Origin of the sequence: Taklimakanibacter albus (assembly GCF_016595235.1) — a bacterium.
In the GTDB taxonomy this organism is placed as follows: Bacteria; Pseudomonadota; Alphaproteobacteria; order Rhizobiales; family Aestuariivirgaceae; genus Taklimakanibacter; species Taklimakanibacter albus.
In genome coordinates, this window is the sequence record NZ_JAENHL010000004.1 from 314,322 (window position 1) to 371,329 (window position 57,008).

Genomic DNA, 57,008 nt, shown 5'->3' on the forward strand with positions numbered 1-57,008 from the left:
CATTGGTGATCTTGGCCGCGATCAGCCCGGCATTGGCCCGGATCGCCGCCTCGATGGCCGCGGCCACGTCGGGATTCTGCTTGAGGAATGTTTTGGCGTTCTCACGCCCCTGCCCGATACGCTCACCATTATAGGAGTACCAGGAGCCCGATTTTTCGACGATGCCGGCGGTGACGCCGAGATCGACGAGTTCGCCGACCTTGGAGATGCCCTCGCCATACATGATGTCGAATTCGACCTGCTTGAAGGGCGGCGCCACCTTGTTCTTGACCACTTTGACGCGGGTCTGGTTGCCGACCACGTCCTCACGTTCCTTGATGGCGCCGATGCGGCGGATATCGAGGCGTACGGAAGCGTAGAATTTGAGCGCATTGCCGCCAGTGGTGGTTTCCGGCGAGCCGAACATGACGCCGATCTTCATGCGGATCTGGTTGATGAAGACGACCATGCAGTTCGACTTGGAGATCGAAGCGGTGAGCTTGCGCAGCGCCTGGCTCATCAGGCGGGCCTGGAGGCCTGGCAGTGAATCGCCCATTTCACCTTCGAGCTCGGCGCGCGGCGTCAGCGCCGCGACGGAGTCAATCACCAGCACTTCGATGGCGCCGGAGCGCACCAGCGTGTCGGCGATTTCGAGCGCCTGCTCGCCGGTATCGGGCTGCGAGATCAGGAGGTCGTCGACATTGACGCCGAGCTTGCGGGCATAGACCGGATCGAGCGCATGTTCGGCATCGACAAAGGCGCAGATGCCGCCCAGCTTCTGGCACTCGGCCACTGTCTGCAGCGCCAGCGTCGTCTTGCCTGAGGATTCAGGCCCGTAGATTTCGATGACGCGCCCCCTGGGCAGGCCGCCGATGCCGAGCGCGATGTCGAGGCCGAGCGAGCCGGTCGAGATCGCCGAGATATCCAGCGCCTGGCTGGAGCCCAGCTTCATGATCGAACCCTTGCCGAAAGCGCGTTCGATCTGGCTCAACGCCGCATCCAGAGCCTTGCCCTTATCCATGCCTGTATCAACCACCTTAAGATTCGCTTGCCCCATCGTCGCGCTCCTTATTTCACAAGGGTTACGCCGGTGCAAATGAGTCTCGGACAGCGGCGATGTCCGCAATATGTACATTTTTTGTTCTCATAGCAAGCGTTTCTTTAAATCTTTGATTTTTATTGTTCTTATTTACGAAGGACGGAACTTGATGAGAACGAATATGGAATCGAATGGAAATCCGCGACGGTGCGGCTGAACGGGAAGGCGACAAGCGGTTAAGGCCGGGCTCCCCGCCCGAGCGAACACTTTCCAACAGGGCGCCCGCCCCATTCTTTATACTGGACGGTCGTACAAGAACATACCAGGAATCACCTGGACTCCTTTTCCCCGGCCAAAGAAACATAGCTGGAACGGCAATGCTTGAAATCCGAATAAATTGACCAAGAGATCAAAGCCAAATCCCGCGAGCCACCACAAACAAAACCTCACACGATCTAACGGAATGAAGTAAAACCACAAAACCTATATTTATCAGATTTATTGAGGACTATATTTGCCGGCCATCGACAAAACCGAACATCAAGGCCAGTTGGGATGGCGGATACATGGTCTGTCCCAAATCCGCACAATACCCGGCATATGCCGGGGCCCCGGCAGCAAGTCTGCCCGGCTTTATGACTTCTGTTCATGAGAGGTGTCCTGAAGCCGCAGCGTACTTCCGGCTCTCCGGCACATGCTCTAGAAGAATGCGCCTCACTTGGAGCGCATGATGAACAAGCCTGAAGCACCGACTTCCCTCAGCCGCGATGTCGCGGCCTTCTTCGCCGAACTGGGACTTCCCGCCGAAAGCCTCTCCCAAGGCAGCACCGAAATCCGTTCGCCGATCAATGGCGAGATCATCGCCCGCGTGCGCTTCGCCGATGCGGCGGAAGCCAAGGCGGCGATCGGCCGCTCGGCCGAAGCCTTCCGGCAATGGCGGGTCGTCCCCGCCCCGGTGCGCGGCGAGCTGATCCGCCAGCTCGGTAACGAACTGCGCGCCGCCAAGGAGGGCCTGGGCCGCCTCGTCACCATCGAGACCGGCAAGATCCTCTCCGAGGGCCTGGGCGAAGTGCAGGAGATGATCGACATCTGCGATTTCGCCGTCGGCCTGTCGCGTCAGCTTTACGGCCTCACCATGGTGAGCGAGCGCGCCGACCACCGCCTGATGGAGCAGTGGCATCCGCTCGGCCCCACCGGCGTCATCACCGCCTTCAACTTCCCCGTTGCGGTCTGGTCGTGGAACGCGGCTTTGGCGCTCGTCTGCGGCAATCCGGTGATCTGGAAGCCGTCGGAGAAGACGCCGCTCACCGCCATGGCGACGACCGCCCTCTTCCGCCGCGCCGCGGCGCGGCTCGACAATATCCCGGCCGATCTCGTCACCCTCCTCATCGGCGGGCGCGATGTCGGCGAAGTGCTCGTCGATGATCCGCGCGTGGCGCTCGTCTCCGCCACCGGCTCCACCGGCATGGGCCGCATCGTGGGCGAGCGTCTCGCCCGTCGCTTCGGCCGTGCCATTCTCGAGCTTGGCGGCAACAACGCCGCCATTCTCTGCCCGTCGGCCGATCTCGACCTCGCTTTGCGCGCCACCGCTTTCTCCGCCATCGGCACTGCCGGCCAGCGCTGCACGTCGCTGCGCCGCATCATCGTGCATGGGAGCGTCTATGACAGCTTCGTGCCGCGCCTGAAGAAGGTCTACGACACGGTGACGATCGGCAATCCGATCGACGGCTCGACGCTGGTCGGCCCGCTGATCGATAAGCGCAGCTACGAGGCGATGCAGAAGGCGCTCGAGGCCGCGGCTCAGGCCGGCGGCAAGGTGCATGGCGGCAAGCGCGTCAAAGGTCCCGGCGGCGATGACGCATATTATGTCTCGCCGGCGCTGGTCGAGATGCCGGCCCAGACCGGCCCCGTGCTCAACGAGACCTTCGCGCCCATTCTCTATGTGCTGCGCTACGAGAATTTCGACGAGGCGCTGGCGCTCCATAATGGCGTGCCGCAGGGACTCTCCTCGGCGATCTTCACCACCGACCTGCGCGAATCCGAGCGCTTCCTGTCGGCCTCGGGTTCCGATTGCGGCCTGGCGAATGTGAATATGGGCTCCTCGGGCGCCGAGATCGGCGGTGCCTTCGGCGGCGAGAAGGAAACCGGCGGTGGCCGTGAATCCGGCTCGGATGCCTGGAAGGCCTATATGCGGCGCGTCACCAGCGCCATCAATTTCGGCCACGCGCTGCCGCTGGCGCAGGGCGTGAAGTTCGACATCTGAACCAGGAACAATCCCGCCAGGCCTCAAGGGCTTGGCGGGACTCACAACAAACAAATCAACACGCCGGGGAGACGGACATGACGGAGAGAAGCGGCGGCCAGATTCTGGTCGACCAGTTGCTGGCGCAAGGGGTGGAGCGGCTCGCTTGCGTGCCCGGCGAAAGCTATCTGGCGGTGCTCGACGCGCTGCATGACGCCAAGATCGACGTCCTCGTCTGCCGCAATGAAGGCGGTGCTGCGATGATGGCGGAAGCCTATGGCAAGCTCACCGGCCGGCCCGGCATCTGCTTCGTCACCCGTGGCCCCGGCGCCACCAATGCCAGCCACGGCATCCATATCGCCGCCCAGGATTCGACCCCGATGATCCTCTTCATCGGCCAGGTCGAGCGCGCCATGCGCGAGCGCGAGGCTTTCCAGGAGGTCGATTACAAAGCCTTCTTCGGCTCGATGGCGAAATGGGTGGTTGAGGTCGAAAGCGCCGCCCGCTTGCCGGAGCTCGTGGCGCGCGCCTTCCGCGTCGCCTGCCAGGGCCGCCCCGGCCCCGTCGTCATCGCGCTCCCCGAAGACGTGCTGACCGAAATGGCCAATGTTCCGGATGCGCCCAAGGTGGTCCCGGCCGAATCCGCCCCCACCCCTCAGGATATGAACCGCTTCGCCGATCTCCTGCGCCAGGCGAAGAAGCCGCTCTTCATTCTCGGCGGCTCGCGCTGGAGCCCTGAAGCGCAGAAGTCGCTCATCGGCTTCGCCGAGAAATTCGGTGTCGGCATCACCACCTCCTTCCGCCGCGCCCATCTGTTTCCCTCCGATCATCCCAATTATGTCGGCGATGTCGGCATCGGCCCCAACCCGAAGCTCGCCGCCAGGGTGAAGGAAGCCGACCTCCTGGTGCTCATCGGCGCCCGCATGTCGGAAATGCCGTCTTCGTCCTATTCGCTGATCGACATTCCCAATCCGCGCCAGACCCTCGTCCATATTCATCCGGGGGCGGAGGAACTGGGCCGCGTCTACCAGCCGGCCCTCGCCATCCAGGCCTCGCCCAATGCTTTCTGTGCAAGCCTGGCCGATCTGGCGCAGCCCAATGACCGGCCCTGGACGGATGCGACGCGTGTGGCCCGACAGGACTTCCTCGACTGGACCGACACACCGGTAAAGCTGCCCGGCAAGTTCCAATATGGCGAGGCCATGAAGTGGCTGCGCGAACGCTTGCCGGCCGATGCGATCATCACCAACGGCGCCGGCAACTACGCCATCTGGATTCACCGCTATTACCGCTTCCGCCAGTTCGGCACGCAACTGGCGCCAACTTCGGGCTCGATGGGATATGGCGTCCCGGCCGCGGTGATGGCCAAGCGCCAGCGCCCCGACTCACCCGTAGTCTGCTTCGCCGGCGACGGCTGCTTCATGATGAACGGCCAGGAATTCGCCACCGCCGTCCAATACGGCATTCCACTCATTGTGGTTGTGCTCGACAACTCGATGTACGGCACCATCCGCATGCATCAGGAGCGCGAATATCCGGGGCGCGTCTCGGCCACCTTGCTGAAGAACCCCAATTTCGCCGACTATGCCAAGGCCTTTGGCGGCCATGGCGAGCGGGTCGAGAAGACGGAAGACTTCGCGCCGGCTTTCGAGCGCGCCGTCCAGTCGGGCAAGCCCGCGATCATCCACTGCATCGTCGATCCCGAGGCGATCACCCCTGCCCGCACGCTGAGCCAGATCCGCGATGATGCGGTGAAGGCGGGGAAGTAGCCGCTCCCCTGATCGTTATGGCCGCCCTCGCGGCGGCCATTTCGTTTCTGCGCCGCCACACCCACTCTTCACAGCGGCCCTTGCTCCGGCCATGACGAGCTGGGAGATTCAATAGCGCCGGCCCACCGTCATCGCGGCGCGGAAGTTTTCGTCGCTGTCGAAAAACATGGCTTCGGGTCCCGCACCCGTCGCATCGAAGAAGCGCGCGACGAAGCAGCGGAAGGCGGCGCACAGCGCGATGTCGCAGATCTGCTGGTCACTGAAGCCCGCCTGGCGCAGCCGGTCGATATCGGCCTCGGTGATCTCGGACGCCTTGCGCGCGACCTTCTCGGCATAGGCCAGCATCTCGACATCCCTGGGCGAAAGCCCGGCGGAGCGGAAATCGCGCTGCACCGCCAGCACCTTCTCCTTGGAACCCAGATCATCGATCAGCTGCTTGCCATAGACATAGGAGCAATAGGTGGACGGCACTTCCTTGGCGGCGACGAGCGTGATCAGCCGCCAGTCCCGGGGGCTCAGCGAGAAGCCGCCGCGCACCTTTTCGATGAAATCGATATAGATCGGCAGGAGATCCGGCCGCGCCGTGAAGCAGCTATAGGCCTCCATCACGAAACCGTTCTGCGCCTTGAGCTTGCTGTAGATCTCGGCGACCTTGCCGGTCGCCTCCTCTTCCCCGATGGTCTGCAGGAACATGCCCGTCCTCCATGATGAGCGAAACGGGTCTTCTATCGGCGCCTTTCCGCAACGCAAGGCAAATCCGGCTTCTCTTCGCTGCCGACATCTATTGTTTTCTCTACGCGCCGGTCCGATCGGACAGCCCGTTATCGGCACACCTGCAACTAAATTTGCTGCCGCGCATTCATGGCGAAGATGATCTCATCGACCAGCTCAGCCGGCCCGAAGATCGAAAGGCCGACATAGGTTTCCGATTCGACTTTCAGGATTTCGCCACTGAGACTCACCGAGAACCCAGCCAGCTCTTGCGACCCTGCGACAGCCCAGTCGGATGACAAATGGACTGCGCCCAGAGATATCAGAGTCGCGACGAGACGAGCCTTCAGCTCTTCGTCATACTCCTTCCCGAGCATTATGGTCTTTGCCACACCGGTCATATGCAGTGGCCCATCAACACGAAAGGCGGCAATCTCGCGACTGCCGCCCTCATAACACCGCTCCCCGGCGCAGGCTATTCAACCTCCGCCGCCGTATTGTTGCCCCCGGACCACAATGTGGTAATTACAACAGTGACCCAAAATGAAACTGATTCGCAAGGGTCAAGTTAAAATTTGGACAGGAAATGAGGGGGCCCCGCCTCACCGCCACTTATAGGTGAGGAACATGCCGGTGAAGAACTGGTCGTCGGAGCCCTCGTCCTTGACGATCGGGCTGTCGGCGGCGTCGCCGAGCAGCTTCTTATACTGAACCCGACCGGAGACGCCGATCGCCTCGGTGACCATGTAATCGAGCCCGAGCGTGATCCCGATATCCTTGAAGCCGGCATCGGCCTCATAGCGGTCATAGCCGCTCCGCAGCGCCTGCGAGCCCGAGACGCCGAAGAACGTCTCCATATAATTGCTGTCCGCCCAGCTGGCCGAGGCTTCGACGCTCGTCCGCACCGAGTCGGATAGCGGCACCGCCACGCCGGTCGACATCTCCGCCAGCATGCCCTCGTGGCCGCCGCCGACATCCTGGGTAACGGTCATCGCCGCCGACCAGATGCCGAGCTCGTATTTCAGGAAGCCGCCGAGCTCGATCGAATCATCGACATCGCCCAGCCCATCCAGCGCGTTATTGTCGTCCTCGTCACGCCCGCCGCTATAGCGGGCGATGGGGCCGGCCTTCAGCCCTTCATAATTCAGAAGGTTGGCGCCGAGCGACATGCCTTCGATGAAGATGAAGTCGTCATAAACGATGGAAGCGAACGGAAAAGGCTGGAATTCATAGTCGTCCGAGCCTTCATAATCGGGTGCATAGGCGCCGCCGCCCCCGATCACCACGCTCCATTTGCTCTGAGTTGACGCAGTGTCAGGCTCATCGGCCGCCTTGGCGCCCGCAACATTCATGGCGATTCCGGCGGCGCTTGCCATGATTATGAGCCAATTTGAAGTAACAGCTGGTGCCAGGGATTTCTTGCAGGCGACGCGGGAAGGCATGGACGCTCCTATGTACAACGGAGTGTCTGTCTAGCCGGCAATCCTGGCAGGAGAGTTTCGAGCGGGTTTCGTTATGTTGCAGATTATTACCACAAGGGCGTCGCGACGCGCTTCCCAGGAGGCGTGCGCGCAATGATAAAACAGACCAAGCCTCACGTGCTGATCGTCGATGACGACCAGCAGATCCGCACCATGCTGGCGCGCTTTCTGGGCGAGCACGGCATGCGGGTGACCCAGGCCTCTGAAGGCATCAGCATGTTCAAGGTCATGGAAACCGGCCGTTTCGACGTCATCGTGCTCGATGTGATGATGCCGGGCGAGGACGGCTTCACGCTCTGCCGCAAGCTGCGCGCCGAGAGCGCCATCCCGCTCATCCTGCTCACCGCCCGCAACAGCGAGACCGACCGCATCGTCGGCCTCGAGCTCGGCGCCGACGATTATGTGACAAAACCCTTCAACCCGCGCGAGCTTCTCGCCCGCATCCGCGCTCTGCTGCGCCGGGCCAACGCCCAGCCGCAGGCGGTGCAGCGGCTCGCCAGCGCCACCTATCAGTTCGCCGGCTGGACTCTCGACACCAGCCGCCGCTCGCTCCTCTCGCCACAAGGCGTGCTCACCGATCTGACCACCGGCGAATTCGACCTCCTGGTCGCCTTTGTCGAGCATCCGCAGCGCGTCCTCAACCGCGACCAGCTTCTCGACCTGGCGCGCGGCCGCGTGAGCCTCGCCTTCGACCGCAGTATCGACGTCCAGGTCAGCCGGCTGCGCCGCAAGATCGAAACCGATCCTAACGCACCGGCGCTCATCAAGACGGTGCGCAATGGCGGCTATTTCTTCACCGCCCTGGTCATCTCGGCGGGCCAGGTCGCCCTGCCGTGAAGATTCCGATCTGGTCCAGGCTCCGGCTCGCCCCGCGTCTCGCCATTCTGATCGTGGCGACGACGCTCGCGGTGCAGAGTCAGGGCGCCTTTCTCTATTACATATTTCCGCCGCCCGGTTACCTGATCGTCGACCAGGCCTGGCTCGCGGAAGCGGCCCGCGATGCGCGCAACATCGCCGAAGCCGTGCCGGCGGGCGACCGGCTGCCGGCCCTCACCGGCTCCGGACTCACAAAGTGGCTGACTTTCGACGTGGCGCCGGAAGCACCGAATTACTCGCGCGAAGATGGGCCGACCAGGCTCGAACGCGAGGTGAAGACCTCGCTGATCGGGAAGCTCGGCCTCGCCGCCCCGGACGTCATGGTCAAGACCGAGGACTTCGAGGAACAGGCGGTCAAGACCAATGTCGCGGTGATCACCGAGATCCCGACCGCCATGGACACCGAGACGTTGGTCTCGCGCGACAGCCTCGTCGTCGCCGACCTGCGGATAGCCCTCCGTCTCAAGGACGGCAGCTGGCTCCTGATCGGCCCGAGCGAAACCGGCGTTTCATCGTTGCATTATCTGCGCAACATACTTGACTTGATCGGCGCGCTGTTCTTCGTCGCCGCCTTCTCGATCTGGATGGCGCGCAGCATCGTCAAGCCTTTGACCCAGCTCGCCACCGCGGCGGAACGGCTCGGCCGCGAGCGTGAGCCCACGCCGATCAGCGGCATGAAGCTCCCCGAATATGCCGCCATCGCCACCACCTTCAACGAGATGCAGACGCGCCTCAAGAAGTTCGTCGACGAACGCATGCAGATGCTGGCCGCCATCTCGCATGATCTGCGCACGCCGCTGACCCGGCTGCGCCTCTATGCCGAATGCGTCAAGGACGAGCAGCAGCGCGCCCAGATACTTTCCGACATCTCCGACATGGAAACGATGGTTTCGACTTCGCTCACCTTCATGAGCGACGAGATCCATCGCGAGCCCTATAACGCCGTCGATATCGCGAGCCTTATCATCAGTATTACCGACAATTTCGCCGATGAGGGCCGCAACGTGACCTACACCGGGCCCGACCATGCGCAGCTCTCCTGCCGGCCGGTGGCGCTCCGGCGCGCCTTCACCAACCTCATCGACAATGGCTGCAAATATGGCGGCGAGGTATCAGTCTCGCTTTTGGACGCATCGAGCGGCCTCGTCATCGACTTCCGCGACAACGGGCCGGGCATTCCCGCCGATCAGGCCGAGCGCGCTTTCGCCCCCTTCCAGCGCCTCGAAGCCTCGCGCAACCGCGAGACCGGCGGCACCGGCCTTGGCCTCACCATCGCCCGCGATGTGATCTTGGGGCATGGCGGTGACATCAAGCTCATCCACGATGCGCAAGGCTTCCGGGTGCGCGTCGAGCTCCCGCGACCCCGGGAATAGGCCCCTCTTCGACTTCCAGGCTTCCCATACGTTAGCTTCTGTGGTTAATTGCCCTTGGGGCAAAAATAAAACACGGGAGGGGTCGACTATGGCGAGAAAAGCAAAAGCGAAACAAACGGGCGCGAAAGATAAGAAGGCAAAGTCCAAGAAGGCGAAACCATCGCCAAAGAAGGCGGCCAAGCGCGCCCCAATACAACCGGCAATCAAAAAAGCGGCGGCTCCCGCAAAACGTCGCGCCGTACCGTTGGACCCACAGCTCCAGGAAAGGGTCCAGCGATCGTTGCGCGCATGCATGCGGAGCCTGACCACGCATGGCGATTATGGCATGGAGGACGGACCCGGCACCTGGGAGATGAGCAATCAAAAATGGGAGGAAGTGCTCACCTGCGTCTGCCGCAGGATCGGGTTGGCCTACAGCGTTCCCCTCCTGAATGATACCAAGAACGAAAACTTCTCGGACATCATCGGCATATTGGCCCGCAGAGTGCGAGGTTAGCGACATGCTGCACAAACTCTCCAAGCTCACCGCAGTTTCGCTTCTCCTGCTCGGCGGTTTGACGACGGCCGCCCATTCCGATGCCGCGAGCTTCCTGCCGCTGGCCAAGATATGTGTCGCATCGGGCGGCCAGTCCTATGTCGATCGGCACAAGCTCATGAACTGGGCCGTGAGCAATTCCTGGAATGACCACGTCATCCCCCATGATCTATGGGATCTGAATGACGATGGAGATCTCGTCTACGCCGAGAAGCTCGCGGTTCTCACAAATCTAAGCGCGCAGGAAATATGTAAAAGCGGCAAATGCCGGGAAGGCGACATCCAGGCCATTGAAGCGATGCAGAGGAGCTTTAACGAGGGGCTGGATTCCGGCGTCCAGAAAAAATTTACGGTGCTCGCGTCAAACGGCGCACCGGACACTCAGTGGAATGACCGCGACTATATCTCGAAGCGGCGCCTCATCTTCGACTACAAGAATGCCAAGCTGCGCATAGCTTGCCTGGCTGAGTACAAGGCCGAAGAACCGCTATATGAGTTGCCCGCGGATGACGAGGATGAAGACCTGTCCGGCGTCAGGGTCTCGCTTGGCCGGGAAGACCTGGGGACGCCGCGCGAAAAGCTTCGAACCGTGGTTCCCGCCAAATTCTCGGTGACGCAGGACATTCAGAACGACGGATGGTCATGGGCCGTCGAGGGTTATGCCGGTTATCGATTTGATTGGGAAACGCAGAAATCATCCGGAAGTGTCATTCCGTTCGTTCACGTCGTGCAGAAAACGAGCAACGACAATGACGACGACATCGACAAGCTAGGCGTCGGCTTGGACACATTTTTCTACCGCGCCGCCGTCGGCGATTTTCAGGCAGGTGTGGAATATCTGACCGACAGCAAGGCCGAGCTGGACATACTCACCGGCCAGCTGACCTGGTTTTATTATGTCCCCGGTTTGCATCTGGGGCTTTACGAAGACCTCGGCGACAGCGGGGTACAGGTGAAGATCACACCGCGATTGACGCTCCACGGCGGCAGGGTATTCGATCGTGGCAGCCACGAGGAGATCGCGTCGAACGCCGATTATCTTCGCGGTGGTCCGGGGCTCAGGGTCCAGTTCCGCGGAGAGGAAAACACCTCGATGGAAGACTTCGAGTTCTCCACCGATGCGAAATACCTGTTTGGCATAGCCGGCGATAACAACGACTATTATCGGCTCGAATCGGCGCTCAATTATTTCTTCCCCGGACAGGACAATTTCTCGCTTGGCCTGACATACACCTATGGCTACCAGGACGACACGCTGGAGAAGGAGAACCTGGTGGAGGCGGTGCTCGGCGCGCGCTTCTGATCAGCGCATGTCCGCTCGCCGGATGACATCCGGCTTGAAGGGAAATCCCAGATCACGATGAGTTTGGGTTGAACCAGCCCAAACTCATAAACATGATCGCTTCCCAATATGAGCGCGGGATTCTTGCGAAAAACCGGCATCCACTTTTTCGCAACCCGCGCTAGCGCGCGGCGAAGACCTTCTCCACCGCCTTCGCGGCGACGAAGATCTGCTGGTCCTGCCCGTGCGGCGCCATCAGCATGAAGCCGGTCGGCGCCTCGCCCTCGGCATGCATCGGCAGCGAGATGCCGCAGCAATCGAGGAAGTTACCGGTGAAGGTGTTGCGCAGCGCGAGAAAGTTGAGGCGGAGATACTCGTCGTCGCGCTCGAAGGCTGAGATCGCCGGCGGGATGTTGCAAGTTGTCGGCATCACCAGCGCGTCGAAGCCGGTCATCGCGCGGTTGAACTGGCCGATGAGCTTCTGGCGCATGGTGAGGATCTCGACATAGTCGGGCGCCGAGATCTGCGCTCCCGATTCGATGCGCCGGCGCACCCGCTGGTCGTAGCCCGCCCCCACTTCGGCGATCTGGGCGCGATGATGCAGGATCGCCTCGACCGCCGATATGCCGCCTTTGGCATTGAGCGCCGGCAGCTGCGCCAGCTCGTCGAGCACCACTTCCTCGATCTGGATGCCGGCCTTGCGTAGATCGCTCACCGCGCGCGCGAAATCGGCGGCGACCGTCTCGTCGATCGTTCCGGCGAAATAGCTCCGCGGCACCGCGAAGCGCAATTCATGGCGGGCCTCGGCGATCTCGCCGTCCCAGTCGCCGGCGAGCGCCGCATCGGCGAGCGCGCAGCAATCGACTGTGCGCGCCAAGGGCCCGATGCTGTCGAGCGTCTTGGACAAGGGATAGGCGCCGGTGGTCGGGATGCGCCCGGTCGAGGGCTTGTAGCCGACGATGCCATTATAGGAGGCCGGGATGCGGCACGAGCCGCCGGTATCGGAGCCGATGGCGAGCGGCACCATGCCGTCAGCGACAGAGACTCCCGCGCCCGAGGACGAACCGCCGGGAATGCGCCCGGTCTTGCGGTCATAGGGCGAGCGCGGCGTGCCGTAATGCGGGTTGAGGCCGACGCCCGAATAGGCGAATTCGGTCATGTTGTTGCGCCCGACGGCGATGAAACCCTGCGCCTTGAGGCGGGCGATCGCCGGCGCATCCGCCGTGGCGGGCGCCGCATTATTGAGCACCGCCGAGCCCGCCCGCGTCACCTGCCCCTTGAGGTCGAACAGATCCTTGACCCCCATCGGAATGCCGGCATAGGGCGGCACTGCACGGCTTGCCTTGCGTTGCCGGTCATAGAACTGGGCGAGATCGAGGGCCGCCGCTCCATCGACGGTCAGGAACGCACGCGCCCCCTCACCGGAGGGATCCTGGATGCGCGCCAGCGCCGTTTCCACCAGCGCCTGCGCCGTCACTGTACCCTGATCGAGATCCCGCGCCAGCGCGCGCAAAGGCTTGAACATGTCTCTGTCTAGCTCCCCATCACCGTCTTGACCGCTTCAGCCAGCTGCTTAAGCGAGAACGGCTTGGGCAGGAAGGCGAAATCTTCCTCGCCCTCGAGGTTCTTCTCGAACGCATCCTCGGCATAGCCCGAGATGAAGATGATCTTGGTCGTGATGCCGCGCTTGCGCAGCTCCTTGAGCAGTGTCGGCCCGTCCATTTCCGGCATCACCACGTCGGAAATGACGAGGCTGATCTCGCTGGCCTTCTCGGCGACGATGCCCAGCGCCTCTTCGCCCGACGCCGCCTCGAACACCGTATAGCCGCGCGAGGCGAGTGCGCGCGAGGCGAAGGCGCGCACCGCATCCTCGTCCTCGACCAACAGCACCGTGCCCTTGCCGGTATGGTCGGCACGCTTGGCCTCGGGCCGCTCCTCGCGGGTTTCCTCGAGGGGGACGGCCACCGGCGCGTGTCGCGGCAGGTAGATGCGGAACACGGTGCCCTTGCCCACCACGCTGTCGCAGAAGATGAAACCGCCGGTCTGCTTGATGATGCCATAGACGGTGGAGAGGCCGAGGCCGGTGCCCTTGCCGACATCCTTGGTGGAGAAGAACGGCTCCCAGATCTTGTCGACGATGTCCTTGGCGATGCCGGTGCCGGTGTCCTGCACCTCGCAGAGCACATAGTCGCCGGCCGGCAGAGCGAGGCTGCCCGCCTGCTGCGGGCTCACCGTCGCATTGGAGGTCCGGACCGTCAGCGTGCCGCCATGGGGCATCGCATCACGCGCATTGACGGCGAGGTTGATGACGACCTGCTCGAACTGGTTCACGTCGACCTTGACCATGCCGAGATCGCGGCCATGCACCACCTTGAGCTCGACCTTCTCGCCCAGGAGCCGGCCCAGCAAATTGCCGAGATCGGCGATGACGTCGGTGAGCGACAGGATCTCCGGTCTCAGCGTCTGACGACGCGAGAACGCCAGCAGCTGGCGCACCAGATTGGCGGCACGATTGGCGTTCTGCTTGATGTTCATGATGTCGGCGAAGGCCGGATCGGTCGGGCGGTGCTTGGCGAGCAGGAGGTCGGAGAAGCCGATGATGGCGGTCAGCACATTGTTGAAGTCGTGCGCGACGCCGCCGGCGAGCTGGCCGATCGCCTGCATCTTCTGGCCTTGCGCCACTTGCACTTCGAGCGACTTGTTCTCGGTCGTATCGAGGGCGCAGACGAGGAAGCTCGCATCCGTCTCGCTATGACCGGCGATCATGAACTGCACCGAGCGCGGCGGATCGCCGGTCACCGTCACGTCGACCGGCACCGCCGTGGCCCCCGCGCCGCTCGCGGCGGCAAGCGCCGCGCGCACCTGGGGGCGCTGCGCCGGCGCCACCAATTGCTCGAGTGCGGCACCACGCTTGGCTTCCGGCGACAAAGCGAGGAAGCTCAGATTGGCGTTGCGGATGATGCCTTCGGCGTCGAGCTCGGCGATGCCGATGGGCGCGGTGGTGAAGAAGCGCGACAGCCTTGCGTCGGAGAGCTGGCTGCCGCCCGCTTCCGAAAGCCTCGGCTGCTGCGGCAGGACCAGGCTGCGCGACGGCTGCTGTCTTCCTTCACCGTCATAGCCGGCGCGGTGGATGATGCGCACCGGGATGCTGCGCCCATCGCGGGCGATGAGATCGATATCGAAGCTTTCGGTCAGCGCCGTCTCGCTGGCGGGCGCGATGCGGCTCAGGAGCTTCTCGCCCGTTTCCGACACCACGTCCTTGAGCGTCAGCGCGCCGCCCGTCGTCGCCTCGAGATCGAGCCCCAGCCATTCGGCGAGCGTCGCGTTGATATAGGCGATGCGCCCTTCCGCATCGGCCGAGAAGAAGCCCGCCGGCGCCTGGTCGAGATAGCTGATGATATATTGGAGATGCGAGAAGGCCGCTTCCTGCTTGGCCCGGTCGGCGCTGATGTCCTGATGGCGCCACAGCGCATGGCCGTAGCTGCCTTCCGCCTCGATCGGCGCGACGCTGATCCGGATCCAGACCGGCCTGTCGGCCTTGGCGCCGGCGGCTGAGGATCCGGCCGTGAGGCGGATCTCCTCGCTGGCGGCGCGCTTCTCGCGAACCGACTGCGACAGACGGTAGATATGCTGGGCGAGTTCCGGATAGCCGGCATAAAGATTTTCGATGCCGACGAGACGGCCGAGGCCCGCCGCCGAAACGAGCTTCAGATAGGTGGCATTGCCATAGACGGCGCGCCCGCGCTGGTCGGTGACGACGCAGGCATCGCCCAGCGCATCCACGAGACCGTTGAAGAAGACCTGGTTGCGGTCGGTGGGGCCGACATGGACGATGCCGGCGAGGACTCCGAACAGCACCACGAGCCCCAGAAAGGCGAGCACGGCGCCAAGCCCCAGGAGCCAGACCGGCACCACCCCGCGCAGATACCAGGCGATGGCGGCGCAGGCGACCGCCAGTACAATGGCCAGGAATAAAGACAGAAGCGGCCAGCCCTTGCGGGTGGCGCCGAGCGGCCCTGCCTTGACATCCGTTTGCTTGCTTCCGGCGTCACTCATCGTGGCCGCAACTTCCCCATCCCCGCCCTGCGAATCGTCTCAGTATAGGCGATTTGATTCATTCGGGAATCCGCCGCCTCATGGCGGCTATAATTCGCTGGCCCCCGCCCCCGTCATTCATGATAGGATGGGGGCACGGCGTTTCTAGCAGGAGGCGTAAATGGACTTCTTATCGGGGTATGGGACCTACATCCTGGGGGCCCTTATTATCCTCGCGGTGCTGATACTGCTGTTCGTCGTCTTCCGCAGCCTTGGCGGGCGCGTGCGCGGCGGCAAGGGCGCCAGGCTTGGCATCAGCGAATATCATGAGATCGACAAGGATCGCCGCCTGGTTCTGGTCCGCCGTGACGATGTCGAGCATCTCGTTCTCATCGGCGGCGCCCAGGATGTGGTGATCGAGACCGGCATTCCTTTGGGCTTCGACCGCGATTACGACGAAGGCTTCGCCCGTCCGTCGCTGCGCGCCGATACGGGCCGGGTGGCCCCGCGGGCGCCGGCCGACGAGCCGGCTCCGATGCGGGCGGCCCCGCGTCCGCCGGTTTTCGGCGAGAAGCGTCCGGTGCTGCGCACCGTCGAGCGCGGCGAGCCGCAATTGCGCAATCCCGATCGCGATTACGGTCCCGACGACCGGGTTTGACTAAGGCTTTCGGGCCCCCCTATGCGTCACACAGAGATGAGCGCCGAGGCGATGTGAACGCCCCGGCGCCGATGTCGCTTGAGCAAAAAGAACAAACTCAGAGGGAACGTCATGCAGTGGATTTCTCGCGCTTGCGCCTTCGGCCTAGGCCTGATGGCGACCTGGAGCACCGCCCTCGCCGCGGGCGAGCTCAACATCTACAATTGGGGTGACTACACCAATCCCGAGCTCATCAAGAAGTTCGAGAAGACCTACGACGTCAAGGTCACGGTCACCGACTATGACTCGAACGACACGGCGCTCGCCAAGGTCCGCATCGGCGGGCATGGCTTCGACATCGTGGTGCCGTCCGCCCAATTCATTCCGATCTGGATCAAGGAAGGCCTGCTGCTCGAGACCCGCCCCGACCAGATGGAGAACTTCAAGCACATGGATCCGCGCTGGGTCGATGTCTATTTCGATCCCGGCCGCCATTACACCGTGCCCTGGCAATGGGGCACCACCGGCGTCATCGTGAACACCAAATTCTACAAGGGCGATCCGAACACCTCGGCGATCTTCATGGACCCGCCCGAGGAGCTCAGGGGCAAGATCAATGTCGTGCCCGAGATGATGGACGTCATGCAGCTGGCGGTGCGTTATGCCGGCGGCGAGCCCTGCACCGGCGACAAGGAGATCCTCCGGAAGGTGCGCGACAAGCTCGTCGCGGCCAAGCCCTATTGGATTTCCATGGATTACGCCAATGCCGAGAAATACGCCAAGGAGGACATCGCCGCCGGCGTCAACTGGAACGGCTGGTCCTTCCGCGCCCGCCTGCAGAACGACAAGCTCGTCTATGGCTATCCCAAGGAAGGTTATCCCATCTGGATGGACAATGTGTCGGTGCTCAAGGATGCGAAGAATCCCGAGAACGCCAAGCTGTTCCAGAATTTCATCATGGCGCCGGAGAATGCGGCGATGATCTCGGCCTTTGCCCGCTACGGCAACGGTATCAAGGGCTCGGAGGCCTTTATGCCGGCCGACATGTTGGGCGCTCCGGAGGTGGACATACCGGAGAAATTCGCGGCCGGCGGCACGTTCATGCGCACCTGTCCGCCCGACATCCAGCAGCTCTATACGGCGATCTGGACCGAGCTCACTAAGTGAAGGATGCGCCGGAGCTGGAAACGGTGCGCCTCAGGCTCACGCCTGCGGCGCACCTTTGTCGGCTGGTTCGGCCTCTATGACCGCCGCGACGGCACCGGCGACCGGCTCGCCCGCGCCATGTGGGGTATAGGCTACGCGTCATGGAGCGGGCCGGGCTGATCCACATGCGCCCCCCCATCCGGAATATGTGGATTCGTAGCCGGGGGCCGAACAGGGCGATGTCGAATACGAAATCACCCGCGACTCTCGGGTTCGCTTAAGTCCATCAGTGATTGCAGCTACTTAGACCGGCAGGTTCACGCAGCGGGCGAGCTTTCGGCAAGCACCCGCAAGGGCTCCGCCGGCGTCCGGGGCGGCACCGCGATGCCACAGTCCTTGAGCAGCGCCTCGACCGCGCTGCAGGCGAGCTGTCCGGCCTCCTCGGCCGAAATGGCGGAGGACGCAATAAGGCCCGTCATGCCATGGGTCAGCGCCCAGATCTTGATGGCGAGCTCGCGCACCTGATGCGGCTGGGCGCCCAAGCGGCGCACAGCGTCTTCGAGGACGGCGAAGGCCCGGTCGCCGGCTTCCGACACGGAGGGCCCGACGGCAGGCAGGCCTGAGGAGAACATCGCCTGGTAGAAACCCGGCTCCTCGAGCGCGAAGGTGTAATAGGCCTCCCCCATGCGCTCGAGCGCGTCGAAGGGCGTGGCCGCCCCCTCGGCGGAGGCGAGAAGCCGCTCGCGGAACAGGTTGAACCCCTCCTCGGCGGTCGCCTCGATGAGGGCATTGCGGTCGCGGAAATGACGGTAGGGCGCGCTGGGACTTACACCTGCGGTGCGCGACGCCTCATTGAGGGTGAAGCCTTGCGGCCCATGTTCGGCGATGAGGCGGCGCGCCGCCGCGATCAGCGCCTCTTTGAGGTTTCCGTGGTGGTAGCCGTGTCGGGCGAATTGCCTGCAGCGCATAACGGGTAAGTTACGCGCAACCGGACCGCTGATCAATCATCGCGATAGACGCGCTCGCGCCGCTCATGGCGCTCCTGCGCCTCGATGGAGAGCGTGGCGATCGGACGGGCGTCGAGCCGGCGCAGGCTGATCGGTTCCCCGGTTTCCTCGCAGTAACCATAGGTGCCGTCCTCGATTCGCTTGAGCGCCGCATCGATCTTGGAGATGAGCTTGCGCTGGCGGTCGCGGGTACGAAGTTCCAGCGAGCGGTCGGTCTCGGTGGAAGCCCGGTCAGCGAGGTCGGGAAGGATATTGTTGTCGTCCTGCAGATGCGCCAGCGTTTCGCGGCTTTCCTTCAGGATGTCGTCTCTCCAATTGAGCAGCTTGACCCTGAAGTATTCACGCTGCCGTTCATTCATGAACGGCTCGTCTTCTCTTGGTTTGTAGTCTTCTTCGACTTCCACCGCCATACGGGCCTCACCGGAACGACTGTTAACTCAGTGCGGCGGGCTTATAGCGATTGGGGCCTGCTTCGACAATAGCCAAAGAGACGGTCATCACCGCTAACTTCCCTTCCGCCCATCTTCATGATTCGGAACGGCTTTTCTCAATTCAGGGCATTTGCCTGAGCTGTGTGACACTCTTGCAAAGACCGTGCCTTTGCAGTTGCGGGGGCAAACCGCTAAGACCTCTCGCGACGGAGGAAGAAAGTTCCATGCGGTTCGAGGGCACCAAGGACTATGTCGCCACCGGCGATCTCACCATGGCGGTGAATGCGGCGATCGTTCTGGAGCGCCCTCTCCTCGTCAAGGGCGAGCCCGGCACCGGCAAGACCGTGCTGGCGCGCGAGGTGGCCAAGGCGCTCGATCTGCCGATCATCGAATGGCACATCAAATCGACGACCAAGGCGCAGCAGGGTCTCTACGAATATGACGCGGTGAGCCGGCTGCGCGACTCGCAATTGGGCGATGAGCGCGTCCATGACATCCGCAACTACATCAAGCGCGGCAAATTGTGGGACGCGTTCACCCACAAGCCCCGCCCGGTGTTGCTCATCGACGAGATCGACAAGGCCGACATCGAATTCCCCAACGATCTCCTGCAGGAGCTCGATCGCATGGAATTCTTCGTCTATGAGACGGGCGAGACGATCCAGGCCGAACAGCGCCCGATCGTCATCATCACCTCCAACAACGAGAAGGAATTGCCGGACGCCTTTCTGCGCCGCTGCTTCTTCCACTATATCAAGTTTCCCGAGCGCGAGACGATGCAGGCCATCGTCGATGTCCATTTCCCGGGCCTCAAGGGCAAGCTCGTCCACGAGGCGCTCAACATCTTCTATGACATCCGCGAGGTGCCGGGCCTCAAGAAGAAACCGTCGACATCCGAGCTTCTCGACTGGATCAAGCTTCTCCTCAATGAGGATGTAAGCCCTGAGACCTTGCGCGAGCGCGATCCGCGCAAGCTCATTCCCCCGCTCCATGGCGCGCTTCTGAAGAATGAGCAGGACGTGTCGCTGTTCGAGAAGCTGGCCTTCATGGCGAGGCGCGAGGGGAGATGAGCAGTGCTCCAGGATTCTATCGCAATCATCTTCTATGTGGTGGCCGGTGGCGCTTTGCTTGGGGCGCTGTATTCGATGTTCGTCCGGCGGCGGAAAAAGATCGCTGAAGGACGAGACCCACGATCCTATCCTGTCTATGGCCCCGGCGACGCGACCAACGATGGCGGTGGCGGCGGAGATTAGTATATACTCCCCGCATGGATAGCTCGGTTGTCTGGCTGATCCTGATCGCACTTGCCGCACTCGGTGGATGCTGGCTCTTGAACAGACCGAAGCCGCCCCGCATTTATGCTGACATCGGCTCCCCTCCTCCCCGTATCGACAGTTATGGTCTTCCTGGCGCGGCCGGCATCAGCGGGCATGGCGCGGGGACAAATTGCGACACCGCGCAAGGCGGCGGTGGCGATTGTGCGCCGGGCGGAAACTGACGAACAAGATCACAATCACTTGACCGCGCCGGGATCTGTGCCATGTGTCGCCACAATCCTCGCCAATGTGCCGTGGCGAAGGAGCCCGACCACATGTATGTTTTCCGCAACCTCGCCCGCCCATTCATCCTGCTGATATTCGCAACCACAATGACAGTGACCGCCATGGCATCCGAACCCGAACTCCACCAGGCCGCCGCCAGGAACGACGCGGCACGCATCGAGACCCTGCTCAAAGCGGGAGCCCGCGTCGATGCCCGCGACCAGGCCGAGCGCACCGCCCTTCTCGCCGCCACCCATGCCAACGCGATCGATGCGGCGCGTGTGCTCATCGCCGCCGGCGCCGATGTGAATGCCAAGGACAACATCCAGGATTCACCCTATCTCTACGCCTCCGCGGCGGGTCACATCGAGATCCTGAGGTTGACGCTGAAAGCGGGCGCCGATCTCAAGAGCGTCAACCGTTTCGGCGGCACCGGCCTCATCCCCGCCGCCGAACGCGGCCATGTCGAGGTCATCCGTGAGCTGATCAAGGCCGGTGTCGCCATCGATCATGTCAACCGCCTCGGCTGGACGGCGCTGCTCGAGGCCATCATCCTGTCCGACGGCGGGCCGGCGCATGTCGAGATCGTCAAGCTTCTGATCGCGGCCGGCGCCGATGTGAATCTCGCCGACAAGGATGGTGTCACACCGCTCGCCCATGCCGAGAAGATGGGCTATCGCGAGATCGCCAATCTGCTGAAGGCCGCCGGCGGTAAGGCTTAAACTTTCGCCACGGCTTCGAGCCACTTCCGGAACGCCAGAACGCGCGGCTTGTCCCAACTCGCCTTGGGTCCGTAGACATAATAATCCTCGGACGGGCGCCGCAGCACCAGGTCGGGCAGCGGGCAGACGAGCTCGCCATTGGCCATCTCATCGTCGAGCAGCGTGAGCTCGCCCATGGCGACGCCCTGCCCCAGCACCGCCGCCTGGATCGCCATGTCGAGCACCGGAAAGGTCTCGCCGCTCATCGCATCGACGTCGCTCACCTGGAACTCCTCGAGCCAGATCTTCCAGTCGCGGCGGTCGGGCGTCGTATGCAGCAGGTTGAAACCTGCCAGATCGGCGGGCGTGGCGACGGCGCGGTCCTTGAGCAGGCGCGGCGAGCAGACCGGCGTCATGGTGGCCGGCACCACGAACATCGCCTCGAAGCCTTCCGGGCAGTCGGGTCCGCAGCCGAAGACGAGATCATAGCCGCCGCCAACCGCCTCCGGCCACTCATAGAGGCCGGTCGTGACATTGACCACGATGCCGGGATGATCGTTGCGGAACCGGTCGAGCCTGGGGATCAGCCAGCGGATCGAAAAGCTCGGCTGGCTGAGGAGCTTGAGCTTCGGCGCCTCGACCGCGACATCGGCGCAGCCCTGGGCGATCGTCTTGAAGGCGCGGGTCAGCGTTGGCAGCAATTTCCGTCCGTGCTCGGTGAGCTCCACTTGGCGCGGCCGGCGGATGAACAGCGGCAGGCCCAGTTCTTCTTCCAGAAGCTTCACATGCCGGCTGACCGCGCCCTCGGTGACATGGAGCTCGGCCGCGGCACGGGCGAAGCTTTGATGCCGGGCCGCTGCCTCGAAGGCACGCAGGGCATTGAGCGATGGCAGGCGCATTCTGATCCAAGCCTTAGCTTTTCTGAGCCTTACCCCCAGATAGCTTGCTTTGTATTCAAGATAAAGAGGAACTATTTGAAAGGCTCAACCCCGAACGGAAATAGGAGGGCAAAATGCACAACACCATCGGCGCATGGATCGCCCGCCGCCGTTTTCGCCGCGACTTGAGCCGGCAGATCGAGATCGGCAATCATCTCGTTGACGATATCGGCCTCACCTTGGAAGAGGCGCTGAACGAGATCAAGAAGCCGTTCTGGCAGGCTTGATCCTGCGATACTGCTTACCTATATAGGCGGCGCGAGGACGGCCTCGCTTTCTCCAAATAACGTGCATGGGACGACCCTGCAGAGAGCAGAGGTTTCTCATGGCTTGGATATATCTCGTCATCGCCGGTGTGCTCGAGATCGGCTGGGCAGTTGGGCTCAAATATACGGAAGGCTTTACCAAGCTCGTTCCGTCGGTGCTGACGCTGGCCTGCATCATCGTCAGCTTCGCCTTTCTGGGCATGGCGCTCAAGACTTTGCCGGTCGGCACCGCTTATGCGATCTGGACCGGTATCGGCGCCGTCGGCACCGCGTTGCTGGGCATCTATCTGTTCGGCGATCCCGCCACCACGGCGCGCCTCGCCTGCATTGCCATCATCGTGTCCGGCATCGTCGGCCTGAAATTCGTCGCCTGATTTCTTCACACTCTTGATTCCCGGATCATCCGGTCCGGGAATCTCTTCGCCTAGTCCAAGGCATGCGCCTTGCGCCCGCCCCGTGCGATCCGCGCGGCGGGCTCGCTGTCGAGCAGCCGCTGCGCCAGAGCGACGGTGCGGCCCGCGAGCTCGGCCGCCCCCTGATGCAAATCGGTCGAGTCACGGATTTCGGCGACATTGCGCTCCATATCCTCGGCCGCCCAGCCGCGCGAATGCGCGATATAGGGAAATTGCGGAAAGTGGAAGCCGAGCTCGGCGAAGAAACCCAGCATCTGGCCGGCCACACCTTGCACATTGTCCTGACCGCCGACCACGATGAAGGACGCCACCTTGTTGCGGATCAGCACGCGATTATGGGTGGTGACCTGGTTCTGGATGCAGTTGAGCCGCTCGGCCATGCGGAAATAGAGCGAGCTCGCCTGCCCCCAGCGGATCGGTGTGGCGATGATCACCGCATCGGCCCAGTGGACCAGCGCCTCATAGACCGGCGTCAACTCGTCCTTGGGCCGCATCTGGGTGATCGAGCACGGCCAGGTGCAGGCATGCGCCGCTTTCGAATAATAGCCCTCGCAGGCGCGGAATTTGAGATCGTTGAGCTTGATGAGCTGCGTCTCGCAGCCCTGCGCCTCGGCCCCCTTGAGCGCGCTGGCGAGCAGATCATCGGAGCCGGAATAACGCGGCGCCCCTTTGTCCATTGCCGTGGTCGAAATGCCGGCGACGCGGATGGGACCCGGCGCACGCTCGACCGGCCGCACCAAAGGATGCGGCTCATGCGGCTTCTTCTGCCGCTTGGTCGGGTTGAGCTGCAGGAGCACGCGGCCATTCTCGACCTTGACCGGAAAGGCCGGCACGCGGTCCTCCTCGAAGCCGGGCTCGCCCAGCCCGCTCACCCGGTGGAACTTCCACTGATGCCAGGGGCAGATGATATAGTCGCCGTCCAGCGCTCCTTCGCCCAATGGTCCGCCGACATGGTTGCAGGCATTATGCACTGCGCCGAAAGCGCCATTGATGCAGGAGAGCGCGATCTTGACCGTGCCCGCCTCGACCGGCTGGAGGGTCTTGCCGGCGAGCTCGGCAGCCGCTCCGAGATCGATCCATTGGTCGCGTTCCGCCATGACGGGTCTCCTTATTCGCGCTTCTTGCGGTCGGCGCGCTCGTCGAGCACGTCGCGCAGTTGCATATGCCAATAGCTTGCCTGGACGCCGATGCGCCCGAAAGGTCCACCGACCCATTTCGGCGCGAAGGCGGCGAAGCGGCGATATTCGTCATCGCCATCGGCGATCGCCCGTGCCATGAGGATGCCCGCCATCGCGGTGGTGTTGAGGCCGTGACCGCCAAAGGCGGTGGCGAACCATTGCCCGTCGGCGGTGCGTCCGATGAGCGGCATCTTGTGCAGCGCATAGCCCATGAGGCCTGACCAGGCATAGTCGATCTTGGGATCGCCCAGCTGCGGATAGACCGATAGCATGTCGCGCTTCAGCATCTGGGCCAGCCGCGCCGGCTCGCTCACCCTGGTGGTGATGCGCCCGCCCCACAGGATGCGCTTGTCGGAGATGAGCCGGTAATAATCCCCGGCGCGGCGCATGTCGCCGACGCCGCAGCGCGTGCGGATCGCGTCCTGATCGAGGGGTTCGGTCACCGCCACATAGGTGGCGATCGGCAGAATCGCGCGGCCAATGGTCCGGTTGATCCGCCTGTCGAGCGAAGAGACGCAATGGACGACATGCGGCGCATGGATCTCGGCCTGCGCCGTGCGCACGATGAAATTGCGCTTCTCCTTGCGCACATCAAGCGCCGGCGTGTTCTCATGGATGAGCACGCCGCGATGGCGCGCGTCATCGGCGAGCGCCTGGGCGTACCGCAAAGGATGGATGAGAAAACTGTGCGGGTTCTTGATGCCCTGGAAATACCGCTCGGTCTTGAGCAGCATGCGGGTCTGCTCGGTCGAGAGCAGCTCGAGCCCCTCGCTGAAGTCGCGCAGCATCATCTCGACATAACGCCTGGAGCCCGACGGGTCGTTGACGCGCTGTGCCACGATCACCCCGTCGCTCATGCGCAGCGTCTGATCGAGGCGGGTCACCTCGCGCCTTACATATTCGGTGCCATGGGCGGAGAGCCGATAGAGCGCCTGGGCATTCTTGAGGCCCACTTTCTCGATGATGTCCTCGACGCCCAGCGCAAAACCGTTGCCGACAAAGCCGCCATTGCGTCCCGAGGCGCCCCAGGCAATGCGCTTGGCCTCGAGCAGCACCGCGATGCGGCCGCGCCTTTGCACCTCCATGGCGGTGGTGAGCCCGGCGAGCCCGCCGCCGATCACGCAGACATCGGCGGCGATGACGCCCCTGGGTGGGGGCGCGGCATCGCGGGCGGGCGCGGTCGCCTCGTACCAGGTTTCGGCGGATTTGAGCGTCATGGCACTCCCGAATCTCAAGCCTTCGCCCCCATATTACGCAAATCCGCCCTGTTGCGAGAGGCGTTGCTCCGGCCCCCTCCCTTAAGCTATTGAGACCGCTTCCGCTTTGAGGGTAACTGACCGATGCGCTTCAAGACCAGCAGGGAGTTCCGGGATTGGCCGAACAAGGCCGTGACCGTCCTCGGCATGTCCGGCGTCGGTAAGACGACGCTGGCCGACCTCCTGCAGGACCGGGACTGGTTCCACTATTCGGTCGATTACCGGATCGGCACCCGCTATATGGGCGAGCACATCGTCGACAACTTCAAGCGTGAGGCGATGAAGGTCTCCTTCCTGCGCGACCTCTTACGCTCGGATTCGATCTATATCTCCTCCAACATCACCTTCCAGAATCTGGAGCCGCTTTCGACCTATCTCGGCAAGCCCGGCAACCCCGAGAAGGGCGGCATCGACTTCGCCGAATACAAGAAACGCCAGGCCCAGCACCGCGAAGGCGAGATCAGCGCGCTCAAAGACGTGCCCGCCTTCATCGAGCGCTCGCGCGAAATCTATGGCTACAGCCACTTCGTCTGCGATTCGGGCGGCAGCCTGTGCGAGGTGGTGGATCCTGAGGATTTCAGCGACCCCGTCCTGCAATGCCTCGCCGACAATTCGCTGCTCCTCTATATCGAGGGTACGCCGGCCCATGCCCGCATGCTGGTCGAGCGCTTCCGCAAGGCGCCGAAGCCCATGTATTACCAGCCGCGTTTCCTCGACGAGAAATGGGCCGAATACAAAAAGATCAATTCCATCACCGAGGACTGCGAGGTCGACCCCGACGGTTTCGCCGTCTGGGGCTTCGAGCAGCTGCTCCATCACCGCATTCCGCTCTATCAGGCCATCGCCCGCAATTTCGGCTATGCGGTGAAGATGGAAGACGTGCCTAATGTGAAGACAGAAGAGGATTTCCTCGATCTCGTGTCGCACGCGATCGACAAAAACTGATCATGCCCATCAAAATTCCGAACGACCTGCCGGCCCGCGCCACGCTCGAGCAAGAGGGGGTCATGGTCATGAGCGAGGAGAGCGCCGCCCGCCAGGACATCCGCGCCTTGCGCATCGGCCTCCTCAACCTGATGCCGAACAAGATCAAGACCGAGACGCAGTTCGCCCGCCTTGTCGGCGCGACGCCGCTGCAGGTCGAGATGACGCTCATCAAGATGACGCATCACGTGCCGAAGAACACGCCCAACGACCATATCCTCGCTTTCTATCGTGACTGGGTGGATGTGAAGGACGAGAAGTTCGACGGTTTCATCATCACCGGCGCGCCCATCGAGCTGCTCGAATTCACCGACGTCACCTATTGGGACGAGCTCAAGCGCGTCTTCGACTGGACGCAGACCAACGTCCATTCGAGCTTCCACATCTGTTGGGGTGCCCAGGCCGGCCTCTATCACTTCCATGGCGTGCCCAAGCACGCATTGGGGCAGAAGCGCTTCGGCGTCTACCGCCACAAGAACCTGAAACCCGCCTCGCCCTATTTGCGCGGTTTCTCCGACGATTTCTCCATTCCCGTCTCGCGCTGGACCGAGAACCGCCGCGCCGACATCCCCGCCGACAGCGGCCTCGAAATCCTGATGGAGTCGGATGAGGCCGGCCTCTGCATGATCGAGGACAAGGCCTATCGCTCGCTCTACATGTTCAACCATGTCGAATACGACTCGGCCTCGCTCGGCGAGGAATATTGGCGCGACGTGAAGGCCAACAAGCCGATCGAGATGCCGAAGAACTATTATCCGGGCAATGATCCGCATGCCGTGCCGGAGAACCGCTGGCGCAGCCACGCCCATCTCCTGTTCGGCAACTGGATCAACGAAGTCTATCAGACGACGCCTTTCGCGCTCGCCGATATCGGGAAATAAGGATCGGGGAGAGCGCGCGATGAAGCCCCTCCCCGATTTCCGCTCACCAGACTTCCTGCGCGCCCATATGCGCGAGATCATGGATTTCTATTATCCGATCTGCCTCAACCATGAGGACGGCGGCTATTACAACGAGTATCGCGATGACGGCTTCATCACCGACCGGATGAACCAGCACGTCGTTTCCACCACCCGCTTCATTTTCAACTTCACCCTCGCCGCCGACCTCTTTGGCCGGGAAGACTACAGAGCGGCGGCCGAGCATGGCCTGCGCCATCTGAGTGACGTGCATCGTGATCCTGCTTATGGCGGTTATTTCTGGACGCTCGACCGCCGCGCGCCGAACGATGCGACGAAACATTGCTACGGCCATGCCTTCGTGCTGCTGGCCTATGCGATGGGCCTCAAGGCCGGCATCGCCGGCATGCGCCAGAAGGTCGAGGAGACTTACGCCCTGCTCGCTGAGCGCTTCTGGGAGGAAGAGCACCAGCTCTATCGGGACGAGATCAGCCGCGACTGGAAAACGGTCTCTCCTTATCGCGGCCAGAACGCCAATATGCATATGACCGAAGCCATGCTTGCGGCCTTCGAGGCGACGGGCGATGGCAAATATCTCGACCGCGCCGAGACGCTGGCGCGCCGCATCTGCGTCGACCTGCCGAAAAAGGCGCAAGGCGTCGTGTGGGAGCATTATGATGAAACCTGGTCGGTCGACTGGGAATACAACAAGGACAATCCGCGTCATCTCTTCAGGCCTTATGGCTATCAGCCGGGCCATATGACCGAATGGACGAAGCTGCTCATGGTGCTGGAGCGCCATCGCCCGAAGGACTGGATGCTGCCGACGGCCGTGCACCTCTATGAGACGGCATTGGCGAAGAGCACCGACATCGCCTATGGCGGCCTGCACTATAGCTACGGGCCCGACGGCCGGCTCTATGATCTCGACAAATATCACTGGGTCCAGTGCGAAACCCTGGCCGCGGCGGCGGCGCTCGCCGCGCGTACCGGCAAGGAACGCTACTGGCAGGACTATGACCGTCTGTGGGCCTATAGCTGGCGCAACTTCGTCGATCACGACTATGGTTGCTGGTATCGCATCCTGTCGCCCGACGGCCGGAAGCTCAGCGATATCAAGAGCCCGGCCGGCAAGACGGATTATCATTCCTTCGGCGCCTGCTACGAAATCCTGCGGGTTCTAGGCGCCCTGTCCTGATCCCTGTCGCTCCCCTGTCACAATCGGCCTATACTCCGTCCCGCCATGCTTCGCCTCCTGCTGCTCAGGCACGCCAAATCGAGCTGGACCGATCCCGGCCTCGACGATCATGACCGCCCGCTCAATCCGCGCGGCCAGAAATCCGCGCCACTCATCGGACGCTTCATGCGCGAGCATAAGTTCAATCCCGATCTGGTGCTCTGCTCGCCGGCGCGCCGGGCGCGCGAGACCTGGAAGCTCGCATCCACCGAGCTCAGAAGCTCGCCGCGCCTCCTGATGGAGGACGGGCTTTATGATTTCGGCAATGGCGGGCGCATTCTCGACACGGTGCGCGCCAAGGCCGACACCGCCAAGTCGATCCTCGTCGTCGGCCACAATCCCTCGATCGAACGTCTCGCCCAGCGCCTCATCGGCAAGGGCGAAGCCAAATTGCGCAAGCGTGTGACCGAGAAATATCCGACCGGCGCCCTCGCGGTGATCAGCTTCGACGCCAAGGACTGGAAGGACATCGAGGACGGCAATGGCACGCTCGCCGCCTTTGTGCGCCCGCGCGATCTCGCTAAGGAAACAGCAACTTAGCACTTGCGTCAGGCGTCCTATGTCCCCAACTATGGGGGCAAATCTGGATCTATGACGCATTGAAACGGACTTCCCTCATCGACAGCGCGCGCATCGCGGCGGGCGGCCTCAAGGACTTTGCGTCAGGTCTCGCCACGCCGACCGTGCGGCTCGGCGTCACCGGCTTGGCGCGCGCCGGCAAAACGGTCTTCATCACCGCCCTCGTCCATGCCCTCCTCAACCAGACGCGCCTGCCCTTGTTCGATGCGCAGGCGCAGGGCCGCATCAGCCGCGCCTATCTGGAGCCGCAGCCCGACGACGACCTGCCGCGTTTCGCCTATGAGGATCATCTCGCAGCCTTGACGGCGGAAGACCGCCGCTGGCCGGAAAGCACCCGGCGCATCAGCCAGCTCCGCCTCACCCTCGATTACACGCCGCAAGGTTTCATCGCGCGCAATTTCGGCCGCGACCGCGTCCATATCGACATCGTCGATTATCCGGGCGAATGGCTGCTCGACCTGCCGCTCCTCGGCCTCAGCTATCAGGAATGGTCGGCCGAGACGCTAGCCTCGAGCCGCGTCTCGCCACGCCTCGCTTTGGCGCGCGACTGGCACAGCCTCCTCGCGGCGCTCGACCCGATGAAACCCGCCGACGAGCAGCAGGCGGTGAAGGCGGCCGAGCTTTTCACGTCCTATCTCGCGCGTGGCCGCGGCACCGACGTCTCCTTATCGGCATTGCCGCCCGGCCGCTTCCTGATGCCGGGTGATCTTGCGGGCTCGCCGCTCCTCACCTTTGCACCACTCGATGTGACGGCGGACGCGTCCTTCCCGCGCGGCTCGCTCGGCGCCTTGATGGCGCGGCGTTACGACTCCTATGTGGCGAAGGTGGTGAAGCCCTTCTTCTTCGGCCATTTCGCCCGCCTCGACCGCCAGATCATCCTGGTCGATGCCCTGACCGCGCTCAATGCCGGCGCCGACGCCATGCGCGACCTGCAGAAGGCGCTCGCCGACGTGCTCGCGGCCTTCCGCCAGGGCGCCAACAGCTGGGCCTCGGCGCTGGTCGGGCGCCGCATCGACCGCATCGTCTTCGCCGCCGCCAAGGCCGATCTCATCCACCATACGAGCCACGATCGCCTCGAGGCGATCCTCGGCCTCATCGTCAAGGACGCAGCAGCGCGCGCCGAATATTCGGGCGCCGACATCGACATCGCCGCACTTGCCGCCATTCGCGCCACGCGTGAGGCGACATTGCGCCAGAAGGGCGAGGATCTCCCCTGTATTGTGGGCATTCCGCAAAGGGGCGAGACCATCGGCACGGAGACCTTCGATGGCGAGACGGAAGCCGCGATCTTTCCGGGCGATCTGCCGGCCAATCCGGAGGAAGCCTTGCGCGGCGGCCTCGAAGGCGCCCTGCGTTTTGTGAAGTTCCGCCCGCCTTTGACGGCCGGCCGGAGCTTTCCCCACATTCGCCTTGATCGCACGCTCGAATTCCTGCTGGGAGATCGCTTTAGATGAACGACGATCACCGCCGGCCGCAGGCCTTCCGTATCGATCCCGCCCCGCACCCCGAAAAGGTGCGGCGGCCGCCGCGCGCCATTCATGGCAAGATCAAATTCGACGAGGAGCCGGACGGTCAGGAGCTGGTGGTCACGCCGCCTGCCCCCTTGCCCTCCTCGCGCAGCCTGAAATGGGGCTCGCTCCTCATCTCGGCGCTGTTCGGCCTCTTCGTCATGTGGGCCGGTCTTTCCGCCTCGAGCCTTATCGAGCAACTGTTCCAGCGCTCCGTCTATCTGGGCTGGCTGGGCGCCGGTCTCGCCGGCCTCGCCGGGCTTGCGGCGCTTGCCATCATCATCCGCGAGATCTGGGGCCTCATGCGCCTGCGCCGCATCGAGCATGTGCAGGCCGACGCGGCGCGCGCTCTCAATCACGATGACGATGCCGCCGCCAAGCGCGTGATCGCCGCACTCAAATCCGTCTATGGCGGACGGCCCGACGCAGCCTGGGGCCTGAAGACGCTCGCCGAGCATGAGAATGACGTCATGGATGCGAAAGATCGCATCCGCCTCGCTGACCGCGACCTGGTGAGCGCCTTCGATGCCGAGACCCATCGCATCATCGCCCGCCGCAGCCGCCGCGTGACCTTGCTCACTGCGGTTACCCCGGCCGCCGCCTTCGACATCCTTTTCGTCGCCGCCCAGAATCTCCGCATGCTGCGCGAGATCGCCTCTCTCTACGGTGGCCGTCCCTCGACCCTGTCGACCTTCAGGCTCGCCCGCATGGTGATCGGCCATCTCGCCGTCACCGGCGGACTCGCGCTCTCCGACAGCGTGATCCAGCATGTCGTCGGCAAGGGGCTGATCGGCCGGCTCTCGGCCAGGTTTGGCGAAGGTGCGGTCAATGGTATCCTCACCGCGCGCATTGGTCTCGCCGCCCGCGATGTCTGCCGCCCCATTCCGCAGGAGACCGAAGCCAAGGAGACGCTCGCGAGCCTGACCCGCGAATTGCTGAATTTCGGCGGCGAGAGCAAAGACAAAGAAAATGCCGCGCCCTCATCTTAATCTCGCCCTCCAGCGCAGCCACGATCTGCGCAACGCCCTCCATACCGCCGTCCTGATCGGCGGATCGGCAGTGCTCGTTGCCGCCATCGCCTGGACGGTCCTGGGATTCACCGGCCTCGTCTGGGCCGCGATCCTCGGCGCTATCGGCCTGTGGACGATGGGACGCGTGTCGCCCAAGATGGTGCTCGGCCTCTACAAGGCCCGCGCTCTGTCGCCGGATGAATTGCCGGACGTCCACCATGTCGTGCGTGAGCTGGCGCGCCGCGCCGATCTGCCGTCCGTGCCGCAGCTCTATTATGTGCCGAGCAAGATCCTCAACGCCTTCGCCGTCGGCACGCCGCAGGATTCGGCGATCGCCGTTACCGACGGGCTGGTGCGCACCATGACGATGCGCCAGCTCGCCGGCATCCTTGCCCATGAGACGGCACATATCAAATCGGGCGACTTGAAAGTCATGGCGCTCGCGGACGTGCTGACCCGCATCACCAGCTCGATGTCCTTCCTTGGGCTGATCGGCATTCCCGCGCTGTTCGGCGCCGGCATCGCCATTCCCTGGCTCGGCATCCTGCTTCTCATCTTCGCACCGACCTTGGGCGGCCTGCTGCAGCTCGGCCTGTCGCGCACACGCGAATACGACGCCGATCTCGATGGCGCCGCCTTGACCGGTGATCCGGCGGGCCTTGCTTCGGCACTCGAGACACTGGAGCACCGGCAGGGCCGCGTCTGGGAAGGCCTGTTTCCGGCCGGCCGCGTGCCGAGCCCGTCCTTGCTGCGCACCCATCCCGCGACCGAGGACCGGATGCGGCGGCTCCTCGCACTTGCCGGCGAGCCCGACGCGCAGATCGCGCTGACGACGGCACGTCCGGTGCCAGGCCCCTCTCTCGTACCGCCGATCCGCAACCCGCGCATCCACTGGCACCGCATGGGTATTTGGTACTGACAGAAGAGGGATTGTTTATGACTTGCTCGCCTAGCCATGTCGCCATTCTTGTTCCCTCGGTTCATAAGGCAGCCGACCATCTCCGCCAGTTTGATTTTGAGATCGGAGAGGAAGAGGTTTTCCCGGAAACCCGGGAAATCTATGTGCAAGGCAGTGAGCGAAACGCGCTCCTCCTGATGGAGGCGAGAGATACCGGCTCCTATCGCAAGGCCCTGCAGAAACGCGGACCTGGGATCCATCATCTGGCCATCGATGTCCTGGATCTCGAGGGATTTCTGAGCTCGATCGCCGGATCGGGCTGGTTTTTGCACCTCAACAGCCTGCAAACCATGAAGGATTTCCGATCTGCCTATCTCGCAAGGCCCGGCTTTCCGGCTTTGATCGAAGTGCAGGAAAAGACGGCGTTGATGGACGGTCCCCTCTTCGTGGACGGCGTATCGTTGCCCTTCGATCCCGGCCTCACGCGCCTGATGAAATCGGTGGGCCTCGACAGGACGGTGACTCCCGGCAATCCTTCGCTGCGCCTCGGCGGCAAGCAAATCGAGTTGGAAGCTCTGTATTAGTCACGAACCATGTTTTTGACGTTCTTCCATGAGCTCAAAGTCTCGGGTGTGCCGGTCACGCTCAAGGAATATCTCACCCTCATGGAAGCCATGGATGCCGGCCTCGCGCGTTATTCGGTGGAAGACTTCTATTACCTGTCGCGCGCTGCGCTGGTGAAGGACGAGCGCAATCTCGACAAGTTCGACCGTGTCTTCGGCCATGTCTTCAAGGGTCTTGAAGGATCGGCGGAAGCGCTTCTCGCCGAGATCCCCGAGGAGTGGCTGAAGAAGCTCACCGAGAAATTTCTCACTGAAGAAGAGAAGAAGCTCATCGAGGCGCTGGGCGGCTGGGACAAGATCATGGAGGAGCTGAAGAAGCGCCTCGCCGAGCAGAAGGGCCGCCATCAGGGCGGCAATAAATGGATCGGCACCGCCGGCACCTCGCCTTTCGGCGCCTATGGCTACAATCCCGAAGGCGTGCGCATCGGCCAGGACAAGAATCGCAACAACCGCGCCGTCAAAGTGTGGGACCGCCGCGACTACAAGGATCTCGACGACACGGTCGAGCTCGGTACCCGCAATATCAAGCTGGCGCTGCGCCGCCTGCGCAAATTCGCCCGCGAGGGCGCGCCCGAGGAGCTCGACCTCGACGATACGATCCGCTCCACCGCCAATAAGGGCTATCTCGATCTCAGGCTGGTGCCGGAGCGGCGCAACACGGTGAAGGTACTGCTCTTCTTCGATGTCGGCGGCTCGATGGATCCGTTCATCCGCTTGTGCGAGGAGCTGTTTTCGGCGGCGCGCGCCGAGTTCAAGCACATGGAGTATTTCTACTTTCACAATTGCCTCTATGAGCGCGTCTGGCGCAGCAACCGCCGCCGCCATGACGAGCCGGTGGATACCTGGCAGGTTCTCCACACCTACCCGTCAGACTACAAGGTGATCTTCATCGGCGATGCCGCGATGTCGCCTTACGAGCTCACCCATCCGGGCGGCTCGGTCGAACACTACAATGAGGAGACGGGCATGACGTGGCTCGAGCGCGTGAGCCACATCTATCCCAAGCTGATCTGGCTCAACCCGTCGCCGGAAAGGCACTGGGGCTATTCGGCTTCGACCGATCTCGTCCGCCGCCTCTTCGCCGGCCGCATGTATCCATTGACGCTGGAAGGTCTCGACAAGGCCATGCGCGAGCTGACCCGCTGATCTCTATTTGAACGCCCCGGCTTACTTGGTTATCTGGCGCAGCCTTCCGGCGATGATCCTCACCTGCTCCGGCCGCAAGCAATAAGGATTGATCCGGATGACTCCTTCATAGAGTTTCGACAGGTCGGCGACGATTGCTGGCTTCCCGGTCTGAAGCTCGCGCGCCACCGCGGCCGCGCGCTTGCCGGCATCGTCTCCCGGAAAGATCAGATCCAGGACATCGGCACCCCATTTGCTGGTGGCCATCCGCGCCGTGCATCCGGCGATCCCTTCGACTTGCGCATGGAGCTCGCGGGTAAGACCGCTCCACGCTTCCACGGCGCCCTTTTCGTCCCGTTTGACGAATTGCCTGAGCGCCACGAGCAGCCCGATGATTTCTTCTTTCCCGACTTTGCACGGACGGCCGATCCCATGCGGCGGCACGCCGCGAAGGCCGGAACGGTCGATATATTGTTTGGGCGGCAACCAGAGTTCGTCGACGACGTCGAGATCGAGCATCTGCAGAGCGGCGGCCTCGATCAGGTCGCGGCGCCCGCACAATATGCCTGAGCTCTGCGGGCCGCCGATCGCTTTGCCGCCGCTGTAGGCGACGAGGTCGGCGCCGGCCGCGATGAACGCCTTGAGATTGCTGGCGGGCGGCAATTGCGCCGCCGCGTCGATGATGACCGGCACGCCGTGGCGGCGACCGACCTCGACCACCTGATCGAGGCTGGGCCGCGCCCAGGGTGTCGCGACATAAAGTATGGCGGCGGTATCCTTGGTGATCGCCGCTTCGATTTCCCACGGCTCACAATCGCGGCTGCCGGCGCCGCTGAACCTGTCCGGAACGCCGACTTCGACCAGCCGGACGCCCGCGGTGCGCACTGCGTGATCGTAAAGATTGCGGTGGCTGCGCGGCACGATGACGGTGTTGCGCATGCCTTCCGTTTCGGGCAGGCGCGCCATCTTGCTTGGATCGGCGCCGGTCACGCAGGCCGCGGTGGCGAGCAGCAGGCCGGCGGCGGCGCCCGACGTGACGAGCCCCGCTTCGGCGCCGGTAAGTTCGGAGATGACTTTGCTGGCCGCCGCTTGCAGCTCCGTCATGTCGACCGAATGCCTGGCGGCTTGCGCCATGGCGGAAACGACGGCGTCGTCCATGACATAGCCGCCCAGTCTCGTTGCCCATCCCACGGCATTGATGATCGGCTCGACGCCGAATTCCTCATAGATGCTCACTGTCGCCCGCGCCCCATCGTTCATTCGAGAAGAAGTCAGACAGTGCTGACGCTGACGCAACTTTGTCAACAGAGGGGAAGCCGCGTCACGCCCTTCACGATCAGTTGAGGACGCCGCTTTCGACGGAATGCGCGGTTCCGGTCCGTCTTGAGCTCATCCACAAACTCAGGAGACCGATTGTAATGCCTAATAAAGCGATGCTCGCACTCGCCGCTCTTGTCGTGACCGCCCTTGGCGTCGGCGCAATCGCGGAAGTCGCCTCTGCCGATGAAGGCGGCGGATGGCGCGGCCGCCATGGCGGTATGATGCGGAATTTCACGGAACGCTACGATACCAACAAGGACGGCAAGGTGAGCCAGGAGGAGATCGACGCCAACCGGACCGAATGGTTCGGCAAGTTCGACGCCGACAAGAACGGCACGTTGAACCTCAAGGAGTTCGAGGTGCTGTGGCTGGAGGCTCATCGCAAGGAGATGGTCCGCGAGTTCCAGAAACTGGACCCCAATGGCGACGCCGCCCTCACTCTCGATGAATACAAGGAGCCCCTGTCCCGTTTTGTCGCAAATCGGGACCGTAATGGCGACGGCGTGATCAGCAAGGAAGACCGTCGCCAGGGCGGCAAGGAACGTTGGCGCCGCGACCGGGACCATGACGACGACAAGGATGATAGCCAGGAGAAGTAATCCCTGGTCCAGACGGCCTGACCAGTGTCAGGCCGTCTCCCCTTTTCGGTTTTGGTGGAAAACATCGCCAATCTAAAATTTATTTAATGTTTTAAGGCATCCTGGCAACCAACTTGCAGTGATTTGCTGCAACTGTGCCCCTCCAGCACAACAGGTCAGGATCAGCATGCAACCACAGAGGGAAATTGGTCTTGCAGCCTTCGCTCAAGCTGCGGCAGTCGACTGCCCGGCTCCTGCGGCCTCGACCCCCTCGCTCAACGGCCATATTGCGCTGGCGGCCGACATGCCGTCCCTCGAACGGCTCGCCGATGACTGGCGCGGCCTCCATGGCCGATCCACCCATCCGCATAGCGTATTTCAGAGCGCCGAATGGTGCCTCGCCTGGGCCCGCCACTATGCCAAGCCCGAACATGGCATCGAACCATGTGTCGTCACCGGCTACCAGGACGGCAGTCTGGTCTTTCTGTGGCCGCTCATGAAGGTGCGCAAAGGCCCGTTCACCTTGCTGCGCTGGCTGTCCGATCCCTTCGCCCAATATGGCGACGTCCTGGTGGCCCCGGGCGTCGACGCGCGGCCCTGGTGCCGCGGCGCCCTGGAGTTCCTGCGCCGCCTCAAGGGCATTGACTGCCTGCGCCTGCGCCATGTCCGGGCCGACGCTGCCATCGCGCCGTTTCTGCGCGACGAATTCCATCGCGCCGGCGACACCGAGGAAGCGCCGTTTCTCGATCTCACCGCCTATCCGACCGAGGCCGATTACGACAAGCGCTACAGCCGCGAGCAGCGCAAGCGGCGCGGCAAGATCCGGAAATCGCTGGAAGCGATGGGTCCGGTCGAATTCGCCACCATGCCGGCGGGCAGCCTGATGGACCGCGCCATGGAACAGGCGGTGGCGCAGAAGCGCCTCTGGCTGGCCGAGCGCGGCCTGTACAGCCAGCCTCTGATGTGCGCGTTGCTCGAACCGTTCCTGCGCGAATTCTCGCGCAGCGCCACTGGCGCCATATCGCTCGTCACCTCCTGCCTCACCGCCGGCAATCGCCCGATCTCCTGGGAGATCGGCCTGCGCTGCGGCACGACCCATTTCGGCTTCATCACCGCGCATGACACCTCGCTCACCGACGCATCGCCGGCGCGCCTGCATATGGACCTGTCACAGCGCCAGGCCATTCGCGACGGCATGCGCGTCTTCGATCTCATGGTGCCGGGCGATCCACACAAGCAGTCCTGGAGCAGCGGCCGCACCGAGGTCCATGACTTCCATGCGCCGCTTTCGCTGGCGGGAAGACTTTACGGCCACGGCTATCTTTCGTTGCTGAGGCCGCTCATCCGCCGCCTCTATTTCAAGGCGCCGGCCACGATCCGCGCCCGCTTCACCCGCTTATTTTCAGCCTGACCTCAACAGGCTGGCACAAGGCCTCAGGCCGTGACAGACTTGGCTTCACCGTTCCTGAAGCCGAGCCCCAGCCATATGCCAGCCACTCTTCTGCGCGCCAACGATCCCCTCCTCCAGCCCTATACGATCAAGCACCTGACGCTCCGCAACCGGATCATGTCGACGGCGCATGAGCCGAACTATCATGAAGACGGCATGCCGAAGGACCGTTACCGGCTCTATCACGTCGAGAAGGCGAAAGGCGGCATCGCCCTCACCATGACGGCGGGATCGGCCGTCGTCTCGCGCGATTCACCGCCCGCTTTCGGCAACCTCCTCGCCTACAAGGACGAGATCGTGCCCTGGCTCGCCAAGCTCGCCGATGAATGCCACACGCATGGCGCGGCGGTCATGATCCAGCTCACCCATCTCGGGCGCCGGACCAACTGGAACAAGGCCGACTGGCTGCCGGTGCTCTCCGCCTCGCCGGTTCGCGAGCCTGCCCACCGGGCCTTCCCGAAGGAGATGGAGGACTGGGATATCGAGCGCATCGTCGCCGACTATGCGTCCGCCGCCGAGCGGATGAAGGCGGCCGGCCTCGATGGTTTCGAGTTCGAATGCTACGGCCATCTGATGGACGCCTTCTGGTCGCCGGCGACCAATCAGCGCGACGACCTCTATAATGGCTCGATCGACAACCGCCTGCGCTTCACCATGCGGGTCCTCGAAGCGGTGCGCAAAGCCGTCGGCCCGGACTTTCTGGTCGGTTGCCGGCTCGTCGCCGATGAGGATTGGGACAAAGGCCTCTCCAAGGCCGAGGGGCTCGAAATCTGCCATCGGCTGAAGGCCTCCGGCCTCGTCGATTTTCTCAACATCATCCGCGGCCATATCGAGCATGACGCGCCTTTGGCCAAGGTCATCCCGGTGGCCGGCATGCAGGCGGCACCACATCTCGATTTTGCCGGCGAAGTACGCGCCGCCACCAAGTTTCCGGTCTTCCACGCCGCCCGCATCAACGATGTGGCGACGGCCCGCCATGCGATTGCCGAAGGCAAGCTCGACATGGTCGGCATGACCCGCGCCCATATCGCCGATCCGCATATCGCCAGGAAGATCGCCGAGGGACGCGAGGCCGACATCCGCCCCTGCGTCGGCGCCACCTATTGCCTCGACCGCATCTATGAAGGTCATGAGGCGTTGTGCATCCACAATCCGGCGACCGGGCGGGAAGCCCAGATGCCCCATGTCGTCGCAAAAGCCCAAGGCCCGCGCCGCCGGATCGCGGTCATCGGCGCCGGTCCCGCCGGTCTCGAAGCGGCCCGCGTCACCGCCGCCCGCGGCCATGAGGTCACCCTGTTCGAGGCCTCCGGTAATCCCGGCGGCCAGATCAGGCTCGCCGCCCAGGCCAAGCGCCGGCGCGAACTGATCGCCATCGCCGACTGGCGGGCCGAGCAGTGCGAGCGTTTGGGCGTCGCCATGAAATTCAACCAGCTGGTCGAGGCTTCCGACATTCGCGATCTCGGCGCCGATGTCGTGATCGTCGCCACCGGCGGCCTGCCGCAGAATGTCACGATCGAGGAAGGCGCAGATCTCGCGGTCTCGAGCTGGGACATATTGTCGGGCGACGTCAAACCGGCCGACGATGTCCTGCTCTATGACGATAATGGCGCCCATCCCGGCATGGCCGCCGCCGAGCTCATCGCCGAGGCCGGCGCTTCGCTCGAGATCCTGAGTCCTGAGCGTTTCTTCGCCCCCGAAATGGGCGGCCTCAATCTCGTTCCTTATATGAAAACCTTTACGGAGCGGCAGGTCCGCATCACCACGATGACGCGCCTGCGCGCGCTCAAACGTCAGGGCAACAAGATCCAGGCCGTCCTGTGGAGCCCCTATAGCGAGACTGACAGCGCGACGCGGCTGGTCGACCAGGTCGTGGTCGAGAACGCCACGGCGCCCCTGGCCGATCTCTATTTCGATCTCAAGGAGGAATCGAGCAATCGCGGCGAGGTCGATTATGAGGCCTTCGTTGCCGGCCGCCCGCAGACGAAGCGGACCAATCCGTCCGGCAGGTTCCAGCTGTTCCGAATCGGTGACGCGGTCGCCTCGCGAAACATCCACGCCGCAATCTACGACGCGCTGCGTCTGTGTGTTGTCCTCTGATTTGCGCAAGCATCATTAATCGAACGCTAATCCCGCATCGCGAAGTCGCCGGAGTGATGAAGGAACGATTAAGGTTAAACCTATGCTGACATGTTGCAGGGCGAGATAGGAATAATTCGAACGATTCTCTTAAGTCCTGAATCAGAAGCCGCTCCTAGGTTGCCGTTCACTCGATATTAGGTTGTTACGCAAGGACGGCGCGGAAATGTCACGCAGGATATTCGGCAGCATTGTCACTGCCATTCAGGTCTTGGCCGCATTCAGCTTCATCGGCTTCAGCGCGCCGGCTCACGCCGAAACGCTCGCGACCTACTACAAAGTCCTCATCGCGGTGCGCAAATGCGAACTTTCCGTTGAGGAAGTTCAATTGGCGCGCCTCCAGGACATCATCGAGAACCGCGTCACCGACACCGACACGTCCTCCGATTCGATCAACAACATCTTCGATGAGATCGCCCAGGACATCGGCAGCGATACGCCTGCCTTCTGCGCCGCCTACAGCGATACGGCGCTCACCATCCTCCAATCCCTCTGATGGACCGCATGACCATGCCCAAGGCAAGTCTCCGCACATGGCTTAAGGCCGGCTCCGTTCTGCGCCGCTTCGGCGCCCGCGACGAAGGCAGCACGACACCCATCTTCGCCCTCTGCGCGATCCCGCTGGTTTTCGCCGCCGGCATCGCCATCGACACCAGCAGGCAATCCACGGCCAGGGTTCAGGTGCAGGCGGCAACCGATGCCGCGGCCCTCGCCGCCGCCGCCGCTTATGGTGTCGGCAGCGAGAACTACACCGCCGTCGCCAATGCCTATTTCACCAAGACCGTCTCGCAGTTCCCCGACCTCGCCAGCGCCAGCATCGCGACGAACGTGTCGGTAGACACGGCGAACAATACGCTCACCATGACCGCGTCCGGCGCGATTCCGACGACGCTGACGCGTATCGGCGGCTTCGATACGATGCCGCTGGCGGCAGCCAATACCTCACCCAGTGGTGGCGGTGGCGGCGGCGGCGCCGGGGCAGCCGCGACCGGTGGCGGCACCAGTAGCGGAGGCACCATCTCGAGCACGGTTTCGCTCCCTGTCTTCTCCGATCACCACAAGGGCCAGATCGTTCTCGTCATGGATTATTCGAGCTCCATGGATGAATATATCGGCGGCAAGAAAAAATACATCACCATGCGCGACGAAGCGGCCAAGCTGGTCAGCAACCTGTCGCAAAACCAGACCAACCAAGATGTCGAATTCGGCCTGGTCCCCTTCTCGCATGCCGTCCGCGTCACCATGCCGAACAATTTCTACTACGGAAAGACCGGCACGAGCTCGTCGACCTACTGCATCGATGACCGCAACTATCCCTACAATCTGAGCCCGGACACGCCGAGCACCTCGACGACCAACAACGCCAGCAAATTCTTCACCACCAGCTGCAGCTATTTCTCGTCGAAGAATTTGAATGTGCGCGCGCTGTCGCTCAATCACGCGGGCACGGTCAGTCAGATCAATTCGATGACGCCCTACGGAAACACCCATATCGCGCTCGGCATGGAGACGGCCTGGCACTTGCTGACGCCGAATGCTCCCTATGCCGCGACCGTGAATGAAGAAGAGACGCTGAAGGCCGTCGTGCTGCTCACGGACGGCCAGCAGACGAGTCCCGGCAACGGTCCCAACAACATCCTTTCGGTCGCACAGGCCGAAAGCAATCTCGAGGAGCAATGCCGCAGGATGAAGGCGGCCGGCATCCGTGTCGTCACCGTGTCCTTCGACCTGTCGGACACGCTGACCCAGAACCGCCTGAAGGATTGTTCCTCGGACAACCTGGAAAAGAAGGTCGCGGCCGGCGAGCCGACCCCGAAATACTACTTCAACACCAACACCAATGAAGAGCTGGCCAGCGCCTTCGGCATCATCCGCGACAGCCTGGCGCGCAACATGTACCTGTCCAAATAGACAGTTCGACGGACATCTTGAATCGGGTGGCCTGACCGGGTAACTCCGGTTAGGTCATCTTCATGATCAACCGCACCATGGGCCCCGCCGAATGGGCCATGCTCATCGTCCTCAGCATCGTCTGGGGCGGATCATTCTTTCTGTACGCCATCGCCCTCATCGACCTGCCGGTCTTCACCATCGTCTTCCTGCGTGTGAGCCTCGGCAGCCTCGGTCTGTGGCTCTGCGCCTGGGCGATGGGACTTCTGCCGCGCCGCGACGCCGTGCTCTGGCGCAACTTCCTCATCATGGGACTGATCAACAACGCCATTCCCTTCAGCCTCATCGTCTGGGGCCAGAAGGAGGTCGCCTCCGGCCTCGCCGCCATCCTGAACGCCACCACGCCCTTCTTCACCGTCCTCACCGCCAACTGGCTCACCGCCGATGAGAAACTGTCCTGGAATCGCCTGCTCGGCGCCTTCATCGGGCTGTCCGGCGTCGCCGCCATGATGGGCGCCGACCTGGTGCAGGCGCAAGGAGGCGCCCTCGTCTCGCAGCTCGCCATCATCGGCGCCGCGGTCTCCTATGGCTTCGCCAGCGTCTTCGGGCGCCGCTTCGCCGGAACGCCGCCGGTCGTCACCGCTGCGGGCCAGACCGCCGGCTCATCGCTGATTCTCCTGCCGGTGATGCTGCTGGTCGACGCGCCCTGGCGCCTCGGCTTTCCGCCGCTGCAGGCCTGCCTCGCGGTTGCCGGACTGGCGATCCTGTGCACGTCGATAGCCTACATACTCTACTTCACCATCCTGAAGCGCGCCGGCGCCACCAATATCGTCCTGGTAACCTTTCTGGTACCGGTCAGCGCCATCCTGCTCGGCATCATGCTCCTCGGCGAACGCCTCGGTCTCCATCATGTGATCGGCATGGTCACCATCGCCTTCGGCCTCGCCTTGATCGATGGTCGTATCCTCAGCCTTGTCAGACCCCGTCGCATCTAAAGAATCGGACCGAAAAGTGCGAAGCGGTTTTCGGATAATCCGATGCGCAAAACAATATCCTGGCGCAAATCCTTGTCGCCAAAGTCTTCAACTTTGGCGGATTTGCTCTAGGCAAGAACCGGTCTATCATCCTTCCGAAAAGCCGGTCGCAGCTTCGTCACATTGTTGGCGTTGCTGAGCGGGCAGGAGGTGATCATGGCCAACCATCCCGACGTTCAAGCGTTCTTCGACGAGGCCACCAATACGGTGAGCTATGTGGTGAGCGATCCCGCCACGCGGATATGCGCCATCGTCGATTCGGTTCTCGACTATGATCTCGCGGCAGGCCGCACGTCATTCCATTCCGCCGACAAGGTCATCGATTTCGTGCGCGCCCAAGGCCTTACCCTCGACTGGATCCTCGAAACCCACGTCCACGCCGATCATCTCTCCGCCGCCCCCTATATTCAGGAGAAGCTCGGCGGCCGGCTCGGCATCGGCGAACAGATCCGCCTGGTCCAGGACACGTTCGGCAAGATCTTCAATGCCGGCACGGATTTCCAGCGCGACGGCAGCCAGTTCGATCATCTCTTCCAAGACGGCGACCGTTTCAAGATCGGCAATGTGGAAGCCTATGCCATGCATACGCCGGGTCACACGCCGGCCTGCATGACCTATGTGATCGGCGATGCCGCCTTCATCGGCGACACGCTGTTCATGCCGGATTTCGGCACCGCGCGCGCCGACTTCCCCGGCGGCGATGCCCGCGAGCTCTATCGCTCGATCCAGAAGGTGCTGGCTTTACCGGCGGAGACGCGGCTCTTTCTCTGTCACGACTACAAGGCGCCCGGCCGCGACTTCTTCGCCTGGGAAACCACGGTCGCCGCCGAGCGCCAGGGCAATGTCCATGTCCGCGAAGGCGTCAGCGAGGAGGATTTCGTCGCCATGCGCACCGCACGCGACAAGAAGCTCGGCGCCCCCCGCCTCATCATCCCATCGATCCAGGTGAACATGAATGCCGGCCACTTCCCCGCCCCCGACCAGGATGGCAATGTCTATCTGAAAGTACCGCTCAATCGGATTTAGCATCGGCCCGAAAGTCCATGGTCGCCCTGCGAGGCGGCCATCCAGACTTTTCGGACAAGCCGATGCGTAGGATAATTTAGGAGGAAACCGGCATGGCCGATCAACTGGGTGGCATTCATCATCTGACTGCCATCACCGCCGATGCTCCCGGCAATCTCCGCTTCTACACGGCCACCCTGGGCTTGCGTCTCGTCAAGAAGACGGTCAACCAGGACGATACGAGCGCCTATCACCTCTTTTATGCCGACGGCAAAGCCAGTCCCGGCAGCGACGTCACCTTCTTCGACTGGCCGGTCGGCCGCGAAAGGCGCGGCACCCACAGCATCGCGCGCACGGCCTTGCGGGTCGCCAGCGAGGCCAGTCTCGACTGGTGGCTGAAGCATCTCCGCGCCGCCGGTGTCGCGACCGGCGAGATCGCCGAGGCCGCCGGCCACGCGGCGCTCGATTTCGAGGATCCGGAAGGCCAGCGCCTGCGCCTGGTCGTCGACAGGGGCGAAGGTGAAGGCAATCCCTGGAGCGGCAGCCCGATTCCGACGGAGCATCAGATCCGCGGTCTCGGTCCCATCACTCTGTCGGTGCCGGATCTCAAAGCCACCGCGACGGTCCTCACCCAGGTCCTGAACATGAAGGAAATACGCGCCCATCCCCTGGGCAACGGCAAGACCTCCACCCATGTCTTTGCCATGGGCCCGGGCGGTCCCGCTGCCGAGCTTCATGTCGCGGTCGAGCCGCAGCTCCCCGTCGCCGGCCAGGGCGCCGGCGGCGTCCATCATGTCGCCTTCCGCACGCCCTCGGTCGAGATGCTGCATCAGTGGACGGCGCGGCTGACGAGTTTCAAGATTCCATCCAGCGGCGAGGTCGAGCGCTATTATTTCCGCTCACTCTATTTCCGCGAGCCCAATGGCATCCTGTTCGAGATCGCCACTGACGGTCCGGGCTTCGCGGTCGACGAGCCGCTGGAGAGTCTCGGCGAGCGCCTCTCGCTGCCACCCTTCCTCGAAAATCGCCGCACCGCCATCGAGGCCGGATTGAAACCACTGCAATGACGATCCAATCCTCGCAAGCCGACCGCCTCATCCGAGCGCATCACCTGCATGTGGCGGGCACGCCCCTCGCCCGCGCCAGCAAGGTCGTCATTTTCATCCATGGCCGTCATGCCACCGGGACGGCCATCCTGCCCCTCACCGAGCCCCTGGCCATGGACGGGCTCTGCTTCCTCGCCCCCGATGCCGATACCGGCAGCTGGTATCCGGGCGCCTTCATGGCGCCCATCATCACCAACGAGCCTTATCTCACCAATGCGCTCGAGCGTCTCGGCTCCATCTATCACTCGCTCGAGACGCTGGGCTTCGGCCGCGAGCAGATCGTGCTCGCCGGCTTCTCGCAAGGGTCCTGCCTCGTCCTCGAATACGCCGCGCGCCATCCGCATTTCTATGCCGGCATATTGGGCTTCAGCGGCGGCCTCATCGGCCCCGACCCGATGGTCCGGAACGAACGCGGTTCTTTCGAAGGCACGCGCATCTTCCTCGGCTGCAGCGAGAAGGATCCCTTCATCCCGGCCAAACGCGTCTTGGAGACCGCTGGCCACCTGGAAGGCCTCGGTGCCCAAGTGACCGCACGCCTTTACCCCGGCAGCGATCACGTCATAAACGAGAATCAATACGCCCATGCCCGCGCCATTCTCACTTGGGATGCCGTGGCGTGACCTCTTCTTCATGAATCTTTCAAGGAAGCAGCAATGGATATCGGAATAATCGGTCTCGGTCGGATGGGCGGCAACATCGCCCGCCGCTTGATGGAGGGCGGGCACAAATGCGTGGTGCTCGACCGCAACCCGGATGCGGTGAAGGACGTCGAGAAGGACGGCGCCGCGCCCGCCAGGGATTCGGCCGACATGCTGGCCAAGCTGTCGAGCCCGCGCGCCGTATGGCTGATGCTGCCGGCGGGCGAGATCACCGAGAAGGTGCTGGCGGAAGTCGCGGGCCTCATGCAGCCAGGCGACATCCTCATCGACGGAGGCAACAGCTACTACAAGGACGATATCCGCCGCGCCAGGACGCTCCGCGAAAAAGGTATCATCTATGTCGATGTCGGCACCTCGGGCGGCGTCTGGGGTCTCGAACGCGGTTACTGCCTGATGATCGGCGGCGAGGAGAAGGCCGTCACCCATCTCGATCCGATCTTCGCCTGTCTCGCTCCGGGCATCGGCAAGATCGAGCGCACACCAGGACGCGAGAAGCGCGACCCTCGTCCCGAGCATGGTTATGTCCATTGCGGCCCCGCAGGCTCAGGACACTTCGCCAAGATGATCCATAACGGCATCGAATATGGCCTGATGCAGGCCTATGCCGAGGGCTTCGACATCCTGCGCAACAAATCGAGCGACGTCTTGCCCGCCGATGAGCGTTTCACGCTCGACCTCGCCGACCTCGCCGAGGTCTGGCGGCGCGGCAGCGTGATCTCCTCCTGGCTGCTCGATCTGAGCGCCATCGCGCTCGCCAAGGATGCCGATCTCAAAAGCTTCACCGGCTCCGTCGCCGATTCAGGCGAAGGCCGCTGGACGGTCGAAGCCGCCATCGAAGAAGCGGTGCCCGCCGACGTGTTGTCGAGCGCGCTCTACACGCGCTTCCGTTCGCGCCGCGATCACACCTTCGCCGAGAAACTCCTGTCCGCCATGCGCTACGAATTCGGCGGCCATGTCGAGCAAAAGAAGTAGCCCGCATCGGCCCGAAAAGTTGCAGACTTTTCGGATAAGCCGATGCGCAGAGGAATGAGGGGCGGCAGGCAGCCTCTTACATCCGTCCATACTTCTTCATGACGTCGATGAGCCGGTCATGCGGCAGCGCGATCGACGTGTTGCCGTCGCGCCCGACCATCGTCTCATTGGCAATCATGCTGTCGATGATGGCCTCCTCGGTCGCCTCGACCGTCGCCTCGAAGAGCGGATCGATATCGCCGGTTGCTACCGCCTCCAGGCGGCGCAATTGATTGGGCGGCGTGGTGAAAGCTTCTTCGTTGGCGGTCGAAAAAGCGAGAAAGATGTCGCCCGAGCTGTTGTGGCCGAGACCGCCGGTGCGGGCGAGGCCGATCGGCACGCGGCGCGCCAGCCGCTTCAGTTGGTGCGCCTCGAGCGGCGCATCGGTGGCGATGATCACGATGATCGAGCCGGCCGGCTTGCCGCGCAGTTCATCGCCCGCGAGATGCGGCCCGACCGGCACGCCAAGGATCGTGCATTCCGGGCGCTGCCCGAAATTCGACTGCACCAGGGCGCCGACCGTATAGGAGCGTCCCGCCACCTTCACGACTCGTGAGGCGGTGCCGTTGCCGCCCTTGAAGTCATAGCAGATCATGCCGGTGCCGCCGCCGACGCTGCCCTGCTCGATGGCGCCGCCGCGCGCCCCACCCAGCGCTTGAATCACATGTTCAGCCGTCACATGGAAGCCGTTGATATCATTGAGATCGCCATCAAAGGTCTCAGCCGCGACGGGCAATCCCCAGTCCTGCACATTGCCGGCCTTGCCGAACAGCCACCGGCTGGTCGTGTCGCGCGCGATGCCGCAGGAATTTGTGTTGGTGATGGTGATCGGCGTCTGCAGCTCACCCGATTCCTCGATCCAGATCGTGCCGGTCATCTCGCCATTGCCGTTGAGCGAATAGGTGCCGGCGGCGCAAGGAATCTGCGCCTTGTCGCGCCCGCGCGGCAGGATGGCGGTGACGCCGGTGCGCACCGGCCCCTGCCCGACCACGAGCTTGCCATGCCCTGAGATCAGCGTGGTCACACCAACCTCGACGCCCGCCACATCGGTGATGGCGTTGTTGGCGCCGGGCTCACCGGCAAAGGGGAGCTTGAGGCCGCGGCCGCGTGTCTTGCCGGCAGGGGTGACATGATGGGAATTCATCGGGCTCCTCGATTCTTCTTTGCAAGGCGAGACGCTTCGCACAGACTGACATTGACGAGCAAGACCCGGAACCCTGATGACCTCACCTGTCGATCCCTCAGCCTATAAGGAAGCCTTGATCTTCCTTGGCACCGCCGGGGTGGTCATCCCGATCTTCCGCAAGCTCGGCATAAGCTCGATCCTGGGCTTCCTGATCGTCGGCGCCCTGGTCGGCCCCTATATGTTGGGCGGTCTCGCCCAGACCTATCCCTGGCTCGCCAATTTCGTCTTCACCGAATCGGAGGAATTCAGCCAGCTGGCTGAGCTCGGTGTCGTCTTCCTCCTGTTCCTGATCGGCATCGAATTGTCCTTCGAGCGTCTCCTCACCTTGCGCCGCCTGGTCTTCGGCCTCGGCGGCCTGCAGATGCTGGTGACCACCGTGGTCCTCATGCTCATCGGCCTGTGGCTCGGTCTCGATCCGGCGGAGGCCTTGATCATCGGCTCGGTGCTTTCGCTCTCCTCGACCGCCATCGTCGTGCAGCTCCTGTCCGATGCCAAACGGCTCGGCACCCAGGCCGGGCGCGCCAGCTTCTCGGTCCTCCTGTTCCAGGACCTCGCCGTCATCCCGATCCTGCTGCTCATCAGCGTCCTCGGCGCCAATGAGGAGGGATTCACTTTCGCCGACATCCTCACCGCCATTGCCCAGGCGCTGATCGCTATTGCCGTCATCGTGATCGTCGGGCGCTTTCTCCTGCGTCCGCTTCTGCGGCTGGTGGCCGCCACCCGCAGCGGCGACCTTTTCATGGCGACGACATTGCTGATCGCCGTGGGAGCAGGCTATGCCGCCAGCCTTGCCGGCCTCTCCATGGCGCTGGGTGCTTTTCTCGCCGGCCTCCTCCTCGCCGAGACCGAGTTCCGCCGCGAGATCGAGGCCATCATCGAACCGTTCAAAGGCCTCCTGCTCGGCGCCTTCTTCCTGCTCGTCGGCATGGACATCGACCTCAACCAGGTCTTTTCCTATCCGGTAGTCTTCATCCTTTCTGCTGTGGCGCTCATCGTGGTGAAGGCGCTGCTGTTCTGGCTCATCGCCGGCCTGTTCAAGATCGACCGCAAGGCCCGTATCGAAACCGCTTTGCTTCTGGGGCCTGGCGGTGAATTCGCATTCGTCGCCATGGCGGCGGCGGTGGCGACCGGCGTCGTCACCTCGATCGTCAGCGACGCGCTGCTCATCATCGTGTCGCTGTCCATGGCCTCGATCCCGCTGCTCGACTATCTGAGCCGGCCGCTCTCCCGGACGATCCTCAAGGCGGCGCCCGAAATGCCCATGGAGGCGCCACCCGAGACGAACGAGGCGCGCGTCATCATCGCCGGCTTCGGCCGTGTCGGCCGCCTCATCGGCACGATGCTGGAAGAACACAAGATCCCCTATATTGCCGTCGATACCGATCCCCAGGTGGTGGCGAGCGAACGCAAGCTCGGCAAACCGATCTATTATGGTGACGCGGCGCGTCCCGAATTCCTGAGACGCTGCCATATCGCCCATATGCAGGTCATCGCCGTGACCATGGATCAGCCGAAAAAGGTGGAGGACGTCACCGTCGCGGCCCGCGCCGAGCGTGCCGACATCAAGATCATCGCCCGCGCCCGCGACGACCGCCATGCCGTCAAGCTCTATGGCCTCGGCGTGACCGAGGCGGTCCCCGAGACCATCGAGGCGTCGCTGCAGCTGGGCGAGTCCGTATTGGTCGGGGCCGGCCTCGCCATGGGCCTAGCTATCGCCTCGGTGCACGAGCAGCGCGACGTCTTCCGCAAGATGCTGGGCCGCCCCAACCGCAAGGAAGAGCTGGCACTCGCCCGCCGGCGCAAGGCCCGCGGCATCAGCCGGGCGAACGAGGAGACCTGAGCGCTACTCAGAAGCCTTGACTCGAGCCAGGTATCGTAACCGCAACACGTCGGTAAGACCGGGAGATTCTCCGCCTGCCCACAAAGCGACTAGATCCTTGGTATGGACGTAGCGCTCCAGATACGGGACGGCCACAGATACGAGCAAACTCGCAATCTCGGCAGAGAGGACATCAACCTTGGTGGCCTTGTTGACCTCCCACCACTTGTCCGCCGCTTCGCGCGTGAGATATCCGATCCGCTGCCGAAGGTGGCCGTCATATTCCTTGGCGGACTTGATCGTCGTGTCACTTGAGTCCAGCAGCGCACCGCAAACAATGGATAGATTCAGGGTGAAGGACACGCTGTCAGACGAATTCCACCTGTTCTTCTGAAAATTGATGAGCGCAGCATTGTCCCCTACAATCCTGCGTAACGTACCCTGCTTTCGTACATAGCCGTATGCGGCGGCGGCGATTCCCGCTTGGGCGACGACTTCTGCGAAAACCTCTTGGAGCGTTGTGGCGCCGGTCACGCGAGTTCACCCGGCGCCGCTTATGCGACGCCGAGTTTCTTCTGCAGGCTCGAGCTCGAGGTCGTGTACTGGAACAGCAAGCGCTCGCCCGGATGGATGTGGTGGAACGCTTCCTGCGCCATCAGCGCCGCTTCGTGGAAGCCCGACAGGATCAGCTTGAGCTTGCCCGGATAGGTGTTGATGTCGCCGATGGCGAAGATGCCTTGCGTCGATGTCTCGAACTTCGCGGTGTCTACCGGAACCAGATTCTCATGCAGGTTGAGACCCCACTCGGCGACCGGGCCGAGCTTCATGGTGAGCCCGAAGAAGGGCAGCATCGCATTGGCGGCGATATCGAAATTGCCGTCAGTGCCTTTCACCTGCGCCGAGGCGAGGACGCCGTTGTCGCCGGTGAGGCCGGTCACCTGGCCCAGCTTGAGCTGCATCTTGCCGGCCGCGACCAGCTCGCGCATCTTCTTCACGCTGTCGGGCGCCGCGCGGAAATCATCGCGCCGGTGCAGCAGCGTCAGGCTGTTGGCGATAGGCTGCAGGTTGAGCGTCCAGTCGAGCGCCGAGTCGCCGCCGCCGACGATCAGGATGTCGCGGCCGCGCAGGGCTTCCATCTTCTTGACCGAATAGAATACCGACTGGCCCTCATAGGCATCGATGCCGGGGATCGGCGGCTTCTTCGGCTGGAACGAGCCGCCGCCCGCCGCGATCACCACCACCTTGGCATGGAACACGATGCCGCCATCGGTCTTGAGCTCGAATTTGCCGTCCTCGAGCTTCCTGAGCTCGGTGACCATCTGATTGAAGTGATATTCGGGCTTGAAGGGCTTGGCTTGCTCGAGAAGCCGGTGCGTCAGTTCGGAACCGGTGACGATCGGCAGCGCCGGAATGTCATAAATGGGTTTTTCCGGATAGAGCTCGGCGCATTGGCCGCCCGGGCGGTCGAGAATGTCCACGACGTGACATTTTATGTCCAGGAGTCCCAGCTCGAAGATCGCAAACAGACCACAGGGGCCCGCCCCCACGATCACGGCATCGGTGGAAATCACCTCTTCGCTCATACCTGAACTCCAAATTATCTAGAATTGTTTCTCCGGCACCCGGACCCTGAGCCCGTCCAGCACATCCGAAACCTTGATCTGGCAGGACAGCCGGCTCTCGTCGCGCACGTCGAAGGCGAAATCGAGCATGTCCTCTTCCATCGGATTGCGCGGGCCGGTCTTTTCGAGCCAGCCCGGCTCGACATAGACATGGCACGTCGCGCAGGCGCAGGCACCACCGCAATCGGCGTCGATCCCGGGCACCATGTTCTTGACCGCCGTTTCCATGACGGTCATGCCCGCCTGTCCGTCGACGGTCTGTTCGGTGCCATTATGCTGGATGAAAGTGATCTTCGCCATTCGAGGCCTTTACGCGGGTGTCGGTGCGCGGCCTCTTTAAGGGATCAGAACGCCGAACACAAGAAAAGGCCCATGCATCAAATGAAGAGCTTTTCCGCCTCTGCCGCAAAGGCGGCCATGGCCTGGTCGAGCTCGCCCAGAACGCGCTTTTTGAGCTTCGCCTCCCCGGACCAGCCGAGGTCTTCGATTTCGTCCGTCAGGGCCGCTATCCTGGGGGCCCCGATCGAGCGGGCTGAGCCCTTGAGGCTGTGAGCGGCGAATTTCCAGTCGTCGGCCGAGGCCGCCTCGTCGAGCTGCGCCCGGACCGGAGCGAACTGGGCCAGGAACAGGCCGATCAGTTCGCGTTCCAGGGCGTCGTCGCCCCCCGTATATTGGCTCAAATGTTCACGGTCGAAAATGGCGGGATCCGCTGCCCCTGCGTCGCTCTTCTGGTTCGCCTGGGCGACCCCTTTGGTTAACATTTTCTTACCCTCGCCGTTTGAGATACCAAGCTTACTTCAGGCCACACTTCCGTAAAGATGCTTGCCTAAGATTGAATTTTCCATTTTGATTCAAAGCGAACCATAATTTTAACCAAAACTTTATTTAGCCGCTTTGACAAGGTTAAGATGAGTTCAAGCGGGACTCCCGATGAGGTAATATAAGAAGTCTAAGCGGGCCGTCCGGCAAGTCCCGGATACGGTCCGCAATCCCCTGCGCGCGGATGGGCACTCGGCGCGCAGTCGGGACGGCCAACCGGGTGGGACTGGGGTCGGACGGAAATGTAAGTTCCGTCGACATAACAGGGAAGTTGTGCGGGTACAGGTATGGTAAACAATCCGAGTGATACGCGCCGTTCGCAGCGGCGTCAGCAAGGCCGTGCGGGCGACAATAATCGGCGCGACGCCGATGTGGGTGCCAGCCGGGAAGCGCCAATGCGCAACCGTCCCGCCAATGAAAACGAGCCGGCGTCCGCGGCGATGACCGCGAGCCTGCGCCGCAGGCCCTCTTTCGCGCCGTTCTATGTGGCCTTCGTGCTGTCGCTCGCCTGGGTCTTCCTGTGGTTCTGGAGCTTCAGCCCGACCATTCTCGACAAGCCGAACCCGTTCACGCAGCAGGCCATGCCGCAGACCATGACGGCGCTGGCGATCCTCGGCCTGCCCCTTGCGATCGTCTGGACGCTCGCCTGGTTCGTCAGGCGGGCCCAGCACTTGCGCCATGTTTCTGAGGTATTGGTTCATACGTCCATGCGCCTCGTCCGGCCGCAGGACATCGCCTCCGACGGCCTGGCCTCCATCGCCCAGGCGGTGCGCTCCGAAGTCGACATCCTGGTCGGCGGCGTCGAGCACGCGGTCACCCGCGCTTCGGAGCTCGAAGGCATCGTCCACAAGGAAATCGCCGCCATCGAGCGCGCCTTCGGCGGCAATGAGGAGCGTATCCGCACCCTCGTCGCCGGCCTCGAGAACCAGCGCGCCGCTTTGCAGCAGGCCGGCGTCGTGATCGGCACCGAGACCAATCCGGTCCTGGCGCGCCTCGAAACCAACACCCAGAATCTCGATTCGATCATCTCCAACGCCCAGTCGACCCTCTCCCATCTCGAGCATGGGTTGAAGTCGACGACGGTCGAGCTTGCCCGTACCATCGACGAGGTCGCCTCGCGCGCCTCCGTCGCCGGCTCCGAGATCTCCGGCCAGGCCGCCAATATGGAGCGCTCCTCCTCGATCTTCGTCACCGAGCTGCGCAAGTTCTCCGAGCATCTGACCGAGCAGATCGGTATCCTCGCCAATGCGACGGGCTCGCTCAACGCCGAATCGAGCAATTTCGGCATGCGCATCCAGGGCATGGAGTCGAATGTCGTCGACTTGCTGCGCTCCAGCATCGGCGAGCTCACCAATATCAACGGCCAGATCGCCCATACGATCGACCAGGCGACCGCCTCGTCGAGCGATCAGATCCGCACCGCCGGCACCCAGCTCACCGAGCTTCTCCAGTCGGCCAGCGGCAATATCGTCTATCATCTCAAGGCCACCTCGCAGGAAGTCGCCGAGCAGATCGAGAAGTCCGGCCTCTCCGTCTCCCAGCAGATCGAAACGAGCCGCGCCGGCATGACCGACGGTCTCGAAGGCGTGGTCAAGAATTACGTCGATCAGGTCGACCAGGCCCGCACCGGCCTCACCACCTTCGTCGAGCAGGCGAGCGAGCAGATCGCCGGCCGGGTCGAGGACTCGACCAGCCGCCTCTTCGCCAAGCTCGATGAGGCGTCGCGCTCGATCCATGTCGGCATCGAGGAGAACGGCAACACGCTCGTCGACCGCCTGACGCAGTCGACCGAGGCCGCCTCCACTGCCATCACCCAGTCGAGCAACAAGCTCGTCAATCTGGTCGAGACCAGCCGCGCCGGCATGACCAACGGCCTCGAAGGCATCATCAAGAACTATGTCGAGCAGGTCGAGAACGCCCGCTCGAGCCTTGCCGCCTATGTCGAGCAGGCCGGTGGCGAGATCGCCGCCCGCGTCGATGATTCGACCGGCCGCCTGTTCACCAAGCTCGACGACGCCTCGCGCGCCATCCATGTCGGCATCGAGGACAACAGCAACGTCATGGTCGAGCGCCTCAACGGCTCGACCAATGCCGCCGCCGCTGCCATCAGCGCGGCCAGCGCCAAGCTCGTCGCCCTCGTCGAAACCAGCCGCGCCGGCATGACCGACGGCTTCGAAGGCATCATCAAGAACTATATCGACCAGGTCGAGAACGCCCGCACCGGGCTTGCCGCCTATGTCGAGCAGGCCGGCGGCGAGATCGCCGCCCGCGTCGACGATTCGACCGGCCGCCTGTTCACCAAGCTCGACGACGCCTCGCGTGCCATCCATGTCGGCATCGAGGACAACAGCAACGTCATGGTCGAGCGCCTCAACACCTCGACCAGCGCCGCCGCCGCTGCCATCAGCGCGGCGAGCGCCAAGCTCGTCACCCTGGTCGAGACCAGCCGCGCCGGCATGACCGACGGCCTCGAAAGCATCATCAAGAACTATATCGACCAGGTTGAGCGCGCCCGTACCGGCCTCGCCACCTATGTCGACGAAGCGGGCGGCGAGATCGCCAACCGCGTCGATGATTCGACCACCCGCCTCTTCGCCAAGCTCGACGACGCCGCGCGCGTCATCCATGTCGGCATCGAGGAAAATGGCAACGCCCTCTTCGAACGGCTCGTCGCCTCGAGCGGTGCTTCGACCGAAGCCATCGGCGAGATCGTCACCCGTCTCGACGATCAGACCGGCCGCCTCTTCGCCAAGCTCGACGACGCCTCGCGCGCCATCCATGTCGGCCTTGAGGAGAACGGCAATGCCCTCGTCGCGCGCCTTGCCGCGTCGAGCGGCGCCTCCACCGAGGCAATGGGTGAGATCGTCTCCCGTCTCGACGACCAGACCGGCCGCCTCTTCGCCAAGCTCGACGATGCCTCACGCGCCATCAATGGCGGTATCGAGGACAACGGCAATGCGCTCGTGGCGCGCCTCGCCGCGTCGAGCGGTGCCACAACCGAAGCCATGGGTGAGATCATCACCCGTCTCGACGACCAGACCGGCCGCCTCTTCACCAAGCTCGATGACGCCGCGCGCGCCATTCAGGTCGGCATCGAAGAGAACGGCAATGTCATGGTGGAGCGTCTCAACAGCTCGACCACGGCGGCTGCTCAGGCCATCGGCCTGTCCAGTGCCCAGTTGGTCAAGCTGGTCGAGACCAGCCGCGCCGGCATGACCGACGGCCTCGAGAGCATCATCAAGAACTATGTCGATCAGGTCGAGCGTGCCCGCACCGAGCTCGCCACCTATGTCGACGAGGCGGGCGGCGAAATCGCCAACCGCGTCGACGACTCGACCGGCCGCCTCTTCACCAAGCTCGATGACGCCACGCGCGCCATCCATGTCGGCATCGAAGAGAACGGCAACGCCCTCGTCGAGCGCCTGGCCGCTTCGACCGGCGCCTCCACCGAGGCCATCGGCGAGATCGTCACCCGTCTCGACGACCAGACCGGCCGTCTCTTCGCCAAGCTCGACGAGGCCTCGCGCGCCATCCATGTCGGCATCGAGGAGAACGGCAATGTCATGGTCGAGCGCCTCAGTGCGTCGACCAGCGCCGCCGCCGAGGCCATCGGCCTGTCCAGCGCTCAGTTGATCAAGCTGGTGGAGACGAGCCGCGCCGGCATGACCGACGGACTCGAGAGCATCATCAAGAGCTATGTCGATCAGGTCGAGCGCGCCCGCACCGGCCTCACCGCCTATGTCGACGAGGCCGGCACCGAGATCGCCAATCGCGTGGACGACTCGACCACCCGCCTCTTCTCGAAGCTCGACGACGCCGCACGCTCCATCCATATCGGCATCGAGGAGAACAGCAACGCGATGGTGGAGCGCCTCGCTGCGTCCACCGATCTCGCCGCCTCGACGATTTCGACCTCGAGCGCCAAGCTGCTCGGCGCCATCGACACCAGCCGTTCGGGCCTCGCCCAGGGCCTCGACATGGCGCTCAGGGAGTATGTCGATCATGTCGAACGCACCCGCCTCGGCCTGACCGAGGGCATCGATACGTCGCTCAAGAACTATGTCGATCATGTCGACCGCACCCATTCCGGCATGACGGAGAGCCTCGAAAACTCGCTCAAGGGCTACATCGACCATGTCGAGCGCACCCGTACCGGCCTCACCAGCCTCGTCGACGATGCCGGCATGCATCTGGCCGGCCGCCTCGACGATTCGACCAGCCGCCTGTTCGCCAAGCTCGACGAGACCGCGCAGACGATCCATGGCGGCATCGAGGAGAACAGCCACGCGATGGTCGAGCGTCTCAACGCCTCGACCGATCTCGCCGCCTCGACGATCGCCGCGGCGAGCGACAAGCTGATCAACCGGGTCGACGAGACCTCGGGCCGCGTCGTCGGCCATCTCAACATGTCGAGCTCGCAGCTCGTCTCCAGCATGGATCAGGCGGCCGCCAGCATTCTCAACCAGCTCAACGTGGCGGGCACCGAGATCACCGGCAAGGTGGAGGACACCACCACCCGCTTCTTCAACGTGCTGGGCGATCAGACCTCCCTCGTCACCTCCAAGCTCGACGAATCCGCCACCCGACTCGCCGGCGTCATCGGCGACTCGTCTCAAGCGATGGAGAGCCGCATCGAGGAAGCGGCCGAGCGCCTCTTCGGCCATATGGGCGCCACCGCGACGGCGATCACCGGCAAGATCGACGAGACGACCAACGGCGTCTATGCGCGCTTGCGCGACACCGCCACCGGCATCACCACCGACCTGCAGGCCACGGGCTCCGCCGTCACCGACCTCGTCGCCTCGACCGGCCAGGCGATCACCTCGCATATCCGCGAGACCTCCGACATCGTCACGCGGCAGATGCAGGACTCCGGCATCGCCGTGTCGCAGAACATCGAGGGCGTCGGCGGCATCGTCACCGAAAAGCTCATCGGCGTGTCGGGCGACTTCGTCCAGAACGTGGCGCGGGCCCGCGACGACGTCTTCAACCTGCTCGAAAACGCCTCCTCGCAGATGACCGGCAGGCTCGAAGAGACCACCCATCAGCTGTTCGGCCGGCTGGAGCGCTCCTCGGGCGACCTCACCTCGCAGCTCGAGCAGACCACCCAGCAGCTGTTCGGCCGTCTCGAGAACACCTCGGGCCAGCTCACCACGCAGCTCGAGGAGACGACCAACCGCATCACCGACCATATCAGCGGCACCGCCACCCTCGTCACCTCGAGCGTCGGCCGCGTCGCCGGCGACCTCGCCAAGGACCTGCGCGATACCTCGACGCTGCTCACCTCGCAGCTCGACGAGACCTCGGGCCGCCTGACGTCGACGCTCGAAAGCACCGCGGCGCAGCTCTTCTCGCAGCTGAACCGCACCTCGGACGACCTGGGATCGCAGCTCTCCGAGACCTCCGAGCGCCTGACGACGCAGCTCGAAAGCACCTCGGCGCAGCTCTTCTCGCAGCTCGACACGGCTTCCGGCCGTATCGGCGGCCAGCTGAGCCTCACTTCGGGCCAGATGACGCAGCAGCTCGAGGAAACCTCCTCGCGCATCTTCGATCAGCTCGACACGACCCGCAACGCGATGACCGAGCGCCTCGAATCGACGGCCTCCGACGTCGCCGAGCGCCTCGACAACGCCGGCAACAAGATGTTCTCGCGCATCGACAACACCGTGCGCGA

The 57,008-nt window shown here is 63.2% G+C and carries 51 protein-coding genes (2 of these 51 cut by a window edge); 34 read left to right on the forward strand and 17 right to left on the reverse strand.

Annotated features, from left to right (window positions below; translation table 11 throughout):
* Nucleotides 1-1,036 carry the 5' portion of a recombinase RecA gene (recA, locus tag JHL16_RS02855; protein WP_200183382.1) on the reverse strand. 26 nt of this gene lie to the left of the window's left edge, so the window shows 1,036 of its 1,062 coding nt (coding positions 1-1,036); the start codon lies at nt 1,034-1,036; its stop codon lies beyond the left edge, outside the window.
* A gap of 709 nt (nt 1,037-1,745) precedes the next feature.
* Between recA and amaB the strand changes: the two genes are divergently transcribed.
* Both amaB and JHL16_RS02865 read left to right on the forward strand, forming a co-directional pair.
* The gene (gene amaB / locus JHL16_RS02860) at nt 1,746-3,281 is read left to right on the forward strand and encodes an L-piperidine-6-carboxylate dehydrogenase (protein ID WP_246770745.1); all 1,536 of its coding nucleotides are present in this window, start codon (nt 1,746-1,748) and stop codon (nt 3,279-3,281) included.
* 77 nt (nt 3,282-3,358) lie between these two features.
* The gene (locus JHL16_RS02865; protein ID WP_200183383.1) at nt 3,359-5,029 is read left to right on the forward strand and encodes a thiamine pyrophosphate-binding protein; all 1,671 of its coding nucleotides are present in this window, start codon (nt 3,359-3,361) and stop codon (nt 5,027-5,029) included.
* Between the two features lie 108 nt (nt 5,030-5,137).
* Here JHL16_RS02865 and JHL16_RS02870 read toward each other — a convergent pair whose 3' ends face one another.
* The 3 genes from JHL16_RS02870 to JHL16_RS02880 all read right to left on the reverse strand — a co-directional run bounded on the left by JHL16_RS02870 (nt 5,138) and on the right by JHL16_RS02880 (nt 7,116).
* A complete protein-coding gene (locus tag JHL16_RS02870; protein ID WP_200183384.1) occupies nt 5,138-5,722 on the reverse strand; it encodes a carboxymuconolactone decarboxylase family protein in 585 nt (194 codons plus the stop codon).
* A 146-nt stretch (nt 5,723-5,868) separates the two neighbouring features.
* A complete protein-coding gene (locus JHL16_RS02875; protein ID WP_200183385.1) occupies nt 5,869-6,141 on the reverse strand; it encodes a hypothetical protein in 273 nt (90 codons plus the stop codon).
* A gap of 201 nt (nt 6,142-6,342) precedes the next feature.
* On the reverse strand, nt 6,343-7,116 hold the full coding sequence (locus JHL16_RS02880; protein WP_200183386.1) for a MipA/OmpV family protein: 774 nt from the start codon (nt 7,114-7,116) through the stop codon (nt 6,343-6,345).
* A gap of 198 nt (nt 7,117-7,314) precedes the next feature.
* Between JHL16_RS02880 and JHL16_RS02885 the strand changes: the two genes are divergently transcribed.
* The 4 genes from JHL16_RS02885 (at nt 7,315) to JHL16_RS02900 (ending at nt 11,308) form a co-directional block, all read left to right on the forward strand.
* Nucleotides 7,315-8,058, forward strand: a complete 744-nt coding sequence (locus tag JHL16_RS02885) for a response regulator (RefSeq protein WP_200183387.1) — start codon at nt 7,315-7,317, stop codon at nt 8,056-8,058.
* Nucleotides 8,055-9,470 (forward strand): ATP-binding protein, encoded by a 1,416-nt coding sequence (locus JHL16_RS35390; protein ID WP_200183388.1) that lies wholly within the window; start codon nt 8,055-8,057, stop codon nt 9,468-9,470. The genes JHL16_RS02885 and JHL16_RS35390 overlap by 4 nt, the downstream gene beginning before the upstream one ends.
* An 88-nt stretch (nt 9,471-9,558) precedes the next feature.
* The gene (locus JHL16_RS02895) at nt 9,559-9,966 is read left to right on the forward strand and encodes a hypothetical protein (protein WP_200183389.1); all 408 of its coding nucleotides are present in this window, start codon (nt 9,559-9,561) and stop codon (nt 9,964-9,966) included.
* A gap of 4 nt (nt 9,967-9,970) precedes the next feature.
* Nucleotides 9,971-11,308 (forward strand): hypothetical protein, encoded by a 1,338-nt coding sequence (locus JHL16_RS02900; protein ID WP_200183390.1) that lies wholly within the window; start codon nt 9,971-9,973, stop codon nt 11,306-11,308.
* Between the two features lie 160 nt (nt 11,309-11,468).
* Here the strand turns inward: JHL16_RS02900 and JHL16_RS02905 are convergent, their stop codons facing one another.
* Together JHL16_RS02905 and cckA are read right to left on the reverse strand one after the other, a co-directional pair.
* Entirely contained in the window at nt 11,469-12,812 is a 1,344-nt protein-coding gene (locus tag JHL16_RS02905; RefSeq protein ID WP_200183391.1) for an amidase, read from the reverse strand.
* Nucleotides 12,813-12,820: 8 nt separating this feature from the next.
* Nucleotides 12,821-15,343 (reverse strand): cell cycle histidine kinase CckA, encoded by a 2,523-nt coding sequence (gene cckA / locus JHL16_RS02910; protein ID WP_200183392.1) that lies wholly within the window; start codon nt 15,341-15,343, stop codon nt 12,821-12,823.
* A gap of 160 nt (nt 15,344-15,503) precedes the next feature.
* Between cckA and JHL16_RS02915 the strand changes: the two genes are divergently transcribed.
* The 3 genes from JHL16_RS02915 (at nt 15,504) to JHL16_RS02925 (ending at nt 17,285) form a co-directional block, all read left to right on the forward strand.
* On the forward strand, nt 15,504-15,980 hold the full coding sequence (locus tag JHL16_RS02915; protein WP_200183393.1) for a flagellar biosynthetic protein FliO: 477 nt from the start codon (nt 15,504-15,506) through the stop codon (nt 15,978-15,980).
* A gap of 111 nt (nt 15,981-16,091) precedes the next feature.
* The gene (locus JHL16_RS02920) at nt 16,092-17,126 is read left to right on the forward strand and encodes an extracellular solute-binding protein (protein WP_200183394.1); all 1,035 of its coding nucleotides are present in this window, start codon (nt 16,092-16,094) and stop codon (nt 17,124-17,126) included.
* 3 nt (nt 17,127-17,129) lie between these two features.
* On the forward strand, nt 17,130-17,285 hold the full coding sequence (locus JHL16_RS02925) for a hypothetical protein (RefSeq protein WP_200183395.1): 156 nt from the start codon (nt 17,130-17,132) through the stop codon (nt 17,283-17,285).
* A 137-nt stretch (nt 17,286-17,422) separates the two neighbouring features.
* Here the strand turns inward: JHL16_RS02925 and JHL16_RS02930 are convergent, their stop codons facing one another.
* Entirely contained in the window at nt 17,423-18,073 is a 651-nt protein-coding gene (locus JHL16_RS02930; protein WP_200183396.1) for a TetR/AcrR family transcriptional regulator, read from the reverse strand.
* Nucleotides 18,074-18,105: 32 nt separating this feature from the next.
* A complete protein-coding gene (dksA, locus tag JHL16_RS02935; RefSeq protein ID WP_137860180.1) occupies nt 18,106-18,522 on the reverse strand; it encodes an RNA polymerase-binding protein DksA in 417 nt (138 codons plus the stop codon).
* A gap of 245 nt (nt 18,523-18,767) precedes the next feature.
* On the opposite strand from dksA, the gene JHL16_RS02940 reads away from it, so the two are divergent.
* Together JHL16_RS02940 and JHL16_RS02945 are read left to right on the forward strand one after the other, a co-directional pair.
* The gene (locus tag JHL16_RS02940) at nt 18,768-19,613 is read left to right on the forward strand and encodes an AAA family ATPase (protein WP_200183397.1); all 846 of its coding nucleotides are present in this window, start codon (nt 18,768-18,770) and stop codon (nt 19,611-19,613) included.
* A 593-nt stretch (nt 19,614-20,206) separates the two neighbouring features.
* Entirely contained in the window at nt 20,207-20,806 is a 600-nt protein-coding gene (locus JHL16_RS02945) for an ankyrin repeat domain-containing protein (RefSeq protein ID WP_246770746.1), read from the forward strand.
* On the opposite strand, the gene JHL16_RS02950 is transcribed toward JHL16_RS02945, so the two are convergent.
* Nucleotides 20,803-21,684, reverse strand: coding sequence for a LysR substrate-binding domain-containing protein (locus JHL16_RS02950; protein ID WP_200183399.1), 882 nt, complete (start codon nt 21,682-21,684; stop codon nt 20,803-20,805). The genes JHL16_RS02945 and JHL16_RS02950 overlap by 4 nt on opposite strands.
* Nucleotides 21,685-21,797: 113 nt before the next feature.
* Here JHL16_RS02950 and JHL16_RS02955 point away from each other — a divergent pair, with 113 nt between their 5' ends.
* Entirely contained in the window at nt 21,798-21,950 is a 153-nt protein-coding gene (locus JHL16_RS02955; protein ID WP_200183400.1) for a DUF1127 domain-containing protein, read from the forward strand.
* Between the two features lie 98 nt (nt 21,951-22,048).
* A complete protein-coding gene (gene sugE, locus JHL16_RS02960; protein WP_200183401.1) occupies nt 22,049-22,363 on the forward strand; it encodes a quaternary ammonium compound efflux SMR transporter SugE in 315 nt (104 codons plus the stop codon).
* Between the two features lie 50 nt (nt 22,364-22,413).
* On the opposite strand, the gene JHL16_RS02965 is transcribed toward sugE, so the two are convergent.
* The gene (locus JHL16_RS02965; protein WP_200183402.1) at nt 22,414-23,499 is read right to left on the reverse strand and encodes a Rieske 2Fe-2S domain-containing protein; all 1,086 of its coding nucleotides are present in this window, start codon (nt 23,497-23,499) and stop codon (nt 22,414-22,416) included.
* 11 nt (nt 23,500-23,510) lie between these two features.
* The gene (locus JHL16_RS02970; protein ID WP_200183403.1) at nt 23,511-24,797 is read right to left on the reverse strand and encodes an NAD(P)/FAD-dependent oxidoreductase; all 1,287 of its coding nucleotides are present in this window, start codon (nt 24,795-24,797) and stop codon (nt 23,511-23,513) included.
* A gap of 123 nt (nt 24,798-24,920) precedes the next feature.
* On the opposite strand from JHL16_RS02970, the gene JHL16_RS02975 reads away from it, so the two are divergent.
* From JHL16_RS02975 to JHL16_RS03015, 9 genes are read left to right on the forward strand one after another with little or no spacing between them, the layout of a single operon-like run.
* On the forward strand, nt 24,921-25,781 hold the full coding sequence (locus JHL16_RS02975; protein WP_200183404.1) for a DEAD/DEAH box helicase family protein: 861 nt from the start codon (nt 24,921-24,923) through the stop codon (nt 25,779-25,781).
* A gap of 2 nt (nt 25,782-25,783) precedes the next feature.
* Nucleotides 25,784-26,701 carry a homoserine O-acetyltransferase MetA gene (gene metA / locus JHL16_RS02980; RefSeq protein ID WP_200183405.1) on the forward strand — a complete coding sequence of 306 codons (918 nt, stop codon included), beginning with the start codon at nt 25,784-25,786 and terminating at the stop codon, nt 26,699-26,701.
* A 19-nt stretch (nt 26,702-26,720) separates the two neighbouring features.
* The gene (locus JHL16_RS02985) at nt 26,721-27,917 is read left to right on the forward strand and encodes an AGE family epimerase/isomerase (protein WP_200183406.1); all 1,197 of its coding nucleotides are present in this window, start codon (nt 26,721-26,723) and stop codon (nt 27,915-27,917) included.
* A gap of 45 nt (nt 27,918-27,962) precedes the next feature.
* Nucleotides 27,963-28,496 carry a SixA phosphatase family protein gene (locus JHL16_RS02990; protein WP_200183407.1) on the forward strand — a complete coding sequence of 178 codons (534 nt, stop codon included), beginning with the start codon at nt 27,963-27,965 and terminating at the stop codon, nt 28,494-28,496.
* Nucleotides 28,497-28,555: 59 nt separating this feature from the next.
* Nucleotides 28,556-29,989, forward strand: coding sequence for a YcjX family GTP-binding protein (locus JHL16_RS02995; RefSeq protein ID WP_200183408.1), 1,434 nt, complete (start codon nt 28,556-28,558; stop codon nt 29,987-29,989).
* Nucleotides 29,986-31,032 carry a YcjF family protein gene (locus JHL16_RS03000; protein ID WP_200183409.1) on the forward strand — a complete coding sequence of 349 codons (1,047 nt, stop codon included), beginning with the start codon at nt 29,986-29,988 and terminating at the stop codon, nt 31,030-31,032. The genes JHL16_RS02995 and JHL16_RS03000 overlap by 4 nt, the downstream gene beginning before the upstream one ends.
* The gene (locus tag JHL16_RS03005) at nt 31,013-31,972 is read left to right on the forward strand and encodes a zinc metalloprotease HtpX (protein ID WP_200183410.1); all 960 of its coding nucleotides are present in this window, start codon (nt 31,013-31,015) and stop codon (nt 31,970-31,972) included. Before JHL16_RS03000 ends, JHL16_RS03005 begins: the two co-directional genes overlap by 20 nt.
* Nucleotides 31,963-32,535 (forward strand): VOC family protein, encoded by a 573-nt coding sequence (locus JHL16_RS03010; protein WP_200183411.1) that lies wholly within the window; start codon nt 31,963-31,965, stop codon nt 32,533-32,535. Before JHL16_RS03005 ends, JHL16_RS03010 begins: the two co-directional genes overlap by 10 nt.
* Before the next feature lie 9 nt (nt 32,536-32,544).
* Nucleotides 32,545-33,720, forward strand: coding sequence for a vWA domain-containing protein (locus JHL16_RS03015; protein ID WP_200183412.1), 1,176 nt, complete (start codon nt 32,545-32,547; stop codon nt 33,718-33,720).
* Between the two features lie 21 nt (nt 33,721-33,741).
* Here the strand turns inward: JHL16_RS03015 and JHL16_RS03020 are convergent, their stop codons facing one another.
* Nucleotides 33,742-34,935, reverse strand: coding sequence for a DegT/DnrJ/EryC1/StrS family aminotransferase (locus JHL16_RS03020; RefSeq protein ID WP_200183413.1), 1,194 nt, complete (start codon nt 34,933-34,935; stop codon nt 33,742-33,744).
* A 182-nt stretch (nt 34,936-35,117) separates the two neighbouring features.
* On the opposite strand from JHL16_RS03020, the gene JHL16_RS03025 reads away from it, so the two are divergent.
* The 10 genes from JHL16_RS03025 to gnd all read left to right on the forward strand — a co-directional run bounded on the left by JHL16_RS03025 (nt 35,118) and on the right by gnd (nt 45,849).
* Complete coding sequence (locus JHL16_RS03025; RefSeq protein WP_200183414.1) at nt 35,118-35,618, forward strand: EF-hand domain-containing protein; 501 nt, start codon at nt 35,118-35,120, stop codon at nt 35,616-35,618.
* Nucleotides 35,619-35,901: 283 nt separating this feature from the next.
* On the forward strand, nt 35,902-37,008 hold the full coding sequence (locus JHL16_RS03030) for a GNAT family N-acetyltransferase (protein ID WP_200183415.1): 1,107 nt from the start codon (nt 35,902-35,904) through the stop codon (nt 37,006-37,008).
* Between the two features lie 90 nt (nt 37,009-37,098).
* Nucleotides 37,099-39,144, forward strand: coding sequence for an oxidoreductase (locus JHL16_RS03035; RefSeq protein ID WP_281435983.1), 2,046 nt, complete (start codon nt 37,099-37,101; stop codon nt 39,142-39,144).
* 205 nt (nt 39,145-39,349) lie between these two features.
* Nucleotides 39,350-39,679 (forward strand): hypothetical protein, encoded by a 330-nt coding sequence (locus JHL16_RS03040; protein ID WP_200183417.1) that lies wholly within the window; start codon nt 39,350-39,352, stop codon nt 39,677-39,679.
* 8 nt (nt 39,680-39,687) lie between these two features.
* Complete coding sequence (locus JHL16_RS03045; protein ID WP_200183418.1) at nt 39,688-41,094, forward strand: vWA domain-containing protein; 1,407 nt, start codon at nt 39,688-39,690, stop codon at nt 41,092-41,094.
* Between the two features lie 62 nt (nt 41,095-41,156).
* Nucleotides 41,157-42,068, forward strand: coding sequence for a DMT family transporter (locus JHL16_RS03050; RefSeq protein WP_200183419.1), 912 nt, complete (start codon nt 41,157-41,159; stop codon nt 42,066-42,068).
* A gap of 195 nt (nt 42,069-42,263) precedes the next feature.
* Nucleotides 42,264-43,133, forward strand: a complete 870-nt coding sequence (locus JHL16_RS03055; protein WP_200183420.1) for an MBL fold metallo-hydrolase — start codon at nt 42,264-42,266, stop codon at nt 43,131-43,133.
* 92 nt (nt 43,134-43,225) lie between these two features.
* Nucleotides 43,226-44,179 (forward strand): ring-cleaving dioxygenase, encoded by a 954-nt coding sequence (locus JHL16_RS03060; RefSeq protein WP_200183421.1) that lies wholly within the window; start codon nt 43,226-43,228, stop codon nt 44,177-44,179.
* On the forward strand, nt 44,176-44,838 hold the full coding sequence (locus JHL16_RS03065; RefSeq protein WP_200183422.1) for an alpha/beta hydrolase: 663 nt from the start codon (nt 44,176-44,178) through the stop codon (nt 44,836-44,838). Before JHL16_RS03060 ends, JHL16_RS03065 begins: the two co-directional genes overlap by 4 nt.
* Before the next feature lie 33 nt (nt 44,839-44,871).
* On the forward strand, nt 44,872-45,849 hold the full coding sequence (gene gnd, locus JHL16_RS03070; RefSeq protein ID WP_200183423.1) for a phosphogluconate dehydrogenase (NAD(+)-dependent, decarboxylating): 978 nt from the start codon (nt 44,872-44,874) through the stop codon (nt 45,847-45,849).
* 76 nt (nt 45,850-45,925) lie between these two features.
* On the opposite strand, the gene JHL16_RS03075 is transcribed toward gnd, so the two are convergent.
* Entirely contained in the window at nt 45,926-47,032 is a 1,107-nt protein-coding gene (locus JHL16_RS03075) for a DmpA family aminopeptidase (protein WP_200183424.1), read from the reverse strand.
* 76 nt (nt 47,033-47,108) lie between these two features.
* Here JHL16_RS03075 and JHL16_RS03080 point away from each other — a divergent pair, with 76 nt between their 5' ends.
* Nucleotides 47,109-48,914, forward strand: coding sequence for a cation:proton antiporter domain-containing protein (locus JHL16_RS03080; protein ID WP_200183425.1), 1,806 nt, complete (start codon nt 47,109-47,111; stop codon nt 48,912-48,914).
* Nucleotides 48,915-48,917: 3 nt separating this feature from the next.
* On the opposite strand, the gene JHL16_RS03085 is transcribed toward JHL16_RS03080, so the two are convergent.
* The 4 genes from JHL16_RS03085 to JHL16_RS03100 form a co-directional block, all read right to left on the reverse strand.
* Nucleotides 48,918-49,427: a DUF4304 domain-containing protein gene (locus JHL16_RS03085; protein WP_200183426.1), complete on the reverse strand. Its 510-nt coding sequence runs from the start codon at nt 49,425-49,427 to the stop codon at nt 48,918-48,920.
* A 20-nt stretch (nt 49,428-49,447) separates the two neighbouring features.
* On the reverse strand, nt 49,448-50,476 hold the full coding sequence (locus tag JHL16_RS03090; RefSeq protein ID WP_200183427.1) for an NAD(P)/FAD-dependent oxidoreductase: 1,029 nt from the start codon (nt 50,474-50,476) through the stop codon (nt 49,448-49,450).
* An 18-nt stretch (nt 50,477-50,494) separates the two neighbouring features.
* Nucleotides 50,495-50,815, reverse strand: coding sequence for a 2Fe-2S iron-sulfur cluster-binding protein (locus tag JHL16_RS03095; RefSeq protein ID WP_137860135.1), 321 nt, complete (start codon nt 50,813-50,815; stop codon nt 50,495-50,497).
* 77 nt (nt 50,816-50,892) lie between these two features.
* Nucleotides 50,893-51,276, reverse strand: a complete 384-nt coding sequence (locus tag JHL16_RS03100) for an Hpt domain-containing protein (RefSeq protein WP_200183428.1) — start codon at nt 51,274-51,276, stop codon at nt 50,893-50,895.
* 453 nt (nt 51,277-51,729) lie between these two features.
* On the opposite strand from JHL16_RS03100, the gene JHL16_RS03105 reads away from it, so the two are divergent.
* Nucleotides 51,730-57,008, forward strand: the 5' portion of a protein-coding gene (locus JHL16_RS03105) for an apolipoprotein A-IV repeat region-like domain-containing protein (protein ID WP_200183429.1). 1,099 nt of this gene lie beyond the right edge of the window; the window shows 5,279 of its 6,378 coding nt (coding positions 1-5,279); the start codon lies at nt 51,730-51,732; its stop codon lies beyond the right edge, outside the window.

Excerpts from the sequence above, each read along its gene's own strand:
- amaB (WP_246770745.1), top strand. The coding sequence starts at position 1,746 with ATGATGAACAAGCCTGAAGCACCGACTTCCCTCAGCCGCGATGTCGCG.
- JHL16_RS02865 (WP_200183383.1), top strand. The coding sequence starts at position 3,359 with ATGACGGAGAGAAGCGGCGGCCAGATTCTGGTCGACCAGTTGCTGGCG.
- JHL16_RS02870 (WP_200183384.1), bottom strand. The coding sequence starts at position 5,722 with ATGTTCCTGCAGACCATCGGGGAAGAGGAGGCGACCGGCAAGGTCGCC.
- JHL16_RS02875 (WP_200183385.1), bottom strand. The coding sequence starts at position 6,141 with ATGACCGGTGTGGCAAAGACCATAATGCTCGGGAAGGAGTATGACGAA.
- JHL16_RS02880 (WP_200183386.1), bottom strand. The coding sequence starts at position 7,116 with ATGGCAAGCGCCGCCGGAATCGCCATGAATGTTGCGGGCGCCAAGGCG.
- JHL16_RS02885 (WP_200183387.1), top strand. The coding sequence starts at position 7,315 with ATGATAAAACAGACCAAGCCTCACGTGCTGATCGTCGATGACGACCAG.
- JHL16_RS02895 (WP_200183389.1), top strand. The coding sequence starts at position 9,559 with ATGGCGAGAAAAGCAAAAGCGAAACAAACGGGCGCGAAAGATAAGAAG.
- JHL16_RS02900 (WP_200183390.1), top strand. The coding sequence starts at position 9,971 with ATGCTGCACAAACTCTCCAAGCTCACCGCAGTTTCGCTTCTCCTGCTC.
- JHL16_RS02905 (WP_200183391.1), bottom strand. The coding sequence starts at position 12,812 with ATGTTCAAGCCTTTGCGCGCGCTGGCGCGGGATCTCGATCAGGGTACA.
- cckA (WP_200183392.1), bottom strand. The coding sequence starts at position 15,343 with ATGAGTGACGCCGGAAGCAAGCAAACGGATGTCAAGGCAGGGCCGCTC.
- JHL16_RS02915 (WP_200183393.1), top strand. The coding sequence starts at position 15,504 with ATGGACTTCTTATCGGGGTATGGGACCTACATCCTGGGGGCCCTTATT.
- JHL16_RS02920 (WP_200183394.1), top strand. The coding sequence starts at position 16,092 with ATGCAGTGGATTTCTCGCGCTTGCGCCTTCGGCCTAGGCCTGATGGCG.
- JHL16_RS02925 (WP_200183395.1), top strand. The coding sequence starts at position 17,130 with ATGCGCCGGAGCTGGAAACGGTGCGCCTCAGGCTCACGCCTGCGGCGC.
- JHL16_RS02930 (WP_200183396.1), bottom strand. The coding sequence starts at position 18,073 with ATGCGCTGCAGGCAATTCGCCCGACACGGCTACCACCACGGAAACCTC.
- dksA (WP_137860180.1), bottom strand. The coding sequence starts at position 18,522 with ATGGCGGTGGAAGTCGAAGAAGACTACAAACCAAGAGAAGACGAGCCG.
- JHL16_RS02940 (WP_200183397.1), top strand. The coding sequence starts at position 18,768 with ATGCGGTTCGAGGGCACCAAGGACTATGTCGCCACCGGCGATCTCACC.
- JHL16_RS02945 (WP_246770746.1), top strand. The coding sequence starts at position 20,207 with ATGGCATCCGAACCCGAACTCCACCAGGCCGCCGCCAGGAACGACGCG.
- JHL16_RS02950 (WP_200183399.1), bottom strand. The coding sequence starts at position 21,684 with ATGCGCCTGCCATCGCTCAATGCCCTGCGTGCCTTCGAGGCAGCGGCC.
- JHL16_RS02955 (WP_200183400.1), top strand. The coding sequence starts at position 21,798 with ATGCACAACACCATCGGCGCATGGATCGCCCGCCGCCGTTTTCGCCGC.
- sugE (WP_200183401.1), top strand. The coding sequence starts at position 22,049 with ATGGCTTGGATATATCTCGTCATCGCCGGTGTGCTCGAGATCGGCTGG.
- JHL16_RS02965 (WP_200183402.1), bottom strand. The coding sequence starts at position 23,499 with ATGGCGGAACGCGACCAATGGATCGATCTCGGAGCGGCTGCCGAGCTC.
- JHL16_RS02970 (WP_200183403.1), bottom strand. The coding sequence starts at position 24,797 with ATGACGCTCAAATCCGCCGAAACCTGGTACGAGGCGACCGCGCCCGCC.
- JHL16_RS02975 (WP_200183404.1), top strand. The coding sequence starts at position 24,921 with ATGCGCTTCAAGACCAGCAGGGAGTTCCGGGATTGGCCGAACAAGGCC.
- metA (WP_200183405.1), top strand. The coding sequence starts at position 25,784 with ATGCCCATCAAAATTCCGAACGACCTGCCGGCCCGCGCCACGCTCGAG.
- JHL16_RS02985 (WP_200183406.1), top strand. The coding sequence starts at position 26,721 with ATGAAGCCCCTCCCCGATTTCCGCTCACCAGACTTCCTGCGCGCCCAT.
- JHL16_RS02990 (WP_200183407.1), top strand. The coding sequence starts at position 27,963 with ATGCTTCGCCTCCTGCTGCTCAGGCACGCCAAATCGAGCTGGACCGAT.
- JHL16_RS03000 (WP_200183409.1), top strand. The coding sequence starts at position 29,986 with ATGAACGACGATCACCGCCGGCCGCAGGCCTTCCGTATCGATCCCGCC.
- JHL16_RS03005 (WP_200183410.1), top strand. The coding sequence starts at position 31,013 with ATGCCGCGCCCTCATCTTAATCTCGCCCTCCAGCGCAGCCACGATCTG.
- JHL16_RS03015 (WP_200183412.1), top strand. The coding sequence starts at position 32,545 with ATGTTTTTGACGTTCTTCCATGAGCTCAAAGTCTCGGGTGTGCCGGTC.
- JHL16_RS03025 (WP_200183414.1), top strand. The coding sequence starts at position 35,118 with ATGCCTAATAAAGCGATGCTCGCACTCGCCGCTCTTGTCGTGACCGCC.
- JHL16_RS03030 (WP_200183415.1), top strand. The coding sequence starts at position 35,902 with ATGCCGTCCCTCGAACGGCTCGCCGATGACTGGCGCGGCCTCCATGGC.
- JHL16_RS03040 (WP_200183417.1), top strand. The coding sequence starts at position 39,350 with ATGTCACGCAGGATATTCGGCAGCATTGTCACTGCCATTCAGGTCTTG.
- JHL16_RS03045 (WP_200183418.1), top strand. The coding sequence starts at position 39,688 with ATGACCATGCCCAAGGCAAGTCTCCGCACATGGCTTAAGGCCGGCTCC.
- JHL16_RS03050 (WP_200183419.1), top strand. The coding sequence starts at position 41,157 with ATGATCAACCGCACCATGGGCCCCGCCGAATGGGCCATGCTCATCGTC.
- JHL16_RS03055 (WP_200183420.1), top strand. The coding sequence starts at position 42,264 with ATGGCCAACCATCCCGACGTTCAAGCGTTCTTCGACGAGGCCACCAAT.
- JHL16_RS03060 (WP_200183421.1), top strand. The coding sequence starts at position 43,226 with ATGGCCGATCAACTGGGTGGCATTCATCATCTGACTGCCATCACCGCC.
- JHL16_RS03065 (WP_200183422.1), top strand. The coding sequence starts at position 44,176 with ATGACGATCCAATCCTCGCAAGCCGACCGCCTCATCCGAGCGCATCAC.
- gnd (WP_200183423.1), top strand. The coding sequence starts at position 44,872 with ATGGATATCGGAATAATCGGTCTCGGTCGGATGGGCGGCAACATCGCC.
- JHL16_RS03075 (WP_200183424.1), bottom strand. The coding sequence starts at position 47,032 with ATGAATTCCCATCATGTCACCCCTGCCGGCAAGACACGCGGCCGCGGC.
- JHL16_RS03080 (WP_200183425.1), top strand. The coding sequence starts at position 47,109 with ATGACCTCACCTGTCGATCCCTCAGCCTATAAGGAAGCCTTGATCTTC.
- JHL16_RS03090 (WP_200183427.1), bottom strand. The coding sequence starts at position 50,476 with ATGAGCGAAGAGGTGATTTCCACCGATGCCGTGATCGTGGGGGCGGGC.
- JHL16_RS03095 (WP_137860135.1), bottom strand. The coding sequence starts at position 50,815 with ATGGCGAAGATCACTTTCATCCAGCATAATGGCACCGAACAGACCGTC.
- JHL16_RS03100 (WP_200183428.1), bottom strand. The coding sequence starts at position 51,276 with ATGTTAACCAAAGGGGTCGCCCAGGCGAACCAGAAGAGCGACGCAGGG.